General features: G+C 70.8%; 29 protein-coding genes and 3 pseudogenes. 14 read left to right on the forward strand and 18 right to left on the reverse strand.

Going from position 1 to position 52,293, the window contains the following annotated elements:
• Positions 1–259: 259 nt before the first annotated feature.
• The 3 genes from ACWC24_RS37165 to ACWC24_RS37175 all read right to left on the reverse strand — a co-directional run bounded on the left by ACWC24_RS37165 (position 260) and on the right by ACWC24_RS37175 (position 4,665).
• Entirely contained in the window at positions 260–457 is a 198-nt protein-coding gene (locus ACWC24_RS37165) for a hypothetical protein (RefSeq protein WP_450667329.1), read from the reverse strand.
• Between the two features lie 116 nt (positions 458–573).
• Entirely contained in the window at positions 574–1,107 is a 534-nt protein-coding gene (locus ACWC24_RS37170) for a hypothetical protein (RefSeq protein ID WP_450667330.1), read from the reverse strand.
• An 87-nt stretch (positions 1,108–1,194) separates the two neighbouring features.
• The gene (locus tag ACWC24_RS37175; protein ID WP_450667331.1) at positions 1,195–4,665 is read right to left on the reverse strand and encodes a LuxR C-terminal-related transcriptional regulator; all 3,471 of its coding nucleotides are present in this window, start codon (positions 4,663–4,665) and stop codon (positions 1,195–1,197) included.
• Between the two features lie 539 nt (positions 4,666–5,204).
• Here ACWC24_RS37175 and ACWC24_RS37180 point away from each other — a divergent pair.
• The 6 genes from ACWC24_RS37180 (at position 5,205) to ACWC24_RS37205 (ending at position 12,638) form a co-directional block, all read left to right on the forward strand.
• Positions 5,205–6,257, forward strand: coding sequence for a 3-keto-5-aminohexanoate cleavage protein (locus ACWC24_RS37180; RefSeq protein ID WP_450667332.1), 1,053 nt, complete (start codon positions 5,205–5,207; stop codon positions 6,255–6,257).
• A 130-nt stretch (positions 6,258–6,387) separates the two neighbouring features.
• The gene (locus tag ACWC24_RS37185; RefSeq protein WP_450667333.1) at positions 6,388–7,362 is read left to right on the forward strand and encodes a quinone oxidoreductase family protein; all 975 of its coding nucleotides are present in this window, start codon (positions 6,388–6,390) and stop codon (positions 7,360–7,362) included.
• 148 nt (positions 7,363–7,510) lie between these two features.
• Complete coding sequence (locus ACWC24_RS37190; RefSeq protein ID WP_450667334.1) at positions 7,511–8,425, forward strand: TauD/TfdA dioxygenase family protein; 915 nt, start codon at positions 7,511–7,513, stop codon at positions 8,423–8,425.
• 38 nt (positions 8,426–8,463) lie between these two features.
• A complete protein-coding gene (locus tag ACWC24_RS37195) occupies positions 8,464–10,008 on the forward strand; it encodes an MFS transporter (protein ID WP_450667335.1) in 1,545 nt (514 codons plus the stop codon).
• Positions 10,005–10,610 carry an RBBP9/YdeN family alpha/beta hydrolase gene (locus ACWC24_RS37200; RefSeq protein WP_450667336.1) on the forward strand — a complete coding sequence of 202 codons (606 nt, stop codon included), beginning with the start codon at positions 10,005–10,007 and terminating at the stop codon, positions 10,608–10,610. Before ACWC24_RS37195 ends, ACWC24_RS37200 begins: the two co-directional genes overlap by 4 nt.
• A 36-nt stretch (positions 10,611–10,646) precedes the next feature.
• The gene (locus ACWC24_RS37205) at positions 10,647–12,638 is read left to right on the forward strand and encodes an acetoacetate--CoA ligase (protein WP_450667337.1); all 1,992 of its coding nucleotides are present in this window, start codon (positions 10,647–10,649) and stop codon (positions 12,636–12,638) included.
• 298 nt (positions 12,639–12,936) lie between these two features.
• On the opposite strand, the gene ACWC24_RS37210 is transcribed toward ACWC24_RS37205, so the two are convergent.
• From ACWC24_RS37210 to ACWC24_RS37225, 4 genes are all read right to left on the reverse strand, one after another.
• Positions 12,937–14,058 carry a YeiH family protein gene (locus ACWC24_RS37210; protein WP_450667338.1) on the reverse strand — a complete coding sequence of 374 codons (1,122 nt, stop codon included), beginning with the start codon at positions 14,056–14,058 and terminating at the stop codon, positions 12,937–12,939.
• Between the two features lie 360 nt (positions 14,059–14,418).
• Positions 14,419–15,342 (reverse strand): LysR family transcriptional regulator, encoded by a 924-nt coding sequence (locus ACWC24_RS37215; protein WP_450667339.1) that lies wholly within the window; start codon positions 15,340–15,342, stop codon positions 14,419–14,421.
• A gap of 26 nt (positions 15,343–15,368) precedes the next feature.
• Positions 15,369–16,874, reverse strand: coding sequence for a long-chain-fatty-acid--CoA ligase (locus ACWC24_RS37220; protein WP_450667340.1), 1,506 nt, complete (start codon positions 16,872–16,874; stop codon positions 15,369–15,371).
• The gene (locus tag ACWC24_RS37225) at positions 16,871–18,013 is read right to left on the reverse strand and encodes a TauD/TfdA family dioxygenase (protein ID WP_450667341.1); all 1,143 of its coding nucleotides are present in this window, start codon (positions 18,011–18,013) and stop codon (positions 16,871–16,873) included. The genes ACWC24_RS37220 and ACWC24_RS37225 overlap by 4 nt, the downstream gene beginning before the upstream one ends.
• A 392-nt stretch (positions 18,014–18,405) precedes the next feature.
• Between ACWC24_RS37225 and ACWC24_RS37230 the strand changes: the two genes are divergently transcribed.
• On the forward strand, positions 18,406–19,464 hold the full coding sequence (locus ACWC24_RS37230; RefSeq protein WP_450667342.1) for an AraC family transcriptional regulator: 1,059 nt from the start codon (positions 18,406–18,408) through the stop codon (positions 19,462–19,464).
• 62 nt (positions 19,465–19,526) lie between these two features.
• Here ACWC24_RS37230 and ACWC24_RS37235 read toward each other — a convergent pair whose 3' ends face one another.
• Positions 19,527–20,507 (reverse strand): pirin family protein, encoded by a 981-nt coding sequence (locus ACWC24_RS37235; protein ID WP_450667355.1) that lies wholly within the window; start codon positions 20,505–20,507, stop codon positions 19,527–19,529.
• Between the two features lie 176 nt (positions 20,508–20,683).
• Here ACWC24_RS37235 and ACWC24_RS37240 point away from each other — a divergent pair, with 176 nt between their 5' ends.
• Both ACWC24_RS37240 and ACWC24_RS37245 read left to right on the forward strand, forming a co-directional pair.
• Positions 20,684–21,190 (forward strand): carboxymuconolactone decarboxylase family protein, encoded by a 507-nt coding sequence (locus ACWC24_RS37240; RefSeq protein ID WP_450667356.1) that lies wholly within the window; start codon positions 20,684–20,686, stop codon positions 21,188–21,190.
• A 195-nt stretch (positions 21,191–21,385) separates the two neighbouring features.
• Positions 21,386–23,476 (forward strand): SpoIIE family protein phosphatase, encoded by a 2,091-nt coding sequence (locus ACWC24_RS37245; protein ID WP_450667343.1) that lies wholly within the window; start codon positions 21,386–21,388, stop codon positions 23,474–23,476.
• A gap of 126 nt (positions 23,477–23,602) precedes the next feature.
• On the opposite strand, the gene ACWC24_RS37250 is transcribed toward ACWC24_RS37245, so the two are convergent.
• Together ACWC24_RS37250 and ACWC24_RS37255 are read right to left on the reverse strand one after the other, a co-directional pair.
• Positions 23,603–25,573 carry an N-acetylmuramoyl-L-alanine amidase gene (locus tag ACWC24_RS37250; RefSeq protein WP_450667357.1) on the reverse strand — a complete coding sequence of 657 codons (1,971 nt, stop codon included), beginning with the start codon at positions 25,571–25,573 and terminating at the stop codon, positions 23,603–23,605.
• Between the two features lie 197 nt (positions 25,574–25,770).
• Positions 25,771–27,345 (reverse strand): M1 family metallopeptidase, encoded by a 1,575-nt coding sequence (locus ACWC24_RS37255; protein WP_450667344.1) that lies wholly within the window; start codon positions 27,343–27,345, stop codon positions 25,771–25,773.
• A 640-nt stretch (positions 27,346–27,985) separates the two neighbouring features.
• Here ACWC24_RS37255 and ACWC24_RS37260 point away from each other — a divergent pair.
• Entirely contained in the window at positions 27,986–29,347 is a 1,362-nt protein-coding gene (locus ACWC24_RS37260) for a cytochrome P450 (protein ID WP_450667345.1), read from the forward strand.
• Positions 29,348–29,584: 237 nt separating this feature from the next.
• On the opposite strand, the gene ACWC24_RS37265 is transcribed toward ACWC24_RS37260, so the two are convergent.
• Together ACWC24_RS37265 and ACWC24_RS37270 are read right to left on the reverse strand one after the other, a co-directional pair.
• Positions 29,585–30,718: a hypothetical protein gene (locus ACWC24_RS37265; RefSeq protein ID WP_450667346.1), complete on the reverse strand. Its 1,134-nt coding sequence runs from the start codon at positions 30,716–30,718 to the stop codon at positions 29,585–29,587.
• A 535-nt stretch (positions 30,719–31,253) separates the two neighbouring features.
• Positions 31,254–31,340 (reverse strand): annotated as a pseudogene (locus ACWC24_RS37270) (hypothetical protein); the annotation flags it as partial.
• A gap of 134 nt (positions 31,341–31,474) precedes the next feature.
• Here ACWC24_RS37270 and ACWC24_RS37275 point away from each other — a divergent pair.
• The 3 genes from ACWC24_RS37275 (at position 31,475) to ACWC24_RS37285 (ending at position 34,221) form a co-directional block, all read left to right on the forward strand.
• On the forward strand, positions 31,475–32,671 hold the full coding sequence (locus ACWC24_RS37275; RefSeq protein ID WP_450667347.1) for a helix-turn-helix domain-containing protein: 1,197 nt from the start codon (positions 31,475–31,477) through the stop codon (positions 32,669–32,671).
• A gap of 443 nt (positions 32,672–33,114) precedes the next feature.
• Positions 33,115–33,618, forward strand: coding sequence for a hypothetical protein (locus tag ACWC24_RS37280; RefSeq protein WP_450667348.1), 504 nt, complete (start codon positions 33,115–33,117; stop codon positions 33,616–33,618).
• 123 nt (positions 33,619–33,741) lie between these two features.
• On the forward strand, positions 33,742–34,221 hold the full coding sequence (locus ACWC24_RS37285) for an N-acetyltransferase family protein (RefSeq protein WP_450667349.1): 480 nt from the start codon (positions 33,742–33,744) through the stop codon (positions 34,219–34,221).
• Between the two features lie 48 nt (positions 34,222–34,269).
• Here ACWC24_RS37285 and istB read toward each other — a convergent pair whose 3' ends face one another.
• From istB to ACWC24_RS37310, 5 genes and pseudogenes are all read right to left on the reverse strand, one after another.
• Complete coding sequence (istB, locus tag ACWC24_RS37290) at positions 34,270–35,061, reverse strand: IS21-like element helper ATPase IstB (RefSeq protein WP_450667350.1); 792 nt, start codon at positions 35,059–35,061, stop codon at positions 34,270–34,272.
• A pseudogene (gene istA / locus ACWC24_RS37295) lies at positions 35,058–36,679 on the reverse strand (IS21 family transposase). The gene istB and the pseudogene istA overlap by 4 nt, the downstream one beginning before the upstream one ends.
• 787 nt (positions 36,680–37,466) lie before the next feature.
• The gene (locus ACWC24_RS37300) at positions 37,467–38,483 is read right to left on the reverse strand and encodes a Hint domain-containing protein (RefSeq protein ID WP_450667351.1); all 1,017 of its coding nucleotides are present in this window, start codon (positions 38,481–38,483) and stop codon (positions 37,467–37,469) included.
• Between the two features lie 121 nt (positions 38,484–38,604).
• Positions 38,605–39,561: a DUF3710 domain-containing protein gene (locus tag ACWC24_RS37305; protein WP_450667352.1), complete on the reverse strand. Its 957-nt coding sequence runs from the start codon at positions 39,559–39,561 to the stop codon at positions 38,605–38,607.
• On the reverse strand, positions 39,558–46,499 hold the full coding sequence (locus tag ACWC24_RS37310) for an RHS repeat-associated core domain-containing protein (RefSeq protein WP_450667353.1): 6,942 nt from the start codon (positions 46,497–46,499) through the stop codon (positions 39,558–39,560). The genes ACWC24_RS37305 and ACWC24_RS37310 overlap by 4 nt, the downstream gene beginning before the upstream one ends.
• Positions 46,500–46,911: 412 nt before the next feature.
• On the opposite strand from ACWC24_RS37310, the gene ACWC24_RS37315 reads away from it, so the two are divergent.
• Complete coding sequence (locus ACWC24_RS37315; protein WP_450667354.1) at positions 46,912–51,060, forward strand: hypothetical protein; 4,149 nt, start codon at positions 46,912–46,914, stop codon at positions 51,058–51,060.
• An 865-nt stretch (positions 51,061–51,925) separates the two neighbouring features.
• Here ACWC24_RS37315 and ACWC24_RS37320 read toward each other — a convergent pair.
• A pseudogene (locus ACWC24_RS37320) lies at positions 51,926–52,090 on the reverse strand (pirin family protein); the annotation flags it as partial.
• Positions 52,091–52,293 lie beyond the last annotated feature (203 nt).

The following is a 52,293-nucleotide window of genomic DNA, read 5'->3' on the forward strand; positions in this document are numbered from 1 at the left end:
GGGCGAACGTGCTGTGGGCTCTGCTGCGTGACGGACGTGTCTTCACCTCCGCCCCGCCGGTCACGCAAGCGGCTTGACTTCAACATTGAGACTCCTCGTGTGCCGGTCGCCGGCCGGGAACCGCGTCCGGGCGCGGCGACGTCACGGACCGCTCGGCTTCAGCGTCTCCCCGGCCGTCGGCCCCCGGGATCACCCGAACCGGGTGACCGCGAGGCGAGCGCGGGGCGGGCGCGGCGTGGGACGGCGGCGGTCCGGTGGTTCACTGCGCCAGCCTTCGCATCTCCGCGAGGTGCAGGCCCAGCGACTGGAACCGGGCCAGCAGCCCGTACAGGTGCGCCTCGTCGACGACCGGCCCGAAGAGCAGGGTCTGGTCGGCCGCCACGACGTACTCCAGTTCGGGGAATGCCTTGGCCAGCGTTTTCGACATGTGTCCGTCGATACGGAACTCGTAGCGCATGAGCGGCCCTCCCCACGGGTGGCGTGCGCGGTCTCCCCCGCTCCACGATGGTCCGTCGTGCGACGGCGTACGGCCTCACCCTGGTGAGGTGAACCGGGACCGGCCGGCCGGTCCCGTCAATGCGTCAGCCCCACCTTCAGGGCGACGATCAGCAGGCCGATCACGAGGTTGACGATCCCCGCGGAGACCGCCAGCGCCCAGGACGCACGGGCCTCCCGGGCCGCGGCGATCGACCATCCCACCTGCCCGGCCACCGCGACGGCCAGCGTCAGCCAGAGCGTGCCGGCCAGGTCCATGCCGAGCAGCCAGCTGACGCCCACGGCGATCACGGGCGGCAGCGCGGCGTCGACGATCGGCCACTCCTCCCGGCACACGGCCACGACGGCGCGCCGGTCCAGGGACTGCCGGACCAGCCGCGCGCCGAACAGCTGGGCATGCACGTGCGCGATCCAGAAGACCAGACCGGTGGCGAGCAGCAGCAACGCCAGTTCGAGCCTCGGGAGCGGGCCGAGGGCGCCGGCGCCCACGACGACCGAGGCGGCGAGCAGTGATCCGTAGATGCCCCCCGTGTAGTCGGCCTGCGTCCTGCGGGCGGCGCGCTCCTGCCGGATCCGCGCCTTCGGCGTGTCCCTGGCCTTCGCCTTGGCCATCGTGTCCCTCCGGTGGTCAGGAAATCGTTTCGGTCCGGGTCGGGGTCACGAACAGCGGCGGCCTCGGGGTCGGCGTCGAGGTCCGGTTCACAGCATGCCCAGCTCGCGGGCCCGTCGCAGGGCGTCGCCGCGCCGGTTCACCGAGAGTTTCCGGTAGACGCTCTTGAGGTGGGTCTTGACGGTGTTGACCGACAGATACAGGTCGGCGGCGATCTCCTCGGTGGACATCACCTGCGCCAGCCTCTGCAGGACGTCACGTTCGCGGGCGCTCAGCCGCTCCACGACGGGCGCACCCTGCTCGGCACCGGCGTGGACCGGGGCCGCCGCGCGCCGGGCCGGAGCCGCGTGCGGACCCTGCCGGACGGTGAGCCAGCCACGGCCCAGCTCCCGGTTCGCGGGGGTGCCGAGCAGCGGGCGGATCCAGGGCCCGGCCTCGATGAACGGCCTGCGCAGGCATTCCCGCCTGGCCTCCCGCAGCGCCTCGCCGACCAGGCGCTGCGCGGCGACGGGGTCCCCGGCCCGGTCGGCGGCCTGCGCCCGGACCAGCGTGGCCCGTACGGTCAACGCGGGGCCGCCCGTACCTGCGGGCAGCCGGTCCAGGACGCCCAGCGCCGGAGCGTCACCCCCGGCGTCCCCGACGTCCCCAGCATCCCCAGCGTCCCCAGCGTCCCCGGTAGCCTCCGTGGCACCCGAGGTCTCCATGGCCTCCTTGCCCCCTGGGGTCTCCGCAGCCTCTGTGGCCACCAAGGCCTCTGCCGCCTGCTCGGCCCCCGGGGTCGTCACGACCTCTGTGGCCACCGAAGCCTCCGCAGTCCCCGCGGCCCTCGATGCCCGCAAATCCTCCCTGGTCCCCGAATCCTCCGGGGACTCCAAAGCCTCCGTGGTCCCCTCGGCTCCTGTGGCCTTGACGGTCTCCACGGTCTCGGCGGTCCCCACGGTCCTGGTGGCCCCCCTGGTCCCAGTGGCTCCCACGGTCCCGGTGGCTCCCACGGTCCCGGTGGCTCCCACCGTCCTGGCGGTCCCCGTGACCCCGGCGGTCCTGGCGGTCCCGGCGGTCCCGGCGGTCTCGGTGACCCCGGCGGTCCTGGCGGTCCCGGTGGCCCTGGCGGTCCCGGTGGCCCTGGCGACCCCGGTGACCCCGGCGGTCCCGGCGGTCCCGACGGTCCCGGCGGTCGCAGCAGCCGCAGCAGCCGCAGGGGTCCCCGTGGCTGACGGGGTCCCCGTGGCCACAGGGGTCCCCGTGGCCGCGGCGCTCGCCGTGGCCCCCGCGTCCGCGGCGAGTTCGGCGCGCGCGGCCGCCACCGCGCAGGCCGGCCGCTGCTCCGCGGTGGGCCCCAGCAGCTTGGCGGCCTCCTCCGCGCGCCCCACGGCGATCAGCGCGGCCGCGGCGACCAGAGCCGCCTCGGTCTCGGCCCACGGGGAGGAGACCACGGCGGTGACGGCCGGTTCCCCGGCTTCCACGACCGTACGGGCCTGCCCGCGCGCCAGCCGCAGCCGCGCCCCGGTGATCGCCCCGAGCGCGGCCAGCACCGGGTCCCGCGGTCCGCCGTGGGCGTCGGCCACCTGGCCGAGCAGCGCCTGGGCCTCGTCGAGTTCGTCGCGTTCGACGGCCACGGCCGCCAGCACCAGTCGTCCGATCCCCGAACGGGACGACGGCGGCAGGCCGTAGCGGTCCGCCTCCCGCGTCGCGGCCTGGGCCCGCTTCTCCGCCCCGCCGAACCGGCCCTCCAGGTAGTCGATCAGCGCCAGGTGCGCGAGGGACTCCTGCCGGGCCGACGCCGTGGCGACCCCGCCCGCGCAGGCGGCCGCCTCGCACAGCGCGGCCCGCGCCTCGTCGAAGCGCCCGGCCCACAGCCGGGTCACCCCGAGGTGGGCCAGCAGTTGCGCGGTCAGTTCGGGGTGCCGTTCCAGCAGGTCGGCGGGGAGCGCCCGGCGCAGTTCGCGGGCGGCGTCGGCGGCCCGTTCAGCCCTGGCCAAAGACCCCGTCAGCCGCCCGACCAGGGCCTCCAGCAGCGCCACGCTCATCCGTGCCGGGGCCAGGTCCGACCATTCGTCGGTGTCGGTGTCGGTGTCGGCCGCAGCCCACGTGAGCGACACGCCCGACGCGTCGACCGGGTCTCCCGGAGCCGCCGGGGCCGCCGGGGCCGACGTGTCCGGCAGCCCCCTCTCGTCCGGCGCGCCGGCCGGGGCCGTGCCCAGGTCCCGCTCGGCGTGGCGCAGATGGGCCAGTCCGCGGTCGAGGTCGTGACCGGCCAGGGCGCGGGCGGCGAGGACCAGGTGGACCGCCGGGCCGCCGGCGGCGGCGGTCATCCGGGAGAACAGGTCGGCGAGATCGTCGGCGTACAGGCCGCTGAACAGCTGTCCGATGGCCAGGTCGTCGACCAGTGCCCGGGAGGTGAACTCCCAGTCCCCCGCCTCGCTGCCATGGGCGAGCGTCTCGCCGAGCGAACCCCACCGGCTCAGCCAGCGCGCGGCCCGCCGGTGCAGCCGGGTCTCCAGACCGGGCTGGCGCTCACGCAGATGCGCGCGCAGGATCTCCGCGAACAGCGGGTGCAGCCGGTACCAATCGTGGCCGAGGGGCTCCACGAAGGCGTTCTCCCTGCGCAGCCGGGCCAGCACGGCCTCGGCGTCGGTACGACCGGTCAGCGCGTCGGCCAGGCCGGCGCGGAACCGTTCCACCACACTGATCTTCAGCAGAAGGTCCTGGGTCCCGGGCGGCTGCCGCTTCAGCACCTCCGCCAGCAGGAAGTCGGCCACCGTGCTGCGGCCCGCCTCGAACTCCTTCAGATAGCGCTCGGGGTCGGGGCTCTGCTGCGCCGCCAGGGCGCACAGCCGCAGCCCGGCGGCCCATCCCCCGGTGCGCCGGACCAGTCCGCGCACGGCGTCCTCCGTCAGCCGCAGTCCGTGGGTGTCCAGTACGGCGGCCGCCTCCTCGGGGGTGAACGCCAGCTCGGCACCGCGGATCTCGGTGATGCTGCCGGCGACCCGGTAGCGGTGCAGCGGGAGCAGCGGCTCGCTGCGGGTGACCAGGACGAGGCGCAGTCCCGGGCCCGCGTGGTGCAGCACGAACTCCAGCTGCTCGGCTATCTCCAACGACGGCACGTGGTCGAACTCGTCGAGGACGAGGATCGCGGGCGCCGTACGGTCGCTCAGGCCGGCCGCCAGCCGGGCCAGCAGGGCGCGGTCCACGCGGCTCGCGTGCGCCGGGCACCCGACGTCGGCCGGGAGCGGGACGCCCCCGGCCCGCAGGGCCTGCACCAGGTAGGCCCAGAAGACGCCGGGTGCCTGGTCCGCGGAGTCCGCGGTGAGCCAGGCCACCGGTCGTCCCAGGTGGGCGGCCCAGTCGGCGACCAGCAGGGTCTTGCCGGCTCCGGCCGGTCCGTCGACGAGGGTCAGCGGGGTGACCGGCGCGCGGTCCAGCCGGGCCACCAACCGCGCCCGGCGCAGGAACGTGGTGGGCCGCTCGGGCGGGACGAACCGGGTGCCGAGGAACGGGGCGCCCCGCGGATCGAAGCGCGCGACCTCCGCCCCGACGTGCGCCCGGTGCCGATCGGCCACGACGCTCACCACCGTCCATCAGGTCGTGGGCGACCTCACCCTCACCCTCGCCCTCACGCTCACCCTCAGTTTCGCAGTGCTTTCGCTCCCGCGCGCGGCGTCGGGCCCCGCGCGGGCCCACCCGGACCCGTGCGCACGCACTCCAGGGTCCGTACGCAACCCACCCCGCGCGGGTGAGGGCGGGTGACCTTCCAGGCGGCCGGGGCGTCGGGGTGGGGTGTCGGAGCAGGCGTTCGGACAACGATGTGACACGGCCGACACATGTCCCCAAATGACAAATCACCTGTCTCCTTGGGTCAAGCGTTCACGTCCCGTCGGCCCTACCTTTGCAGCACCGCAGCGACGCGGTCGGCCTCCGGAGGTACCGCGCCAACTCCCCTGTGGTGCGCGTTCCTCCGGACCGGACGACCGTATCCGGGCAGCCGTGTCCGTCGCCCGCGGTGACTCCGTACCGATCCGCACGCCCTGTGTCCGACCCGCTCACCGCGCGCGGGAACGCACAGGGCGTGCGATCACAGATCCGACGAAGGAGACGGACCGTGCACTTCCACGACGACTCACTGCTCCCTGAGAACCAGGAGAAGCTGGTTATCCAGGTGGCCCCCTACGGGCCGGAGTGGCTGCCCGGTGACGCCGACGACCTCCCCCTCACAATGGACGAGCACGTGCAGGCGGCCGTCGACTGCTACGACGCCGGCGCCACGGTGCTGCACATCCACGTGCGGGAGCTCGACGGCAAGGGCTCCAAGCGCCTGTCCATGTTCAACGAGCTGATCGGCCGGCTGCGCGAGGCGGTGCCGGACATGGTGCTCCAGATCGGCGGCTCCATCTCCTTCGCCCCCGAGGGCGAGGGGGCGGACGCCAACTGGCTGTCCTACGACTCCCGCCACATGCTGGCCGAGCTGGACCCGAAGCCGGACCAGGTCACCATCGCGATCAACACCAGCCAGATGAACATCGTCGAGATCATGACCGACGACGACCTGGAGGGCACCTCGATCGCGAAGCCCGACTACTACCGGGCCTACCGCGACATGTACCTGGAGGCCGGCCCGGAGTTCTACCTGGAACACCTCAAGCGCCTTCAGGAGAAGGGCATCCAGGCCCACTTCCAACTCGCCACCCTGGCCCAGCTGGAGACCGTCGAGCGCCTGATCCGCAAGGGCGTCTACACCGGCCCGCTGACCCTCAACTACGTGGCCATCGGCGGCGGTTTCGCCGGCCGCCACCCCGCGGACCTGATCGAGTTCATCCGCCGCGTGCCGGACGGCGCCACGCTCACCATCGAGTCGTCGATGCGCGCGGTCGCCCCGATGAACGCCGTCGGTATCGCGCTCGGCGCGCACGTCCGCGTCGGCAACGAGGACAACCTGTGGGGCAGGAAGGGCGAGCGGATGTCCTCCGTCGCCCAGGTCGAGCAGATGGTGAAGATCTCCGAGGCGCTCGGCCGTGACATCGCCACCGGCGCCGAGGCCAGGAAGATCTACCACATCGGCGAGTACTACTCCAGCGCCGACGAGACCCTGGCCAGGCTGGGCATGGTGCCGAACCGGCGCCCCGGCCAGCGCGGCTTCATGCTCCGCGACGTCTGACCGTCCCGCCCGACACCCACACCTGACGTGGCACCGCGCCGCTCCGTGTGCCACGTCCCTCGGGCCGCCGGGGCACACCCCCCGCCCCGGCGGCCCTTCCCCCAACCCCCCTGATTTACGGAGCTCGACCGTGGCACATGCCGTTCGCTTCAAGGAGACCGGAGGTCCCGACGTCCTGCGCTGGGAGGAGGTCGTCGTCGGCGACCCCGGCCCGGGTGAGGTACGGATCCGGCACGAGGCCGTCGGTCTCAACTTCGCCGACACCTACTTCCGCACCGGCCTCTACCCGGCCCCGCTGCCCGCCGGAATGGGCGTCGAGGGCGCGGGCGTGATCGAGGCCGTGGGCGAGGGAGTCACGGACTTCGCCGAGAGCGACCGGGTGACGTACACCGGAAGCCCGCTCGGCGCGTACAGCACGGAACGGGTCATGCCCGCCGACTCGCTGATCAAGCTGCCGGACGAGATCGGCTTCGAGACGGCCGCGGCGATGACCATGCGCGGTCTCACCTCTTCCTATCTGCTGCGCAGGATCTACCCGTTGAAGGCGGGCGACACGATCCTGCTCACCGCGGCGGCCGGGGGCGTGGGCCTCATCGTCTGCCAGTGGGCCAAGCTGCTGGGGCTCACCGTGATCGGTACGGTCTCCACCGAGGAGAAGGCCGAACTGGCCCGCGCCCACGGCTGCGACCACGTCATCCACTACCGCAGCGAGAGCGTCCCCGAGCGGGTGCGCGAACTGACCGACGGGGCGGGCGTGCCGGTCGTGTTCGACAGCGTCGGCGAGTCGACGTTCGCCGGTTCCCTCGCCTCGCTGCGACGGCGCGGCCTCCTGGTCTGCTTCGGCACCGCCTCCGGTCCGGTCCCGCCGATCAACGCCATGCAACTGGCCGTCAACGGCTCGCTGTTCGTGACCCGGCCGGCCCTCGCCGACTACATCGCGGATCCCGCCGAGCGCGCCGAACTGGCCGGTGAGCTCTTCGGCCACGTCGCCTCCGGACGCATCAGCATCGAGGTGGGCCAGCGCTACGCGCTCCAGGACGCCGCCCAGGCACACCGCGACCTGGAGTCCGGGAAGACCACGGGATCGTCCGTCTTCGTCCTCTGACCACGGCCCGCGCCCACGCAACACGGCTTTTCCCATGCGCGTATGACGACGCGTCATGCGCGCATGCCCTTTCCCCGACGACCACGGACGTCGGCCTCCGGCCTCGAACGGATCACGTGTCTCACGACCCTCTCCAGGAGGAAGCACCATGGAAAAGACTCTTACTCCGGTCCAGGACACACCCGCGCAGGTGCGCTCCTACAGCCGCGGCTCGATCCAGGTCGAACCGCTGACCTGCGCCATCGGCGCCGAACTCTCCGGTGTGAACCTCGGTGACGCCGCCCGCGACGACGACCTGTTCGCCGAGATCAAGTCCCTGCTCCTGAAGCACAAGGTGCTGTTCCTGCGCGACCAGGACATCACCCGCGCCGAACATGTCGCGTTCGCCCAGCGCTTCGGCCCGCTGGAGGACCACCCGGTGGCCGGCAGCGACCCGGAGCACCCGGGCCTGGTCCGGATCTACAAGGACCTCGACAGCCCGGCCGAGCACTACGAGAACGCCCTGCACACCGACGGGACCTGGCGTGACGCCCCCGCCATGGGCGCGGTGCTGCGCTGTATCGAGTCGCCGCCGGTCGGCGGCGACACCATCTGGATCAACATGGCCGAGGCCTACCGCCGGCTGCCGGAGCACATCAAGACGCAGATCAAGGGCCTGCGCGCCCGGCACAGCATCGAGGCCAGCTTCGGCGCCGTCATGCCCGAGGAGCAGCGGCACGCGCTCAAGGCCCGCTTCCCCGACGCGGAGCACCCGGTGGTGCGCACCCACCCCGAGACCGGTGAGCAGATCCTCTTCGTCAACAGCTTCACCACCCACTTCGTCAACTTCCACACGCCCGAGAACGTGCGCTTCGGGCAGGACTACGCCCCGGGGGCGAGCCACCTGCTGAACTACCTGCTCAGCCAGGCGGCGGTCCCCGAGTTCCAGGTGCGCTGGCGCTGGACGCCGAACAGCGTGGCGATCTGGGACAACCGCTCCACCCAGCACTACGCCGTCCAGGACTACTGGCCCGCCGTCCGCAAGATGGAGCGCGCCGGAATCGTGGGCGACAGACCGTTCTGATCCGACTCCCCTTCAAAGAAGTGCGTGAGGTGATGACAATGGGGCTCCAGACCACCGCGGTCGCTGTTCCCGGAACGAGGTCGTCCTCGTCCGGGTGGCCGGTCTCCCGAGGCTACGCCTGGATCGTTTTCGCCCTGAGTTTCGGGCTGCTGCTGTCCGACTACATGTCGCGGCAGGTACTGAACGCCGTCTTCCCGATGCTGAAGGACGAATGGCTGCTCACCGACGCCAAACTGGGTTCGCTCAGCGGCGTCGTGGCGCTCATGGTCGGCGTGCTCGCGTTTCCCCTGTCGCTGGTGGCGGACCGCTGGGGCCGGGTGAAGAGCCTGCTGTTCGCCGCCGTGACCTGGAGCCTGGCGACCCTGGGCTGCGCGCTGGCGGCCGACTACGACCAGCTGTTCCTCGCCCGGCTCTTCGTCGGCGTCGGTGAGGCGGCGTACGGGAGTGTCGGCATCGCCGTGGTCCTGAGCGTCTTCCCGATCGTGCTGCGGGCCACCCTGTCCGGGGCCTTCATCGCGGGCGGCGCGTTCGGCTCGGTGCTCGGCGTGTCGATCGGCGGCGCCGTGGCCGACCAGTTCGGCTGGCGCTGGGCGTTCGGCGCGATGGGTCTGTTCGGGCTGGTGCTGGCCGCCGTCTACGGGGTCGTCGTCACCGAGAAGCGGCTGCGCCCCCGGGCGGAGGCGGACACCGCCGCCGACCCGGACGGCGCCGGGACCCCGGCCGCCGAGGCAGCGGCCCCGCGTGCGGCGTTGCGCGCCCTGCTGCCCCGGCTGTTCTCCTCCGTTTCCGTGATCAGCGCCTACGTCGGCAGCGGACTGCAACTGTTCACCGCCGGCGCCCTGATCTCCTGGCTGCCCAGCTTCTTCAACCGCTACTACGACCTGTCCACCGCGAAGGCCGGTTCCGCCGCGGGCGTCTTCATCCTCATCATCGGCGTAGGCATGGTGCTCGGCGGAATGGCCTCGGACCGGATCAGCAAGCTGGTCCCGATCCGCAAGTGGGACGTCGCGCTGACGTGCAGCCTCGGCTCGCTCCTGCTGCTGATGACCGCCTTCCGGCTGCCCACCGGCCCGCTTCAGCTGATCACGCTGGCCGCGGGGGCACTGCTGACGGCGGGCTCGGCCGGACCGGCCGCCGCCATGGTCGCGAACCTGACCCCGGTGGCGATCTCCGCGACCGCGTTCGCCACCCTCACCCTGGCCAACAGCCTGCTCGGGCTGGCCCCCGGGCCCGCGATCACGGGTGCGATAGCGGACCGGACGGGTCTGCTCGGCGCCCTGCGGATCGTCCCGCTCGTGGCACTCGCCGCCGCCGTCGCCTTCGTGATCGGCCGCCGCCGGTACGACCGCGACCTGCTGCGCATCACCGGACTCGGCCAGGCCGCCGCGGCGACGGACGCGCAACCCGAGCCGACGGGCGCCGAGGCTGCGGACACGGAGGCAGTGGACGCGGAGGCAGTGGACGCGGAGGCAGTGGACGCGGGAGCGCCCCCCGCGGAGGCGCCTGCCGCGAAGGCGGCGGCGGAGACCCCGGCCGAGCCCGACCGGACGGCCGCGCAGAAGGAAGCGGAGACGACCTCGTGAGCACCGACATCCCGCCGTCCGTCGTCGGCACCGACGCCCCGCCGTCCGTCGTGATCGTCCCCGGTCTGCGGGACCACGTCGAGGAGCACTGGCAGACCCTGCTCGCCGCCCGGCTCGCCGAAGCCGGCCGGACCGTGGTCACCGTGCCGCCGCTGACCGGGGACCGGCTCAGCCGCGAGGCCCAGGTCGCCGCCCTGGACGAGGTGGTGGGACAGCTCGACGGACCGGTCGTCCTGGTCGCCCACAGCGCCGGTGTGATCACCACCGTGCACTGGTCCCGGCGGCACGAGGCCGACGTACGGGGCGCGCTCCTGGTCACCCCGCCCGACTTCGAGACCCCGCTGCCGGAGGGCTATCCCACCCCGGAGGTCCTGGCCGAGAACGGCTGGACACCGGTCCCCCGTTCGGCGCTGCCCTTCCCCAGCGTCGTCGCGGCCAGCTCCGACGACCCGCTGGGCTCCCTGGAGCGCGTGCGCGAACTGGCCGGGGACTGGGGCGGACGGCTCGTGGAACTCGGCGCGGTCGGCCACCTCAACCCCGCCTCCGGCCACGGGCCCTGGCCCCGGTCGGAGGAACTCCTGAGCGAACTCGAACACGGCTGACACCCAGTCCGACGTACAGCCCCCGGAAAGGCGACGATGAACACCGAAGACACCGATCTGCTGTGGTCCCCCGGTCCCCGCGAGACACAGGACTCCAACGTCGCGTGCTTCATGCGGTGGCTCGACACCACCCGGGGGCTGCACTTCGCGGACTACGCCGAGCTGTGGCGGTGGAGCGCCACGGACCTGCCCGGCTTCTGGTCCGCCGTGTGGGAGTACTACGGGCTGGACGCGGTCAGCGGCTACGACGCCGTACTCGCGGACGCGTCCATGCCGGGCGCCGACTGGTTCCCCGGGGCCCGGCTGAACTTCGCCGAACGGTGCTTCGCCCACGCCTGCGACACCCGTCCGGCGCTGGTCGCCGTCACCGAGGACGCCGAACCCGTGGACATCTCCTGGGAGGAGCTGCGCGGACAGGTGGCGGACGTCGCCGCGGCACTGCGCCGGATGGGCGTGGCGCCCGGCGACCGCGTGGCCGGGTACCTGCCCAACATCGCGCAGAGCGTGGTCGCGCTGCTGGCCACGGCCGCGGTCGGCGCGGTCTGGACGGCGTGCTCCCCTGACTTCGGCACCCCGAGCGTGCTCGCCCGGCTGGGCCAGGCCCGGCCCGTCGTCCTGGTGGCGGCGGACGGCTACCGCTACGGCGGCAAGGAGTACGACAAGCGGGCGGCGATCGCCGAACTCGTGGACGGACTGCCCACCGTCCGCCACGTCCTCGCCGTCGACCGGCTCGGCACCGCTGCGGAGACACCGTGGTCGCTGCGGCCCGACGTCGAGGTGCACGCCTGGTCCGGGCTGCCCGCCGCCGACGGCCCCCTGGAATTCGCCGACGTGCCCTTCGACCATCCGCTGTGGATCCTGTGGTCGTCCGGGACCACCGGGGTGCCCAAGGGAATCGTGCAGGGGCACGGCGGCATCGTCGTGGAACTGCTCAAGGCCCTCGGTCTCGGCGCCGACCTGCGGGCCGAGGACCGCTATCTGTTCGTCACGTCCACCAGCTGGATGGTCTGGAACTTCCTGGTCGGCGGACTGCTGCACGGCAGCACGATCGTCCTGTACGACGGCAGCCCCACCTTCCCCGACGTCGCCGGCGCCTGGCGGGTGGCCGAGCGGACCGGCGCGACGATGGTCGGCGTGGGCGCGGCCTATCTCGCCGCCGTGGAGAAGTCGGATGCCGCCCCCGCGGCCGACCTCGATCTCGGCGCGCTGCGCTCCGTCATGCAGACGGGTTCCTCGCTGCCGGCCAGTACCTGGCGCTGGGTCCACGAACGGCTCGCGCCGGACGTGTGGCTCCAGTCCATCTGCGGCGGCACCGACATCTGCTCGGTCCTCGCGGGCGGTTCCCCGCTGCTGCCCGTACGAGTGGGCCGCATCCAGTGCCCCTCGCTCGGTGTCGCGCTCGACGCCTGGGACCCCTCCGGGCGGCCGCTCACCGGCGAGCAGGGCGAACTCGTGGTGACCGCGCCGCTGCCGTCGATGCCCCTGTACTTCGTCGACGACCCCGACGGGGCCCGCTACCGGGCCAGTTACTTCGACACGTACCCGGGCGTGTGGCGGCACGGCGACTGGGTCACCGTCCACCCCGACCTGTCGGTCGTCGTGTCCGGGCGCTCGGACTCCACGCTCAACCGCATGGGCGTCCGGATGGGCTCCGCCGACATCTACGACGTCGTGGAGCAGCTCCCCGAGGTCGCCGACAGCCTGGTCGTCGGCGTGGAGCGCCCGGACGGCGGCTACTTCATGCCGCTGTTCGTGGTGGCCGCCGAGGGTGCCGCCGTCGACGACGGGCTGCGCGAGAAGATCGCCGGGGCCGTCAGGCGTCGGCTGTCGCCCCGTCATGTGCCCGACGTCATCGTGCCGATCGCGGCGGTGCCGCGCACCCTGACCGGGAAGAAGCTGGAGGTGCCGGTCAAGCGCATCCTCCAGGGCGCCTCCGTCGGCGACGTCAGCAGCGCGGGCGCCGTCACCCATCCCGAGGCCCTGGCCTGGTTCGCGGAGTACGCGCGGCACTCGACGCCGGGCGGGTGAACGCGGCACAACCCGAGGGGCCCCTCCGGACACACCGGAGGGGCCCCTCGGCCGTGTGCCTGCGGGCCTTGCGCGTCCTTGTACCTGTGGGCCTGTGGGCCTGCGGGCCTGCGGGCCTGCGGGCCTGCGGGCCTGCGGGCCTGCGGGCCTGCGGGCCTGCGGGCCTGCGGAGCCGTGTGCGGCGATGAGCCCGGTGCGGGAAGCCCCCGCCCGCCCTCGTGATCGACGAGGGCGGACGGGGGCTTTGCGGGCACCGGGCGCCCGGGGGTGCGGGCGCGCCGGTGGCGTACCCGGTGCGTCAGAGGGCTCCGACGCCGTACTGGAGCGAGAGACTGGTGACGGACACGACCACCCACAGGCAGGCGCCCAGCAGCAGGGGGCGCGGGCCGGTACGGCGCAGGGCGGCGACGTCGGTGGACAGGCCGACCGCGCAGAGCGCGACGGTGATGAGGAGGACGGAGAGCTCCTTGAGACCGGGCTGGACACCGGCCGGGACGAGTCCGGCGCTGTTGGCCGCCGCGGCCAGCAGGAAGACCACCAGGAACCACGGCACCAGCCGGAAGGCGCTCACCCGGGGCGAGGCGGCGGTCGGCCCGGCGGCGCGGGCGCGCCGCCGGGCCCAGACCGCCAGGCCCAGACAGATCGGGATGATCATCAGGGTGCGGGTGAGCTTGACGACGACCGCGTCGTCGATGGCCGAGGGCCCGTAGGCGGTGGCGACGGCGACCACGGACGACATGTCGTTGACCGCCGTGCCGGCGAAGAGGCCGAAGGCGTGCGGGTCCATCCCGAGCAGATGGCCGACCACGGGGAAGACGAGCACCGCGGCGATGTTGAACAGGAAGATCGTCGAGATGGCGTAGGCGACTTCGGCGCTCGCGGCGCCGATGACCGGCGTGACCGCGGCGATCGCCGACGCCCCGCAGATCCCGGTGCCCGCGCCGACGAGCGTGCGCAGGTTGGTTTCGACACCGAGCCGACGGCCCAGGAAGTGGGCGGCGGTCAGGCAGGCGCCCAGCGAACCCAGCATGATCGGCAGTGAGCCGCCGCCCACGTGGAACACCTGGGTGAGCGACAACTGGGCACCCAGCAGGGCGACTCCGGCCTGGAGCACCGGCTTGTTGGCGCCGGTGACGCCCCGGCGCAGGCGCGGGCCCGGCTTGCGTACGGCGGCGACGAGCACGCCGAGGACCACGGCCGTCACCGGACCGCCGAGCACGGGGAGCAGTCTGCCGACCGCCGTGGCCAGTGCGGCGAGGGCCAGGGTGAGGGCGAGTCCGGGCAGCCGGGACCCGGGCCCCTCGCCGTCGGCCTGCCGGGTCCCGGCGATGCCGGTGGGGGTCTGTTCGGTGGACGGGAGTTCCGTGGCGGACGGGGTCGCCGTGGTGGACGGGGGCTCCTGGACGAGTGCTTCCTTCACGGTGTCGACTCTCGTCCGTCTCCCGGACCCCTTGTAGGCCCCGGATCGTGACAAGGCCATAGGGCCGCCCTATGGCCGGTGACAGCGTGCTGCCCCGGTCGCCGTCGGGCGGACCGGGGCAGTCGGAGCGCGGCCGGAACGGCCAGGAGCGTCGGGGTCGGGCAGGAACGGCCGGAGCGGTCAGGAGCGTCGGGGACCGCCAGGAACGGCCGGAACGGCCAGGAACGGCCGGAACAGTCAGGAACGGCCGGAACGGCCAGGAACGGCCGGAACGGCCGGAACGGCCAGGAACGGCCGGAACGGCCAGGAACGGCCGGAACGGCCAGGAGCGTCGGGGACCGCCAGGAACGGCCGGAGCGGTCAGGGGCCCGAAGGCCGGCGGCCGGGGCGGCGGCAGGCGAGGGCGAGCAGTTGCGACGCCGCCGCCGGCAGTGCCCGTCCGCGCGGCCAGACCGCCTGGAGCACCCTGTCCAGGCGCAGTTCGGCCTCGGTGGGCACCGCCACGAGCCGGCCCTCCGCCAGGTCGTCCTGCACGGCCATGGCCGACAGCACCGCGGGCCCCACTCCGCTCGACGCGGCACTGCGAAGCGGGGCGATGGCCCCGAGTTCCAGCAGCGGGGCGGCGACGCCGCCGTACGGCTCCAGCGCCGTCTCCAGCGTCTCCCGCGTCCCGGAACCGGGTTCGCGCAACACCAGCGCGGTGGCGGCCAGTTCACCGCCCGGAACGGGGTCGCGGCGGCACGCCCAGGGGTGGTCCGGGGTCACCACCACCAGCAGCCGGTCGCGCCCGACCACGGTGGACCGCAGGTCACGCGGGATGCACGGGCCCTCGACGAAGCCGACGTCCAGCGTGTCGTGCCGCAGTCCCTCGATCACCTTGCGGCTGTTCGACACCTCCAGCCCCACGTGGAGCTGCGGCGCCGACTCCCGCAGGGCCAGCAGCCAGCCGGGCACGAGGTGTTCGGCCACCGTGAGGCTGGCCCCCACCCGCAGCCGGCCCTCCTGGCGCGAGCGCAGCGCCGCCGTGCCCTCGACGAAGGCCGCCGCGCTCTCCAGCACGCCCCGGGCCCAGTCCGTGACCACCAGGCCGGCCGGGGTGAGCCGGGACCCCCTGGTGGTCCGCAGCAGCAGCTTCACCCCCAGGCGCCGCTCCAGCGTCATCATCCGCGCGCTGGCGGACGGCTGGCTGATCGCGAACCGGGCCGCCGCCTGGCTGAGGCTGCCGGTCTCCGCCACGGCGACGAGCAGTTCCAGGGCGTGCAGATCAGGCAGGTCACTCGGCACCGGGTACGGCTCCTTCGGGAACGGTGTCAGTCCGTGGCGGACCGGTCGACGACGATCTCGCGCTTGAGGATCTTGCCGGTGGCGCCCTTGGGCAGGGCGTCCGTGAAGGTCACGATCCGCGGGTACTTGTAGGCGGCCACCCGCTCCTTGACGAAGTCGCGCAGGGCGCCGGCGGAGGTGTCCGCGCGGTCCTGGCGCAGGGTCACGACGGCCGCGATCTCCTCGCCGTGCACCTGGTGCGGCACGCCGACCACGGCGGCCTCGGCGACGGCCGGGTGCTCGTAGAGGACCTCCTCGATCTCGCGCGGGTAGACGTTGTAGCCGCCGCGGATGATGAGGTCCTTCTTGCGGTCGACGATGAAGTAGTAGCCGTCCTCGTCGACGCGGGCGAGGTCGCCGCTGTGGAACCATCCTTCGCGGACGGCCTCCTTAGTCGCCTCGGGGCGGTTCCAGTAGCCCTTCATCACGTTCTCGCCGCGGATGGCGATCTCGCCGACCTCGCCGGGAGCGACCGTGGTGCCGTCGTCGGCGACGAGCCTGACCTCGACCCCGCGGATGGGCAGGCCGATCGAGCCGGCCTTGCGCGGCCGGTCCGGGGGGTTGAACACGGCGACCGGCGAGGTCTCGGAGAGGCCGTAGCCCTCCAGCACGGTCACGTCGAAGTCCCGTTCGAAGCCGTGCAGGACCTCGACGGGCAGCGAGGCGCCCCCGGAGATCGCCAGCCGCAGCGGCGAGAGGTCGTGGTCCTCGGGGATGCCGGCCTGCAACAGCGCCGTGTACATGGTGGGCACACCGAGGAACACGGTGACCCGGTCCCGGTGCATGATCTCCAGCGCCCCGGCGGGCTCGAAGCGCGGCAGCAGGGTCAGGGTGGCGCCCGCGCTGACGGCCGCGTTGAGGGCGCAGGTCTGCCCGAACGCGTGGAACAGCGGGAGTCCCCCGAACAGGACGTCGTCCGGGCGGATCAGGATCAGCGTCTCCCGCGTGGTGACCGCGTTGGTGAGCAGGTTGCGGTGGGTCAGTTCGGCGCCCTTCGGGGTGCCCGTGGTGCCCGAGGTGTACAGGATCACGGCGGTGTCGTCCGCCGCCCGTTCCACCACCTCGGCCATCGGCTCGGCCGCCCGCAGCAGGCCGTCGAACACCTCCGCGTCCGTCACCAGGCACTCCGCCCCGACCTCGGCGGCCGCCTTCGCCACCTCCTCGGCGAACGTGGGGAAGACCAGCACCGTACGGGCCCCGGAGTCGCGCAGGGTGAAGGCCGCCTCGCGCGCCTTCAGCAGCGGGTTCATCGGTACGACGGCTGCTCCGGCCCGCAGGATGCCGTAGTAGACGACCGGGAAGAGACTCACGTTGGGCATGACCATGGCGACGCGATCGCCCGGCCGGACACCCCTGTCCCGCAGCAGCGTGGCGAGCCGGGCGCTCGCGTCGTCGAGCTGGGCGTAGGTGAGGGTGGTGTCGTCCTGGCGGACGGCGATCCGGTCACCGTCGGCCCGGGCGGACGCCACCAGGACTGCCGCGAGGTTGTTCATGCGTCTTCCGTTCGGTCGGGTCGGGTGGCCGTCAGGGACGGCCGTGGGCGCCGGGCGGCGGCCGCGGGACTCGGGCCTGTCCGGCAGGCCCCGGGGGTGAGGATCACGTCGCGGGGGCTGATCCCGCCACGGCCGGAGCCGTCCTCGGTGCCGCGCGCCTCGCCCCAGAAGCCCGGCGGGAGGGCCCGGCCCCGGTGCGCGGTCAGCCACAGCCGCAGCACATGGCGCTTCGCCGCGGGATCGGCGAAGTCCTCGTACGCCGTGCGGGCGTGCAGCACCGCGTGGTTGTTGACCAGCAGCAGATCGCCCGCCCCGAAGCCGACGTCCAGCCGGAACTCCGGTGCCGCGGCCACCTCGTCGACCAGGTCGAACAGTTCCAGGTCGGCCGGTTCCAGGCGGGGGACGTCGGCGAAGCGCTGCGCCGACTCGAGGTAGCAGCGGTTGTAGCGGGTACTGAGCTTCCCGTCGTACCAGGCGGCCAGCGGCACGGCGTCGTACGGGAGTTCGCCGGGGGCGTGCTCCTCCCTGCGGTCCAGGAAGTGCGTGCGGTACAGGCGCTCGACCAGGTCGGGACGGCGGGTCAGGACGGCGTTGTGGACGGCCGCGGAGCTGACCAGACGGGTGTGCCCGCCGGAGCGGCCCGCCCGCAGGCACAGCAGTGCGAGGAGATCCGACCCGTCGGTGTGGAAGGGCAGCTCCGCTCGCGTCTGGTAGCCGCGCGTGGCGGGGTCTGCCAGGGTCCGGCCGGTGTCCCGGGCGTGCCCGAGCATATGGCCGGCGGCGTTCTGCGACACCGGGATCCCCAGGTGCTGCCCCAGCCCCCAGAACACCGTGCTCGCCACCGGCAGGCTGTACCGCTCGACCGGGAGCCCTCTGACCAGGACGAATCCACGGCCGTTCTCCAACTCGTCGGCGATCCGCGCCAGCGGGCCCGCCAGGGTGGGCAGCGGGAAGTCCCCGGCCGCGACCTTCAGCAGCGGAACGCCCCGCTCGTGGACCGCCCGCGCGGCCCCCTCCAGCTCGTCGACCTGTGCCGGGGACAGCCGCAGGACCCATTCCGCGGATCCCGCGAGGTCCGCGGCCCGCCACACGGCAGCTCCGGTGCAGGGTCGTCGCGGCACGTCGCGCACGTTCTTCATCGGTGGCTCCCACCGGGTGTGTCCGCCGCGCCGGAGCCGGGACGGCTGCCGGTCGGCCGGAGACCGTGAACCGCGGGCACGTCTCTCCTCGTCTCCACGGGGGGAATCCCATGAATTCCGGCGCGACCATGTCCGCCGAAGGCCGTCGGCCCACATTCTCCAGGGATTCCCCATCGCATTTTCAGGGCTGCTCGAATCTTGTTTTCAGGGCTGGTCAACGGCCGAACAATTTGCCATGGTGTTCTCCGTCGGATTTCCGATCGACGGGGTACCGAATTGCGGACGGCGAACCCCCTTGCGGGTGGTGCAACGTTAGGTCACCGGGTGACGGCACGCTTGACTTGACGGGACATCTGACTTATCAGTTAGGGACAGAGCCCTGGAGTGCGCCCATGAAGCCCCTCGTCCGCAACGCGACCCTGAGCGGCTACGTCGAACTCAGCCAGTCGCTCGGCATCGACCCGCGGGGCCTGATGAGGCAAGCGGGCCTCGACCCGGCCGGACTGGCGGTCCAGGACCGGTGGATCTCCGGCACGGCCGTGATCCTGCTGCTCGAACTCTCGGCGACGGCCGCCCGCCGCGAGGACTTCGGCCTGCTGCTCGCCGAGCGGCGGCGCTTCTCCAACCTCGGCCCGATCAGCCTCGTCATCCGTGAGGAGCCCGACGTCCGCAGCGCGGTGGAGCTCCTGGTCCGGCACGAGTACATGTACAACGAGATGCTGCACAACCGGCTGTCCGAGTCGAGCGGCCTGGCCACCCTGAAGGTGGGCCTGGAGGTCGGCGAGGCGATGGCGACCCGGCAGGCGACCGAGCTGGCCGTGGGCGCGTTCCACCAGGTGCTGCGCAACTTCCTCGGCACCCGCTGGCAGGCGCTGTCCGTGTGCTTCACCCACGCCGCGCCGGCGGACCTCGGGACACACCGGCGCATCTTCGGCACCACGGTGGAATTCAACCGCGAATTCAACGGAATCATCTTCTACGGCAACGATCTGAACGTCCCCAACCCCATGTCGGACCCGTTGCTGCGCACCTATGCCCGGCAGTATTTCGAGTCGATCGCGGTATCGAGGGACACGACCGTGCTGGACCGCGTACGCGATCTGATCGAGGTCCTGCTGCCGACCGGACGCTGCTCCATCGAGCAGGTCGCGTGCAGTCTCGGGGTCGACCGGCGCACGGTGCACCGGCATCTGGCGGCGTCGGGCGAGACGTTCTCGTCCCTGCTCAACACGACCCGCGCGCAGCTCGCGGAGCACCTGGTGGCGAACCCGCGCCGCTCGTTGACGGAGATCTCCGGACTGCTGGGGTTCTCCGCGCCCAGCGCCTTCTCCCGCTGGTTCCGCGAGCGGTTCGGGTGCAGCGCGCGGGACTGGCGCGCCCAGCGGAGCGGGCAGGGCCGGCCCGGCGAGGAGCGGCCGTTGTCCGCCGCCCGCCGCAGCCCCCACCGCTGACCGGCGCGCGCCGCCGGACCGGGGTGCGCCACCGGCACCCCACCCCGCACCCGGCGATCAGCTCACCGCGCCCTCGCGCGCGGCTTCAGCGGCACCGACGGCAGTTCCGGGGCGGGCAGGGGCGCGCCGTCGTAGCCCACCACCTCACCGAAGCGGGGACCGCCGAGCTCCTTCATCCAGTCCTCCCGCGCCCGCGCGATGTCCTCGTGGCTGCGGCCGACGAAGTTCCACCACATGACGATCTCCTCCTCGAACGGGGTTCCGCCGAGCAGGACCGTCCGGGCCGGTTCGTCCGAGTCGTTGCCGAGGGTCAGCGCGTCCGTGCCGGTGGGCACGTAGCCCAGTTCCGCGGGACGCAGCGGGGCGCCGGCCACCCGGACGTGCCCGTGGTCGACGAGGACGCCGTGCTCGAAGCGCGGGTCCACGGCGAGGGTGAGCGTGGCGCGGGGTTCGAGGACGATCTCGGCGCCGAGCAGGGGCGTGAAGGTCCGTACCGGCGAGACGGCCCCGGCGAGGGCGCCCAGGAAGACGCTGATCCGTGCCCCGTCGACCACCACCGGCTCGGGCGCGAAGTGCTGGAAGTCCCGCCGGGTGTCGCGGTGCTCGTCGGGCAGGGCCACCCAGAGCTGGACGCCGTGCAGGATCTCGGTGTCCGGGGTGGAGACCTCGGTGTGGCTGATGCCGTGCCCGCCGGTCATGAGGTTCAGCTCGCCGGGCCGTACGCGTGCGTGGCTGCCGAGGCTGTCGCGGTGTTCGATCTCCCCGGCGAAGAGCCAGCTGACCGTCTGGAGGCCGGTGTGCGGGTGCGGGGCGACGTCCATGCCGCCCGTGCGGGCGACGTCGTCGGGGCCGTAGTGGTCGGCGAAGCACCAGGCCCCGATCAGGGACCGGCCACGCTGCGGCAGGGTGCGTCGTACGGTCATCGACCGCGGGCCGCCCAGCGGCACGTCCCGCGGGGCGAGCACCTCGACGCGGCCCGTCTCGGCTTCGCCCGTCGGGCCGTCCTCCGCGCTCGTCCCGTCCGTCGCGTCCAGCCGGTTCATGCCGTCCTCCCCTTGCACCTGGTCACACCCCGCGGCGTCCACCCGGGTCATGATAGTTTCATATTCAACCACAATTGTCCTGATCATAGGACGATGACGGCCCAGGTACACACACGTACACGACGGAGCGCGGGCGCCGGCGACGGCCCCTGAAGGAGTGCAGGTTGAGCAGCCCCATGCCGAGCCCCGAGCCGAGCCCCGAGCCGAGCCCCGTGCCGGGGGTCCCGGCCCAGCGGATCTACCTCGACAAGCAGAGCCCCAAGGCCTACCACGCACTGGTACAGACCTCGGACGCGGTGCGCGCGACGGCCGCCGACGCGGGGCTCGACCGCGTCCTGGTGGAGCTGGTCAACCTCCGGGTGTCGCAGATCAACGGCTGCGCGTTCTGTCTCGACGTGCACACCAGGGCCGCCCTGCGCGCGGGCGAGACGACCCGGCGGCTGGGCGTGCTGGCCGCCTGGCGGGAGACCGCGCTGTTCACCCCCGCCGAGCGGGCGGCCCTCGCACTGGCGGAGGCGACCACGAGCCCCGCCGACACCGCCGGCCAGGACTCCGCCTACGCCGCCGCCCGGGAGGCGCTCACCGACGACCAGATCTCCGCGGTGCTCTGGGTCGCGATCACCATCAACGCGTTCAACCGGGTCTCGATCCTGAGCCGGCATCCCGTACGGGCCGATCACTGAGCCCGGCGGTCCGCCGGACAGGCCCCGGGGCGGAGAGCCGCGGAGCCGGGCACTGTCACGGACGGTGACCGGCCGCACGGCGAGTCGTCGCCGGTGCGGCACCGGGGTCCGCGCTCCCGAGTGCGGCGCGATCCATCGCCCTGCACGCTGGTAGCACGGACGACCCGGGGACACGGCGGACCGCAGGAGGTTCCGGTGGCGCACGGCGATGAGGACCCGCAGCTCGACGAGCGGGATGTTTCGATGCTGGACGCCCTCTTCACCCGGTCGCCCGTCGGGCTCCACCTGCTCGACACCGACCTGCGGGTGGTGCGGATCAACACCGCCACGCCCTCCATGCGGGGCGTCCCGATGGAGCGCATGATCGGTCGGTCGTTCCGGTCCGCGTACGACATCGTCGTGGACGACGACATGGAACGGACCATCCAGGAGGTGCTGGACACCGGGGTCCCCGTGCGCCAGCGGGTCGTGCGGGCCCGGTTCAAGCGGGACCCGTCCCGGGAGGGGCACTACGAGGTGTCCGCGCTGCGCCTGGAGAACCCGGAGGGAAAGGTGCTCGGTGTGGCGGTCACCTCCGTGGACGTCACCGAACGGGAGCGGGCGCGCGGCCGGGCCCGGGTGCTGGACGCCGTCCGCAGGACCGTGGGACGGACCCTGGACTCGGCCGTGTCCTGCGAGGAGCTCGTCAACGCCGTGGTTCCCGCGTTCGCCGACGTGGCGATCGTGGAGGTGGTCGACGCGGTGATCCGCGGCGACGAGCCGCCGCTGGCCCCGCTGCCCGCGGGCACCCCGCTGCTGCGGGCCGGCTTCCGCAGCACGGCCGAGGGCCCTCCCATCGCCCACCCGGTGGGCGATGTGCAGCGGCTGCCGGGCCCCACCCCGTTCACCCGGTGCCTGGCCGATCTGCGCGCCCGGGTGGTCTCGCTGCGCCCCGACGCCCCCTGGCTGGCCTTCGACCCCCCGCGCGCCGAGGCCATCCTCTCCTCGAAGGCCCACACCCTCCTCGCGGTGCCCCTGACCCTGCGCGACAGCGTCCTCGGACTCGTCAGCCTGTACCGCGCCGGGGATTCGCCGCCCTTCGACGAGGGCGACCGCAGGCTCGCGGTCGAGCTGGCCGCCCACACGACGCTGTGCATCGACAACGCGCGCCGCTTCGCCCGGGAGCACACCGTGGCCGCCACGGTCCAGCGCCATCTGCTGCCCCGCAGCCCGGAGAGCCAGGCCTCGCTGGAGACCGCGTACCTGTCCGTCACCGGTGCCGACCCCGGCGCCTGGTACGACACCATCGCGCTGTCCAGCGCCCGCACCGCGCTCGTCGTCGGCAGCGTCTCCGGGCGGGGTCTCAACGCGGCGGCCACCATGGGCCAGCTGCGTACCGTCGTGCGCTCGCTGTCCACGTTCGACCTCTCCCCCGACGAACTGCTGGCCCGGCTGTACGACACGGCCGCGCACCTGGCGACCGAACGGGCGAGCCTGCAGCTGGGCGATCCCATGCGCCGCGAGCCGCTCACCGCCGACTGCGTCTACGCGGTCCACGACCCGCTGACCGGCACCTGCACGATGGCGGGCGCGGGCCGGCTGGCGCCGGTCCTGGTCGAACCCGACGGCACCGTCAGCATCCCCGACACACCCGCCGGCCCGGCCCTGGGCTCCGAGGAGGACTCGCCGTTCGCCGCCGGGGAGTTCGCGGTGCCGGACGGCAGCGTCCTGGTGTTCGCCAGCGATCCGCTGCTGACCTCGTACCTCGCGGAGTCCTCGCGTCCGCTGCGGCAGTCGCCGGACTACCGCAACCGGCCGCTCCAGGACCTGTGCGACGACATCGTGTACGCCCTGCCGGCCGGGATGGGGGCGGGGGACGCCGCGGTGATCGTCGCGCGGGTCCGCTCCTTCCCGCCCGAACAGGTCGCCACCTGGGAGTTCGAGTCGGACCCGGCCACGGTGGCACTGGCCCGGCGGAACACCCGCACACAGCTCGCCCGGTGGCACATCGACCAGGAGACGGCGTTCAACACCGAACTCATCGTCAGCGAACTGGTCACCAACGCGATCCGGTACGGCAGCCCGCCGATCGAGGTCCGCCTGGTCAGCGACCGCAGCCTGACGTGCGAGGTGCGCGACTCCGGCTCGGCCGCGCCCCATCTGCGCCACGCCCGGACGGTCGACGAGGGCGGCCGGGGCCTGTTCATCGCCTCGCAGCTCGCCCAGGCCTGGGGCACCCGATACACGGCCGAGGGCAAGACGATCTGGACCGAGCAGTCCTTCTCCGCCCCCAAGCGCCGGAGCTGACCGGCACCGGCGCGGCCCCCGCCGCCCGGCCCGCGATCCGCCGGCCGTGGTCCCGCTGAGAGCTCCGAGCAGCAGTGGCGCCCGCCCGGCCCCACTGCTGTTCGGAGCTCTGAGACGTCCCGCGGCTCACCTGCGCCGGGCGTGTCCGCCCTGTCCCGGCTCCGGCCCCGCCGCGACCGGTACGTCCACCACGTCCACGTCGGCGGCCCGGACGTAGGCGAGCCGGTGGCCGAACTGGATCTCGTAGTACTCCTCGCTGCCCTTGACCACCGGACTCGGCGACTCGACGAAGTTCGACCGGTCGACGTAGGAGCCGTCCAGCCGGGACCGGGTCACATACCGCTGGCCCGCGAGGAACTCGTAGGGCAGCGGCGACTGGGTCGGCTCCTGCATCCCCTGCGGGTAGGCGCCCGGCTCCGGCAGGGCGCGCCCGAACACCGGGACCGAGTCCAGGCCCTCCCGCGGCGTCACCGTCCGCCCGCCCGCGCCGACGGCCGTCGGGTGGTTCCTCGGGTTCCTGAACCACCCCTCGTGCCCCTGGAACCAGATCGCCGTCCAGTCGCCGCGGCGCTCGGCGACCGCGAAGGTCTGCCCGGCGGAGACCCGCGACCCCAGGTCGTTGACGTCCTGCGTGGAGTCCGCGCCGTCCGGATGCCGGCCCGGGTCCTGGATCAGCGGTGCGCTCTCGGACGGCTCGGTGTACAGCCGGACGGCGCTGGATCCGTGCGGCACGCACGGCAGGTGGTCGTCGTGGTCGCCGGCGCAGCCGGTGAACGACGGCCTGTGGGTGGCGAAGTCGGGCAGGATCGTCACCATGTCGCTGTGCTCGGTGCCGGTGGCCCGCAGCGGTGCGCCGAGCAGGTCGAAGTAGTGCCGCCAGTCCCAGAAGGGGCCGGGGTCGTCGTGCATGCTCGGGATGCTGCCGCCGGTCGGCGCGGGCACGTTGTCGTGGCCGAAGACGTGCTGCCGGTCGAGCGGGATGCCGTACTTCTTCGCCAGGTAGCGCACCAGACGGGCCGACGACCGGTACATCTGTTCCGTGTACCAGGTGTCGGGCCGAGTGAGGAAACCCTCGTGCTCGATGCCGATCGAGCGGGCGTTGACCAGCTGGTTGCCGGAGTGCCAGGCCATGTCCCTGGTCCTGATGTGCTGGGTGACATGACCGTCCCTGGAGCGGATCGAGTAGTGCCAGGACGCCTCCGTCGGATCCTGCACGGTCTGGAACATGCTCGGCAGGTTCGCCTCGGTGTCGTGGATGACGATGTACTCGATCTTCTCGTCCCGGGGCCGGTCGGCCAGGTCGTGGTTGCCGTACCCGCCGCCGACCTGGACGTACGGCGCGGCCAGCCAGGAACAGTCCAGCTCGGCGGGGCACTCGACCTCCTTCGGCCGCGGGGGTCTCACCGGCCGGTGGGGGCGTACCCCGGGCGAGGCGGGGAGGGTGACGCGCTGGCCCGTGTCGGTGGTGCGGTGCGCACCCTCGCGGATCACCGTGAACACGTCGTCGGCGTACGTCGCCGCCGTGACCTTGTCGCCGTTGCCCGGGAAGCGGGCCACCGCCTCCCACCAGTCGCCGGTGTCGGCGTCGAGCGATTTGCCGAGTTTTCGTTGTGTCTCCGCCAGGAGAGCCGCTCCGGCCCGTACATTGGCTGCGGTGTCGGTACGCAGCTTCTCCGCCGGGACACCGGTCAGCCGGGCGGCCCGGCGCAGGTCCGCGGGCGGCGCGGAACGGTCCTGCGCGGGGGCCGACGGGTCCGTGCCCGGCGGTCCCGCCGCCACCGTGCCGGGCGCGGCGCCGGCCGGGCGTGCCTCGGTGTCCGTCAGGTGCATCGGTCCGTAGCCGCCGACGACGCTCGGCGCGCCGGGATGGGAATCCCAGCGCGACTGGAGATAGGCCACGCCCATGAGGACGTTGCGCGGTACGTGGTAGGCGGCTGCGGCGTCGGTGAACTCGTGCTGGAGGCGGCGGTCGTCCGGACCGCCCGTCAGCCGGCCGGTCAGCAGGGGCACCACGAGCGCCGTCGACGCGGTCACGCAGATCAGCAGGCGATGCCTGCGTACCGCACCGGGGACACGGGGGGCGGCAGGTCTTCTCATCATGCAAGGACTCCAACCGTGCTCGTCGCAACCAGGGCACAACCAGGACAAAGGAGTTGTCCTCCACGCCACCCCTCGTACGCTTCCGTGTCCGGCGTGCCACGTCGCGCCAACCGTCACCGACGTGGACCAGCACCCCGGCACAGGCCACCCGGTCGGCGGCAGAGCGGACGGCGTGGCGCCTTTGTCCGGAGCCCTCACTCCTTGAGCGGGTCCACGTGCCAGTCGGGGTGCCCCGGCATGGGCGGGGTGTGCGCCCCGTACAGCCACGGCGTCAGAAAGGGCTTCAGATCCCGGCCCGCGACTGCGGAGGCGAGTGCGACGAAGTCGCGTGTCCCGGCGGCCCTGCCCCGGTACGTCGTCACCCAGGACCGTTCGATCCGGCCGAAGGTGTCCTCGCCGACCTCCTCCCGCAGGGCGTAGAGCACCAGCGCCGAACCGTCGTAGCGGATCTGCCGGAAGAGGGACGGTTCGGTGGGTTCGGCGGGTGCGCCGTCGTCGTGGCGCCACTGGTCGTGCCGCTCGTACGCCGTCCGCATCACGTCCTCCAGGTCGGCGCCGCCGTGCGTGTCGGCGTAGAGGCGTTCGTAGTAGCGGGCGTGTCCCTCGCTCAGCCACAGGTCGGACCAGCGCCGGACGGCGACGCTGTCGCCGGTCCAGTGGTGGGTCAGTTCGTGCACGAGGTTGCGTTCCGCGTCGACCCGGCCGCCCGTCAGGTCGGCCCGCGGCAGCACGGCCAGCGACTGCGACTCCAGCGCCACGGGCAGGTCGGTGTCCCCGACCAGGACGCCGTAGCGGCCGAACGGGTAGGGGCCGAGGTACCGCTCCAGCCAGGTCAGGTGTTCGGGGGTGAGTGAGCGGTAGGCCTCGGTGTCGGCGACCAGGTCGCGGGGGACCGCGTCCCGCAGGGGCAGACCGCGCGGGCCGGTGCGGTCGACGAGGGTGAACTTCCCGATCGCCATCTGGACCAGCTGGGCGGCGACCGGCTGTTCGGAGTCGTACGTCCACCGGATCCGTCCGTCGGGCCTGCGGACGCGCTCGACGAGCCGGCCGTTGGCCACCGCGGTCAGGTCCGGCGGGGTGGTGATGTGGAAGGTGACGGGCGCCCGCAGGCTCGGGTGGTCGTCCACCGGGAAGATCATCTTTGCGCCGTCGGGCTGCGCGTAGAGCACGGTGCCGTCGGGGGTGGGCACCCAGCCGTAGGCCGAGATGGCGTCCGAGCGGTGGCGCTGGAGGGTGGGATCGGCGGTGTAGGCGACCCGGACGGTGAACGCGGCGCCCCGGGGGATCGGCCGGGCCGGGGTGACGACGAGTTCGTCGCCGTCGCGTACCGCGTCGGCGGGTGTCCCGTCGACGGTGACGGTGTGCAGCGCGTTGCCGGCGAAGTCCAGGTCGAAGCGGGACAGGGCCTGCGTGGCGGTGGCGCTGACGGTGGCGGCTGCCCCGAACGGGGCCCGCGGTGCCCGCCAGTCGAAGTCGAGCGTGTAACGGCGCACCTTGTAGCCGCCGTTGCCGTCGAGCGGCATGAGCGGGTCGCCGATGCCCGCGGCGCCGGGGGACGGGGTCTCGGCCCTCGGGGTACCGGGCGACGACGCCACGGAGGGACCGGGACTGCCGGGCCGGCGGTGGGCTCCGGAAGGGGCGGGGCCGACGGCGAGGACGACGACCCCGGCGATCCCCGCGGCGCCGACGACCGCCAGCCCCCAGGCCGTACGACGTCGCCCGCCCCGGCACGGCGGGCGGGCGTGGTCACCGGGGGCGGTGGTCTCCATGAGCACACTGTGCCAGCAAGAGGCGTTTTTATATGAACATACGACTCCACATCACCCGTGTGCGCGGGGTCCCCACGGCCCCTCGGTCGGCGCGCGAGGTTCGGAAGGCCCCCGGTGCGGGTGGCACCGGGGGCCTTCCGGGGCGGCGAGGAGTTCGCCGCCCCGACCGGACGACGCCACGACCGGGCCGCAGTCACCTGACGGCCCGTCCGAAGAGCGGCGACGCCGTCCGGTCCGGGATCCGTCGCGGGCCGGGAGCGGACCGGCTCACGACGGAGGTCTGTCGCTCAGGCCTGTTCGCCCCCGGCCGGACGCGCGGGCCAGTCGACACCCCACCCGTCCAGCCGACTCGCCGCGACGCAGGGATTTAACGAACCGTCATATTGTCTGCCGCAGAAGGGCCGTGGCACGATCGGACAAATATTCGCCCGGATGGCAATGAGGTGTTCATGAAACGGACACGACGCCTGGTGGCTCGTCTCGTAGGCAGGAAGCGCCCCAGCGGACGCTACCCCTACTGGCCCTACGATCTCCGGTAACCCAGCCCCGCTCTCGCCAGGGCCACATCCACCGGAACCAGTGGAATGCGCCGATCGCAGGATCCCGTACGCGGGGTCCTGCGATCTTTCGAGGAGGCCGGATGGCACGGGGCGAGAAGTCCGTACGGCCGCCGGGGCCGCGCGGGCGCCTGCTGACGGGCAACACCCGCGCGTACGAGGCCGACCGGATCGGATTCCTGCGTCGCTGCCACCGCGAGTACGGCGACGTCTTCTCCTACGACGAGCAGACCGTCTTCGTGATCGACCCGGAACTCGCCCACGAGGCGCTCGCCCGCACCGGCCACGGCTTCGTGACCGAGCTCGCACCCTTCGACCAGCGGCGGGACGTCGGTCAGGCCGCCGAGCGGGCCACCTCCTGGATGACCGCGCGCCGGGCCGCCTGGCCGGGGCTCAACCGGTCGGCGGCGGCCGCGAGCGACCACCGGACCGTCGAGCTCCTGGACGCGGTCCTCGCCGGGACCGCCGGCCGCGAGGTCGACGTGCTCACCACGATGAGGGCGTTCACCGCCCGGTCGATCGCAGAGTACTGCTTCGGCACGGACTCCGCCGGCGTCCCCGACCTGCTCCACGAGACCATCCGCGCCACCCAGCCGTTCACGGACTCGTCCTACGAGTTCCCCGGGTGGCTGCCACTGCCCCGCCACCGCCGCTTCTTCCGCACCGTCCGGCGACTGACCGACGCACAGCACGGAATCGTCCGGCGGCGACGCGCACCCGACGCCCACGCGCCCGGCGCCTGCGCACCCCATGGCGACCTGCTCGGCTTTCTGCTGGACGCCGATCCGGTCCTGGCCGACGACGCCATGGTGTCGATGCTCCACGGCATCCTCATGGGCGGCCACGGCGTGCCCGCCGCCGGGCTCACCTCCCTCGTACGGGAACTCGCCCGCCGGCCCCGGCTCGTCGGCGACCTCCGGGACGAGGCGAACGGTGCGGCGGGCGGTTCAGCGGGAGGTTCAGCGGAGGGTCGGGCCGGCGGTCCGGCGGGTGGTGACGCGCCGCCGTCGGCGGCCCGGCTCCCGCTGGCCGAGGCCGTGGTGCGGGAGACGCTCCGGCTGTATCCGCCCGCCTGGCTGATGACCCGCACCGCGAGCACGGCGACCACCCTGGGCGACTGGTCCCTCGACCCCGGCGACGACGTACTGCTCAACCCCTATCTGATCCACCGGGATCCCCGGTGGTGGGAGCGACCGGACGAGTTCGACCCCACCCGCTGGCTGGACGGGCGGTCGGCGCCCGGTCCGGCCTACCTCCCGTTCGGCGCCGGACCACGGGTCTGCCTGGGTTCGGCACTGACCCTGCGCCAGCTCACGCTGGTCACTTCCCGGCTGGCCCAGCGCTTCACCGTCACCTCGCCGAACGCCTCGTCGGTGGACCTGGAGTTCGTCGGCCGACTCGCACCGGCGGGCCTGCGGGCCTGCTTTCCTCCGGCCCGGCACTGACCTCCGCTCCCGCCCCGGGCCGGCCGGTCGGCGCCCCCTCCCCCGCGGCCCGAGGGGCAGCGGCGGCGGCTCCGGTGCGACCGCACGGCCGGCCGGGGACACACCGAGCGTGGCGGACCTTCGGCGGAAGGCCTCCCGCAAGTCATGTCCTTGCGGGAGGCCTTCCGCCGCCGACCCGGACGCCGGGTGTCGCGGCGTCGATCGGAACCCGAGGGTCAAGGCGGGGCCGGCGCGGGGTCAGCCCGCCAGGTACGGGTTCCAGGTGTAGGCGGTGTCCGGAGTGGCGGGCTCGCCCGGCCAGTTGAAGTAGTCGGCGACCAAATCGGCCGGGTGCGTGGCCAGATAGCCGGCGCCGGGCGCGTCGTCGTGGTCGTCCCAGGCCCATGGCGGGTTGGCGGCGTCGGTGTCGCAGGCGCCGTAGGCGGGACCGAGCACTCCGCCCGCGCCGCAGGCCGCTCCGTACGGGTTGGAGCTGTCGTCGCCGGCGAAGCGGCCCGGGTCGGCGAAGAGGCTGGTGGTGTTCCGCCGGTCCCACATCCCGCCGGAGGCGAACACGTCGGTCAGGGTGTACTGGACGTCGCGGTCGTTGGCGCCGGAGGGCACCTCGGCGGTGTCGCCCGGGTAGTAGAGCACGCCGTCACCGCTGTTGTACTGGCTCGCCACCTGCGAAATGGCGGTCTCGGCCCATGCGGCGTGGGTGTTGGCCTGCTGGGCGGTGAACGGGCGGGCGTGCCCGTCGGTGTGCGGGTCGCTCTTCAGCGGCAGAGTGCCGTCGACGCTCTCCGCGCCGCTGGTGAAGTCGCCGCCGGAGGGGACGTACGAGTAGAAGTCGCTGTGGGCCACGGTGAGGGCCGCCTTCAGAGTCCCGTACGCGGTGCCGTCGTTGGCGACGACGAGCAGCACGCCCTCGGAGTCGTTCTCGTGCTCGGTGAGGTCCTCCTGGTAGTTGTCGAGGATGCCGTCGGACCAGTCGCGCGGGTGGAAGTAGACGTAGAGCAGGTAGGAGAAGGACTGCGTCTGCGTCACCGAGTAGTAGACGTGCGCCGCGAGCGGTGAACGGCCGGTGTTCTCCCAGTTGTTGCGGCCGTTGAGATCGCCGTCGAAGTCGTAGGCGGCCAGGTAGTCGGACTGGCCGGCGAGGGCGGTCTCACCCGATGTGTCGACGTCCTGGAAGTGGACCGGGGCCCACCACGCCGCGAGGGTCGCACGGTCGGTGGCGAGGGTGCCGACGGCCGCGGCGGCGGGCCGGGCGAGGGCGGCGCACCAGGCCAGGGCCAGCACGACCAGGACGGACAGAAGACGTAACGCGCCGCTTCGGCCGACGGTGAGCGGCGAGCGCGGAACGGACAGCGGGAGGTGGACGATCGGCAACGGGGCCTCCGGATCGTGGAGTCGGGCCGGTCCGAACACCGACCGGCTGCATGACATGTGCACGATAGAGGAGAGGGGGTTGCCGCTTCGGGGCGAGCGCGCGATGAACAGAAGAACGCCAGGCGTCGCGCCGCCGGGCCACGCAGTTGTAGGCGTCGGTGAGGCCGATGACGTCCGCGACGAGGCTGAGCAGGCGGTGTCTGAGGCCCGAGGCTTGTTTCTTGGCCGCGGCGGCCGCGGCGGCCGCGGCGTCCGCTGTCGCCTTTTGCCTTTCCAGCGCGCGTTGTTCGGCCTGTGCGTTGGCGGTGGCGTTGGTGACGCTGGCCTTTTCGCGCCGGGCTGCGGCCTGGTTGTTGCTGGGGGTGCTTCCCGATCCTGCGTAGTCGTGGAGCACCTGGGAGCTGGGCTGGTGGCCGGGCGTGTAGTTGAGGCAGCTGGGGCAGTTGCGGGTCGGGCAGTCGATGTCCGCGCAGGTGCCGGCGGGGTCGGAGGTGGTGACGGGGGTGTCGTCGGCGTAGTCGTAGGCGTTCCAGGACTGCGGTGCGCCGGGGTCCAGAACAGGGTCGGGGGCGAGGAAGCGCCCGGTGGTGGGGTCGTATTCGCGGGCGCCCAGGTTGGTCAGGCCGGTGTTGCCGTCCTCCGTGCCACCGACGCACCCGCGTTGTCCTGCGGGCGGCCGAGGTGGTCACTGTTCGGCCGGTCCGAGACCTTGCGGCAGGGGTACCGTCTGAGTGTTGCCGCAGAACGGAGTTCGCCGTGTCGCAGAGCATCGAGGAACACGCCGGCGCTCGGATCGCCCGTATCCGGAAGCAGCGCGGTCTGACGCAGCAAGGGCTGGCGATGCGGGCGCACCTGTCGAAGTCGCTGCTGTCGAAGGTCGAGTGCGGGCAGAAGCCCGCTTCCCCGGCTCTTGTCGCCGCCTGTGCCCGCGCACTGGGTGTTTCCACATCCGACCTGTTGGGACAGCCGTACGCCGACGAACTACGGCGCGACCGCATGGACGCCCTGATCCAGCCGATCCGTGAGGGACTGGAGAACTGGGACATCGCGCTGGAGTGGGCGACGGCTCCGCGCCCGGCCGCGTTGATCCGGGCGGACGTCCAACGGGCTCTGGAGCAGCGCCGTCAGGCGCAGTACACGGACATGGTGCGCAACCTGCCCGTGCTGATCGACGAGTCGGTACAGGCCGTGCACACCAGTACCGGAGAGGCCCAGCGGCTGGCCTATGAGTGTCTGGCGGAGACGTTCCGGTGTGTGTTCACCGTGGTCTGGAAGCTCGGCTTCCTGGATCTGGCGACCGTCGCGTTGGACCGGCTGGCGTGGACCGCTCCGCGCGCCGACGAGCCGGGGCTGGCTGCGATGCACGCCTTTTTGCGTGCGCAGACCACGTTGTCGTCGGGTCGGTACGACGTGGGTCTGCGGGTGGTCGACCGGGCGCTGCGGGACCTCGACGGTCAGGGGTCACGCCGCCCGGCGGGCATTCAAGCGATGCGGGGCATGCTGCACCTGCGTGCTGCGACCATCGCGGGCCGGATGAAGGACCAGGACCACGCCGACGCCCGCTTGGCCGAGGCCCGTGCCCTTGCCCAGGCCACAGGCGAGCTGCCCGACTTCGGTGTCACCTGGGGGCCGGTGAACGTCGGTGTGCATACCGTGGCGATCGCCTCGGAGGCTGACGACTTCGGGCGCGCGATCGAACTCGCCGCCAACGTGCGCATTCCACGCGGCTGGACCCGTTCACGGGCCGGTCACCACTGGATGGACCTCGGCCGGGCACACGCGTGGGCGGGCCACCCGGACAAGGCGCTGGACTGCCTGCACCAGGCCCGGCGCATCGCCCCGCAGCAGACCCGCTACCACCCGACCGTGCGGGAGACCGTGCTGGCACTGAAGCGGCGGGAGAGGGCGCGCAACGGCTCGTTGGCGCAGTACGCGGAGTGGGTCGGGATATAGCGGATTCCCGGCGGGAGGAGTTGCACCTTTCGGTGCAACCTCGGTGCATCGCCGGTCGGCAGGCTGGCGTCTCGTCAGGACCCCCGCGACCGCGCGAACGGTCCGGGGGCATGGCCAACGCTGACAAGGAGCGTCGACGTGCCGCACTGTATCGCCCACGCCTTCGAGCCGCTGTTGCAACTGCTGTGGCCCACGCCGGGCCGCCATCGCAGACCTGATCCCTCATCCGCCAGCTTTGTCGCAGAGGTGTCGACCGCCTGTCCGGCTCGGGTACCGGCCACCCGAGGAGTACGCGGTGAGGAGGTCGGACCGGTCCGCCTGTGTCTGGTCGCGCACGAGCGGCGGAAGGAGCAGAGGCAGCAGGCTCGGCGTCGCATGCTCCGGCTGACAGCGCGCGGCATCGACGTCGGTCCCCGGCTGTTCGACGGAGTGGAGGCCACCGCGTGACGAGCGGGACCGGACAGCTTCGCCTGCTGCCGTGGGCCGGGCCCGAGGGCAAGCCGTGTTACCTCGCAGGCGACGGGACCGGATACCTGTCCCGGCTCGCCGACAACACGGAGGCAACCCAGCTCGCCCTGGCCGGGGAACTCTTCCATGAGGCCACACAGGTCCTGGACAATCGGCAATGGACTCCAGGCGAACTTCATCTTCTGGCAGTCGAGTTGGCTGAAGCCCTCGGCAACGTGCACCGCATCGCGGCGAGCCGCGGCGCACGCCTGCCCGCACCTGCCGACGACGATCTCGACACCGGGGAGGGCCTGGAGGACGAGGAAGACGGGCAGGACGAGCTGTTGGGGCACGCCCACATCGGCGTCGCCACCGACGTCTACGCCCACGTCCGACTCCGCCTCCAACGTCAAGCCATCGACGCCCTCGCTGCCCAGGACGACGACCCTGACGATGGCTCTGACGTCGCTCAGTGGCTCCGGCATGTTGGCTTCCGCTGACCCCAGTTGACGAAGATCCTGTGTCGCCCGGACGCCTTGAAGCGGCCCCGAGGGTTGGCTTGCGCTGGGACCGTTTGAGGTGTCAGGAAGCGGTGTCAGTGGCAGCCGATAGTGTCGCGACCCATGAGTGATCAACGGCAGGTGGTTGTCCGCAAGGCGGAGCATGCAGACGTCGAGGGTCTTGTGGCGTGCAGTGGTGCCCTGTTCGCCGAGGACGCGGGGACCCGTGATCCGAGCGTCAACGTCGACTGGCCGCGTGAGTACGGACGGCAGCGTTTCACCTCCGGTATCGACGATCCGGACCGGCTGCTGCTTGTTGCCGACCGGGACGGCGAGGTTGTCGGCCATCTCACCGGTGTGGTGGCCGAAGGGTCGGCGATGAAGCCGGTCAGGGTCGCGTCGCTGGTGAGCATGTATGTGCAGCCCGCTTATCGCCGGGAACAGATCGGCGGACGCCTGATTGGTCAGTTCATGGCCTGGGCGAAGGACAAGGGTGCGGAACTGGCGGAGGTGACGGCGTACTCGAGCAACACCGAGGCCGTCCGTTTCTATGAGCGCAACGGCTTCGCGTCCAAGTCGGTGACCTTGGAGATTGTTCTGTAGGCGTCTGTGCCATGTCGTCGGCCGCCGCACGACTGGTGCGGCGGCCCGTCACTTCGTGCGGGTCTTCTGGGCTTGGGCCTTGGACTTGGCCAGGCGGTAGGACTCGGTGCCGGTCTCGATGATGGTCGCGTTGAAGGTGAGCCGGTCCACGATTGCCGCGCAGAGCCGCGGGTCGGTGAAGGTGCGGCTCCAGCCGGTGAAAGCTTCGTTGGAAGCGATCGCGATACTGTTCTTCTCCTCACGCTCAGTAAGAACCTGGAAGAGCATTTCGGCGCCGCGGCGGTCCAGTTCGAGGTAGCCGAGTTCGTCGATTTCGAGCAGATCGACGCGCCCGTAGCGGGCGATGGTCTTGCCCAGCTGTTTGTCGTCGGCTGCTTCGACCAGCTCGTTCACCAAGGCCGCAGCGGTGGTGTAGCGGACGCGGTAGCCGGCCATGGCGGCTGCGATGCCCAGTGCGATCAACAGGTGGGACTTGCCGGTCCCGGAGTCCCCGATCAGACCCAGCGGGTAGCCCTTGGCGATCCATTCGCAGGTGGCAAGATTGTTGATCACAGCCGGGTCGACGTTGGGATTGGCGGTGTAGTCGAACTCGCGCAAGGACTTCTCGCGGGGAAAGCGGGCCGCCCGGATGCGGCGTTCCGCTCGGCGGCGGTCGCGGTCCTCGCACTCGGCCATCAGCAGTTCGGCGAGGAAGCCGGCATAGGACAGGCACTCGCGTTCGGCGCGGGCGATGGTGTCGGCGGCCTGGGCCCGCATGGTGGGCAGCCGCAGCATGCGGCAGGCGGTGTCGATCGCCGCATCGGACGCCTGCGAAGTCAGTGCGTGGTGGGCCGTGGTCATGTCGTTTCCTTCCGGCGGAGGGGCAGCAGTTCGTCCCACTGCTCCAGGCGGGGCAGGGGCCGCTGGTCTTCGGGCAGGGCCCGGGCAAGGCGGCGCGCGGTCAGAGGTGTGATCGGGGCAGGATCAAGGCTCGGCGGTGCGGGAACAGACCGGCTGGCGGTGCGCGTCCGGCGGTCTGGGCGACCTTGCGGGCCTCTAGCGCGATGACATCCTCGTGGAAAGTGCCGGTCGCCAGGGCCGCGCGGATCCCGGCCACGACGTCAGCGTGCTGCTGGTGGCGGTGCAGCAACAGCACCTTCACCAGGGCTTTCGTGCCCTCAACTTCGCCGAGGGCCTTCTTCGCCGCGGCCCAGAACGCCTCATGGACTGCGGTGAACGCGCCTTCGGCTCGGGCCTGGTGCAGCGCCTCGGAGCGTTCCAGGGCGCCGGGTTTGGTCAGCAAGGCCTCCAGGTAGTGGTCCAGCACGAGGCGCTCGGCGCCGCGGGCGGCCAGCCGGGGGTGGCGGGCGATTTCCCGCCGCCCGTCATAGACGACGAGTTCGTCGCAAGTGAGTGTGACGGTGACCTTGCGGTCGATGTAGCGGACCGGGACCGAGTACCGGCACATCTTCACCGTGATCGCCCCGTAGCGGTCGACGCGGGGTGTGAGCGTGATCCCAGTGGTGAACGGGTCGTCCGGCAGCGGCAGCAGATGTCCGGCCTCGCGGGTGAAGTCCTGTGCAATCGTGCGTATTCTCGCCCCGATCCGCCGTTCGTCCTCCCTGGCCTCGAACTCTGCGAACCGGGCGTTGAGTTCGTCCAGGCTGTCGACCTGCGGCACCGGGGTGAGGTAGTTGCGGCGGAAGTAGCCGACCTGGCCTTCGACCCCACCTTTCTCGTGGGCGCCGCGCAGTCCCGGCTCGCAGTAGAACGGAGTGAATCCGTAGTACTCGTGGAAGTTCGTCCAGCGAGGGTTCTCCTCCCGCGAGCGGCTGCGGAAGAGCACTTTCGTCACGGCCGGAGTGAGGTTGTCGTAACGGACCTGCCCGGCCGGCACCCCGCCCAGCATGTTCAGCGCGTGCACGTGCCCTTCGAAGAACGCCTGCTGACCGCACGACCGCGAGATGCGGTGAACGGCCTTGCCCGAATAGGCCAGCCGGAAGGCGAACAGGTAACAGCGGGTCCGCTGGCCGGCCAGGTCCACATAGACGTCTCCGAAATCGACCTCGGCGTCCGCACCGAGCGCATTGTGCCGGGTCACGAACGCCTCCACCGGCGCCCCCACCTGGGCCGCGATCTCCTTGCGCCGCGCGGCGACGAAGTCCCGCACCGTCGGATACGGGACCGCCTCGCCGAACTCCTCCTCGATCCGCGCGACGATCCGCCGCACGGTGTGCCGCTGCTTGCGCGGAGCATCAAGATCCGCCCGCAGCCAGGCACCGACCGTCTTCTTGTACGGCTCCATCCGTGGCGACGTCCGTACCGGCCGACGTCTCGGGGTGGGCACCGGCGAGGCCAGCGCCTCGCGCACGAGTCGGCGGTGGACCCCGTATTTCCGCGACAGGGCCCGGATTGACATCTGCTGCTGCCAGCTGTCCCGCCGGATCCGGTCGAACAACTCCTGTTTGGATAAAGACATCCACCGCACCGCCACTGCCGGAGATCACGGGAACCGTCTCACCGCAAGAACCGGGGTGGAGCCACTTTGTCCCGTCACCACCCCTCAATGCGTCCGTGCGACCCGTCGACTGGGGCCAGCGGAAGCCAACATGCCGGAGCCGGTGAACGACGTCAGAGCCACTGACGACCCGCCCGCAGCAGCCGTCGTCCGCTGACGTTGCCGTCACCGTTGCCGTCAGACGCCCAAGAAGCCTCGCCGGAACGAATCCGGCGGGGCTTCTTGCGCTCCGAGAGGGGGCGATTCACCGCTATGCCAAGACGAAAGGCGTCACGCAGAGATGAGAACTTATCACACCGTCCGACTTTCCGGACAGATCCCCTCCGTCAGAGGTTGTGGATCACCACGACTCATCGCCCGTCAGAACGATGATTACCTCATCAGGCTCATCGGTTCCGTCTCCGTAGATGTCGACCCGATTATCTACATTCGGAACGGGAATCAGCAGTCTCACCGATTCATTCGGATCCGAAATTTCGAGGGACGCCTCGGGGAGAGTCAGACTCCCTGAGTACACAAGGACCTTTCCACTCGGCTGGTAAGGACCCTGCACACATTGGACTGACGCCGGACCGCTGGCGGCTTGCTGCACCGCGATGAACAAGGAGTCCGGACCACCGTGCACTACATCAGCAGCCGCGTCCCAGCCTGCATGATTGTCGACACTCCCAGGCGCGGCAGCAACAACCAGACCGTGGGCAAATCTTGTCGTGCATGAGGCGAAGAGCATCATTAAATCCACCTACAGTCACGGTTTCCACACCGGGAAGTCATAGTACTCCTTGAGTAGCGTGCGCACGATCCCTCCCTGCTGTTTGGAACATGCCTTGCAGTGCGGATACAGCGTCCACGGACCGTTGGGCGCGAGCTTATTCGGTGGATTGTGGTCACCAGTCCAGTGACCGTCTTTGTATCCCGATTCGGCTGCCCCGCATGAAGCGCAGCCGTTTCGGTCACCAAATTCGTTCATCATCCGCTGCTCGTGAGCCAGGGCAGTGTCACCGCGTTCAGCGGTCACTCCTTCTGCTTTCCGGCCCTTTATTGCCGACCCAAGAGTCACATTGCAGAGCGAATCTTCGTTGACGTTGTGCACGAGTACTGGCGCGGCCCCCGCCAGCACATAGTACGTGTGCAGGTTGTTGACGGTGAGGTCGTAGGTGGTCTGCTGCTGGTGGAAATTGCGGACGGTGCGGACGACGGCGATGGTGCCGTCGGTGGTGCGGAGGTGGGCGTCGGTCCAGCGGTGGTGGGTGGCGTCCCAGAAGGGGTGGTGCCAGGTGGTGGTGAGGGCCTGGGCGCTGGTCTCGGTGGGCTGGCTGCTGGTTGCGGAGCCAGCGGTGTGATGTGCGTCGAGGGTGAGGGTGGTGAAGTCACGGTCCGTAGTGGTGACGATGACGTTCTGGACCTTCTCGGGGGCGCTGACCCCCGTCTGCGGGTCCGTCGCCAGGACCTCGTCGCCGGTCTCCACCTGGCCGATCGGCTTCGACGAACCGTCGGCGAGGCGTACTGCTGTTCCGGGTGTGAAGCTGTGCGTGACGCACCCGGCCGCTTCCGCGCCCGCGCTCTCCGTCTTTTCCGCTTCGACGAGGAAGCGTTCAGCTTCGACCGCATCCTCGGCGACCTTGGCAGCTTCTTCGGCGTCCTTGACCGCGGTGTAGGCGCGGTCGAGTGAACGCCAGACCTTGAAGGCTTCGACGCCTACCTTGATGGCTTTGAAGACCTTGCCCCAGGGGACGGCGGTCAGGGCGGTGTTGATGCAGCCCATGACGTCGCCCTTGGTGAAGCAGTTGTAGACGTCGGTCAGGCCTATGACGTCCGTCGCCTCGCAAGGTCAGCCCGCTGAAGGGCTTTTCAGACGCCCTCTAGAAATCACTGACCCATTCGTCTCATTCTGCGGTCGGCCAGCAAATCTCCAGGTTGGTGATCTCCTGGGTCGCGTCCGCGAGGCCTTCAATCGCCGCCGACAGGTCGACCACCGTCTGGGTGAAGAGGTGATGGGCCCGCGGATCAACCATGTCCGTCAGTGCCTCCGGTCCGCCGTAACCCCCGCGCAGCAACCATCCGGGCCCGTCGCACCCGACGATCCGCGTCGGCTGAAGTACCCGCTGCCCGTCCTTCACTACAGGAATCCGCGCACGAACCTCGGATCCAAGACTGCTGACGGCTCCCTCCGCCGTACCGCCCTGATCCAGGACCCCCTGGATGATCTTCGGGCGGACCTTGCCCCAGACGGGGCCCAACGGAACCCTGAACGCCTGGAGGCTGAAGGCGTGACCACCAAGGGAGACAATCACCCCGACGGTACGCCCGTCGGCCCTCAGCGGGTGAATGCGCGCACCGTCCAACCGTGGCACCCTCAACACGCCGTAGTCCAGCCGCTCTGCCCTAGAAGGCACCTCCGAGGCGTCCCAGGGCCCAAACTCGCCGTCCCTGACCTGAGGTCGCGTCATATCTCCAGAGTCGAGCCCCTCGAACCAAAGGTCTTCTGCCTGCGACAGCAGAACACCGAGCGGGTTCGGCGAGGCATCGGAGCGCCGGGCGTACTCCCAGAGCCAGGCCACCGCCTCTTCCCAGCTCATGGCCACATCCTCCGTGCCGAGCTCGAGCGCACGGAAGTCTCCCGAGATCAGCCGCGCCAGCGTCGTGTCGCCCGATTCCACGATCCGCTCGGCGAACGCCGGATCCTCAACCGTGGCAAGACCAACAGCCATGATGATGAGCACGCCCGGAGTCAGCCGGTCCCAGACACCGAACTCCGCCGAAGCGAGGCTCTCTGAAGAAAGGCATCCGTCTCGGCCGTACTGCTCGACGATTTTCGTGGCACCCGCCCTGACCTCGTTCATCGACCGCCCTCCGCCGCCCTTCGTGCTCTGCGCGCCAGTCCCTTCTTGAGCGCGTCGTAACCGAGGGTTACTGCCACGGCAACGGCGCTGACCGAGTCTCCCGCCTGCACGCCACCCCCTATGTGATCACCAACGTTCTGCGCAAGGCTAGACGATTCTTCGACTACACCGGTCTTGAACTCTGCGCGTTCTGCGCCCTCTTCAGCCGTGGCCTCAGCCTCGGCCGAGGCTTCGCCTGATCGACTGGCCGCCGCACCGGGTTGGTGCCGGGGGATGCCGCTGGGGTCGAAGTCCGGAAGATCCGCGGCCCCGCCCGTCGGGCAGTTATGGACCAGCAGCGGGGTATTGCCCGCCAGCACATAGTACGTGTGCAGGTTGTTGACGGTGAGGTCGTAGGTGGTCTGCTGCTGGTGGAAATTGCGGACGGTGCGGACGACGACGGTGGTGCCGTCGGTGGTGCGGAGGTGGGTGCCGGGGGTGAGGGCGTGGGCGTCGGTCCAGCGGTGGTGGGTGGCGTCCCAGAAGGGGTGGTGCCAGGTGGTGGTGAGGGCCTGGGCGCTGGTCTCGGTGGGTGTGGTGCTGGTTGCGGGGCCGGTGGTGGGGTGGGTGTCGAGGGTGAGGGTGGTGAAGTCGTGGTCCGTGGTGGTGACGATGACGTTCTGGACCTTTTCGGGGGCGGTGACCCCCGTCTGCGGGTCCGTCGCCAGGACCTCGTCGCCGGTCTCCACCTGGCCGATCGGCTTCGACGAACCGTCGGCGAGGCGTACTGCTGTTCCGGGTGTGAAGCTGTGCGTGACGCACTGGGCCGCTTCCGCGCCCGCGCTCTCCGTCTTTTCCGCTTCGACGAGGAAGCGTTCGGCTTCGACGGCGTCCTCGGCGACCTTGGCGGCTTCTTCGGCGTCCTTGACCGCGGTGTAGGCGCGGTCGAGTGAACGCCAGACCTTGAAGGCTTCGACTCCTACCTTGATGGCTTTGAAGACCTTGCCCCAGGGGACGGCGGTCAGGGCGGTGTTGATGCAGCCCATGACGTCGCCCTTGGTGAAGCAGTTGTAGGCGTCGGTCAGGCCGATGACGTCCGCGACGAGGCTGAGCAGGCGGTGTCTGAGGCCCGAGGCTTGTTTCTTGGCCGCGGCGGCCGCGGCGTCCGCTGTCGCCTTTTGCCTTTCCAGCGCGCGTTGTTCGGCCTGTGCGTTGGCGGTGGCGTTGGTGACGCTGGCCTTTTCGCGCTGGGCTGCGGCCTGGTTGTTGCTGGGGGTGCTTCCCGATCCTGCGTAGTCGTGGAGCACCTGGGAGCTGGGCTGGTGGCCGGGCGTGTAGTTGAGGCAGCTGGGGCAGTTGCGGGTCGGGCAGTCGATGTCCGCGCAGGTGCCGGCGGGGTCGGAGGTGGTGACGGGGGTGTCGTCGGCGTAGTCGTAGGCGTTCCAGGACTGCGGTGCGCCAGGGTCCAGAACAGGGTCTGGGGCGAGGAAGCGACCGGTGGTGGGGTCGTACTCGCGGGCGCCCAGGTTGGTCAGGCCGGTGTTGCCGTCCTCCGTGCCACCGACGTACCCGCGTTGTCCTGCGGTCCAGGTGGCGGACTGGTTGCGGATTTCGCCGAAGGGTTTGTACTGGCGGCGGGTGACCTGCTGGGTCTGGGAGTCGATGGCGAGGGTGCCGGTGCCCTGGCGGTCGGGAATCAGGTAGGTGAAGTGGCCGTCGGAGGTGTGGGTGGCCACGGTCTCGCCGGCGAGGCTGATGTAGCGGGTGCCGTCGGCGGTGGTGGCGCCCTTCTTCAGCGTGATCTCTTCGTCGCCGGTGTAGAGGGTGGTGGCGTCGGGGCTGCGGCGCAGCAGGAGGCCGCCGTCGGCGTCGTAGAGGTAGGTGGTGTCGCCGCTGGTTCCGGTCGAGGCGAGTTCGGCGAGCTGGTCCTCGTCGTTGTAGGTGAGGGTGTCGGTGCCTGCGCGGTTGGTGCGGGTCTTGACGTTGCCGGCTTCGTCGTAGGTGTAGGCGGTCGTGGTGTCGGCTGTGCTGTCGCCTGGCGTCACGCTCGCCACCTTGGTGACGGCGTGGGCCGGGCCGTTGCCCTTGGTTACGGGGGTGTAGGTGGTGGTTTTGTCGTGGGAGGTGTCGCCGCTGGGGTTGTGGTCGATCTGGGTCTGGCGGGCGCCGGTGGCGTCGTAGGTCCAGGACTGCCAGTACGGCGAGGGGCCGCCCACGGTGGAGGAGCTGAGGGAGGTCGGGGTGGCCGCGCAGCTGTCGGTGGCGCTCCAGGCTGCGTCGAGGCGCTGGGCCCAGTCGTAGGTGAAGCACTGGGTGTCGGTGGTGCCGGTCTCGAGCTGATCGCTGATCTTGGTGACGTTGCCGGACGGCTGGTAGGTGTAGGTGGTTCTGTCGGCGATGGCGGCGCCGGACTTGTTGACGGTGGTGGAGCCGGTCAGGCGGTGGGTCTGGTCGTCGTAGCTGAGGGTCTGCTGGACGAAGTTGCCCGAGGTGCCGTAGGTGAACTGCTTCGGCTCGTCGAACGCGGTGTAGGTCAGACCGCTGACGTAGGCCCAGCCGTTGGTGCCGCTGCCCACTCCGATGGGGCGGTCGAAGGCGTCGTAGGTGTAGGAGACGGTCTCCGACGGGAGTTTGACGGCGGCGGGATCCTGGTCGCCGTAGCTTTTCAGGGTGCCCGTGAGGTTGTACGTGTTCTGGTGGAGGTAGGTGCCGGCGAGGCTGCCTTCGGCGGCCGGGATGACCAGTTGGGTGGCCTGGACCCAGCCGTGGCTGTCGTATCCGAGGACCTTGCTGGTGTAGGCGCTGCCGGACGATCCTCCGACGTACCGGGTGGACGCGGTGGGCTTGCCCTTCTTCAGGGTGTCGTACGTCCAGACGGCCAACTGGTTGGCGGCCGACTGGGCTGCGCCGCCGGTGGTGTCGTACTCGGCGGTCTTACGGCCCATCTCGTCGTAGGTGTAGCTGATGGTCTTGGTACGGCTGTCGGTGGTGGTGAGCAGCTGGCCGGCGTTGTCGTACGTGGAACTGGACTGGCCGGTGTCGGGGTCGCTCTGGGAGGTGCGGCGTCCCAGCAGGTCGTAGGTGCTGCTCCAGGTGTGGCCCTGGCCGTCGTCCAGGCCGGTCTGGTGTCCGGCGGCGTCGTAGGCGTAGGCGGCGGTGTCCGCGGCGCCGGTGGGAGTGCTGCCGTGATAGCGCAGCAGTTGGACCGTCTGGCCGCGGGCGTCGGTGTACGTGGAGGTCGGGGTGGCGCCGGGGTCGGCGCCCACGGCGCTCGGGGTGACATCGACGCGGTCGGCGCCGGGGTAGGCGGTGGTGGTGCGCCAGGTCTCGGACGCGAAGTGGTAGGCGATTGAGGCTGTCACGCGTCCCGCGCCGTCGTAGACGGTCGCGGTCTGGGACGGGGTCTGGTTGTCGGCCGCGTCGACCAGGGTGGCCGACGGCGCACCGCTGTTGTAGTAGGCGTCGGAGGCGCTGACCGCCCAGCCATGACTGTCGTAGACGGTGTCCGTGATGACACGGCCGCCGTCGACGGTGGCCGTCTGCCGCTCTCGCGAGCGCAGCATGGCGTCGTACAGGTCGATGGAGGTGATGTAGGTGTTGTTGTCGGTGAGGGTCTGGGTGGTGACCGTCGACGGGACCTTGGGGTCGGGGCTGAGGTTGTAGCTGAATTTGGTGTTGGGGTTGTCGTCGGTGGGGAAGCCCGGCTCCCACACCTTGGTCAGCCGGCCCAGCGCGTCGTAGGCGCTGGTGGTGGAGTAGCTGGCGGCGTCGGTGGTCTTCAGCTCCAGACCGCGGGCGGGGTCGAGGGTGGTCGTGGTGGCGAAGCCGGCGGTCTGTCCGGTGACCTTCGGTCGGGTCACCTTGACCGAGGTCGGCGATGCGCCGGTGGCGGGTGTGTACGCGGTGGTGGTGGTGCGACCGTCGGCGTCGGTCTCGGTGAGTTCGCGGCCGTAGGAGTCGTAGGTGTTCTTCAGGGCCGTGATGTAGTGCGCGGTGCCGTCGGCGGAGACCGAATCGGCCTTCTGCACCATGGTCACGTTGCCCTCGGTGGGCGTGGCGTTGTTGTCCGTGGAGTTGTCGAAGAACGTCAGGTCGTCGCTGATCAGGTCGCCGGGGTAGACCGGGGCGGCGGTGCAGGAGGCGGCGACCGCCTGGATGCGGCGAGGGATCGGCAGCGTGTTCCCGGCCGTGTCCTTGGCGTACCAGGTGCGGGTGCACTTGTCGTCGTCGGTGGTGGAGATGTCACCCAGGTCGTCGACGTACCGCGGCAGACCGGTCGCGTCGTCGATGTCGTAGTCGGTCTCGGTGGTGCGCGGTTTTCCGTTCGCCTTGGTGGCGGTGGCACGGGTGCGCTGGATGTTGGTGCGGCGGGCGACGAGGTCGTCCAGGCCGGCTTTGGTGCGGGCTTGGGTTGCGGTGGGGGGCGAGGCCCACGGGTCGGTGATCTCGTCGGAGATGAGAGCGCCGCCGTCGCCGTTGAAGGTCTCCGTCTCGAAGACGGTGCCGGCCAACCAGTCGGAGTCCTTCTGCGGATCGTCGCCCGCGCTGTCGTCGAGGGGCACACTGCGCTTGCCGTCGGCAGTCTTGTCGCCGTCCATGCCGCGGAAGTACGTCTGTCTCGAGAGGGTGATCTTCTCGGGAGCCGTACCGGTGCGGGTCTCGACGCGGCCGTAGCCGCGCCACTGGTTCCAGGTGCGGTATTTGCTCTGGGTGAGCGGGTCGTCGTTGAAGTGCCAGGCCGGGTCGCCGAGGTAGGTGTAGGAGGTCTGCACCGGCAGGGCGTGCGTGGTGGGGTCCTGCGCCGTGACGGAGTTGACGACGAATTTGTTGAACCAGTCCAGTTGCGGGGCTGTTTGGCCCGGTGGTGTCCAGTAGGACGGGTAGCAGCGGTAGGTGTTGCTGTCCTGGCTGGACGGCAGGACCGTGGTGCCCGCGCGGTGGCACTGCGCGGCGGAGTAGTTGACGGTGATCACCTCCGCGGACTCGGTGGTGATCGTCGTCATCCGGTAACGGGTGATGGGCTGGTATCCGTCCAGGCCGTCGACCCGGTTGGCCAGGGCCTGCCCGGCGAACTGCAGCGGTGGAAGCGCCAGGGTGCCGCCGTCCTGGCCGGTGCGGGTGATGGACGACAGCCACAGCGACGGGGTGGTGGTGTCTCCGGTGGACGGGAAGGTCTGGGTCAGGGACCAGGTGTCGACCGGCTGGTAGCCGGTGCCCACGAGGACCTGGGTGCGTATGCCGGTGAGACGCTTGGTGGTGTAGAACGCCGGTCCGTGGTTGGCGCAGGTGCCGGTCGCGGCGCAGGTCTGGTCGACGGGGACGTCGGGCCAGCGGGCGGCGTTGGCCGCCGTCATCTTCGATGCGGCACAGTCGAAACCGCTGTCGGGCAGACAGCGCTCGGAGGTGTCGAAGAAGACCTGGGCCGCTGCCGGGGCGGTGGTGTCGTAGACCTTCCCCGCACGCTGGCCGTAGTGGATCTCGGAGAGGTAGCCGCTGCGGGTGTAGGGCGTGGCGGTGGTGGCGTTGTCGCGGCCGTAGTAGTTGGTTTCCGGCGTGTACCAGTAGCTGATGGCGTTGCCGTGGGGGTCGACGACGTAGTCGAGGCTCCACCGGTACGCCTGCTGGCACCAGGAGTCCGCGAAGGTGGCGGCGTGGCACGGTTCGCCGGTGTCGTTGCCGTAGACCGGTGCGGTGAACACCGAGTTGGTGGTGGCGTTGCCGGTCGCCCAGCCGGGCAGCCGGTTCAGGCCGAAGTAGTACTTCGTGTTGTCGGCCGTGGTGACGGTGAAGTACTCGTTGTCGTTGTCGCCGTTGACCGTGTCGGTCTTGATCTCGATCTTCTCGCCGCTGTCGCCCTGTGGGTGCCAGGTGTTCGTCGTGTCGTCGTGGACGAGCGTGTTGGACGATCCGTTGAGGGACAGGGTGAGGGAGTCGACGCTGTCCGACCAGCACTCGTCGGAGGTCTTGGGGGTGCCGTTCGCCGTGTCGTCGGAGCAGGAGGCGTAGCTGCGCTCGACGAATCCGGGCGAGTAGTCCCAGCCGTCGCCGATCCACGAGGACTGTGCGTTGGTCGAGGAGGTGCGTCCGTCCACGCTCTGCGAGCTGTAACCGAGGCTCACGCTGGGGACGAGGCTGCCGGGGACGTCCGGCACGGAGATCGGGTACGAGTAGGAGAACGCGCCGCTGGAGCCGCCTGCGGACCACTGGCCGGACGGGGAGAGGGAGGTGGCGGCGTAGGAGCCGCCGCCGCCGGCGGTTCCCGCCACGGCGGCGAGCACCACGGCCGTAGAGGCCGGGGCTTGCCGGGCAGCCGTCGCGTCTGCGGCCGGCAGGGTGACGTCCGCGGAGACGGTCCTGCTCCGAGCGTTGTTGGTGGAGGGCAGCGGGGTCTGCGTGCGGCAGGCCGCCTTTGCCGGCGTGGTGAGGGCGCAGGCCGGGAGCTGCACCAGGTGGAGCCGGCCGGCCCAGTCTCCGCCGTAGGCGTCCTGGAAGGCGGAGTAGTCCAGGCCGATCCGTGCGGTTGCGGCTGTCGTGAGGGTGTCGGACTGGGCGGCGAACACCACGCCGTGCAGTCCGAGATCCTGTGCGGCGCCCTGACCGGGCAGCTGCAGGTGGACCTTGGTTCCGGTACTTGCGCGGTGTCCGGCCCGTGCGGGGGCGACGGTGACCGGCAGTTTCGCGGCGTGAGTGGCGTCCTTGGCGGGTACGGCCGCATCGGCTGCGGCGGCTGCGGGCCAGGTGTCGCGTGCCTTGGCGGCGCTCCAGGAGCCCATGGACGGCGCCTTGACGGGCTTGCCCTTGACCGCGGTGACGGGGACCGAAGGGGTCTTCCCGGCCGTCACGAGATAGTCCGTTCTGTTCGCGTCGGCACGAGCGGCCTGCGGCGAGAGGAATCCCGCCAGCAGCCCCAACGCGGCTACCGCGGTGATCCAGAGAGCTGATGCGCGGCGTAACCGCATGGTCTTCCCGTAAATCCGCCACAGCGCATTACGTCGCACCACGGACCCCCCAATTCAGCGTGACTGCCGACGGGATATCTGATCAGGGGTCGGTTCAATTCCACAGGACGTCCACGGTAATGATCAGGCATAGAAATTCCCATGAATCACCCTCGCGCACCCCAAGAAACGCCAGGCGGGGTCACGATGTCACCGCAAACAAGGCCTGACCGGTCAACAGCTCCCCAACAGGTGAGCACACGACCGAAGTTGCACACACCACGCACCTTTAGAGCACCCTCCACGCACGTCTTATTTCAGCCACCTGTTGTCCCCTTGCCGAAATGACAGGTAGCCTCCTCGCGCTTATCAACCGCTTCATATTGAGACGCAATTTGGGGGGCCGATGTCCGAAATTCACACCCCGCATCACATGAGAAGCCGATCCGGGAAAAAGCCACGAATAGCGGGCCGGTTTCTCCTCACGGCCGTCGCCGTACTGATGTCGCTGTCCGTCGTGACCGCCGCGCCTGCCGCCGCCGACAACCACGGCACCATGCCCGTCTCCATCCCGGCGCCCTCGCTGCCCGAGAGCCGCCCGCAAGGGCCTCTGGGCACCACCCGGCCCGCAGACGAGTCAGGAATGACCAAGGCGCAGGAGACGGCTCTGGCCGAAGGGCAGAGCCAGGCTGCACTGACGGGCAACCCCGTCCAGATCGACGCTCTGACGACCGAGACCGCCACCGTGCAGGCGAATCCGTCCGGCACGCTCACGTGGACCACCACGCTGCTGCCCGAACGCGTCCGCAAGAACGCCTCATGGGTGCCGGTCGACGCCACCCTCCAGCAAAACGCCGACGGCAGTTTCAGCCCTGCAGCAGCCTCCGAACCGCTCGTCTTCTCCGGGGGCGGGACCACGCCCCTGGTGTCCATGACGAGCGGACAGGCTCAGCTCGCCTTCACCTGGCCTCAGCCCCTGCCGAAACCGACTGTCTCAGGCGCCACGATCACGTACGCCGACGTCCTCGAAGACGTGGACCTGCAGCTGACCGCCAACACGCTCGGCGGCTTCTCCGAACTGATCGTCGTCAAGAACGCCGACGCGGCCAGAAGTCCGGCGCTGGCCACCCTGAAGCTGACCACCCACGCAACGGGCGTGGCGGTCTCCGACGACGGTCACGACAACCTCCAGGCCATCACGCCGTCGGGCCAGGTGATGTTCAGCGCGCCGCAACCCATGATGTGGGACTCCTCGTCCGGCGAGTCCGCCCGACTTCGCACCGCGGCAGCATCCGCGACCGACACGGCAGCGGCTGACACGGCCGCGCCCGTCCCGGGAATCGGCGCGCAGGTCGCCCACGTCACCGACGACGTCAGCGGGGCCGAACTCTCCCTCACTCCTGACCCGAACCTACTGAGGGGTTCCGGCACTCGCTACCCGGTCTACATCGACCCCACCTGGAACCCGCACTACGCAACGGGCAGCAAGCAGCACTACGCGGAGACCCAGCAGGGCTGCCCCTCGGCAAAGAACTACGACTCCACCCAGTACGGCGACCCCGGCGTCGGCTACAACAGCTGGTCGGGCTGCATCGGCGACGAGCGCTCCTACTTCCAGCTCGGCATCCCCTCCGCCGTCTGGGGCACCCACATCGTGGCCGCCACCGTCGACGCCAAGGAGAACTACTCGGCCAGCTGCAGCCTGACCTCCGACGCCAAGCTCTACCTCACCGGGGCCATCGGCTCCGGCACCACCTGGAGCAACAAGCCGGCCCTCGTCAGCCTGTTGGCGACCAAGAGCTTCGGGCCGGCCTGCACCAGCCAGCCCTCCGGCGGTTTCTCGGTCACTTCCGCCATCGCCACGAAGGCAGCAGCGAAGGACGCGAGCTGGACCTTCGCCCTGGTCAACAGCCAGGAAAGCAGCAGCGACGGCAACTACTTCAAGCGGTTCGCCAACAACCCTTCCATGTCCATCGAGTACAACCACATTCCCGCCAAGCCCACCACTCTGGCCGCGAAGTTCGGCACCCACTCGGCCGGCTGCGGCACGGCGACGCCGTACCCCGTCATCGGCAAGACCCTGGTCACCACTCCTCCCACCCTCAACGCAGTCGTCAGCGACGGCGACAAGGACGCGCTGGCCGCCACCTACAAGTACTGGGTCAACAGCGCCGCCGCCACAACCACCGCCAGCGCCACCGTCGCCAGCGGCCAGAACGCGCCCAAGCAGCTGCCCGCCACCTTCATGAGCGGTCTGAAGTCCGGTGACGTGGTCAGCTGGAACGTCACGGCCGGCGACGGCAAGGACACCAGCGACCCGTCCTCCACCTGCCACTTCACCGTGGACCTCACCGCACCGGCCCCCCCGACCGTCGACGACGCGGACGGCCTCTACCCGGAGGACGCAGCGGGCATCACAGCGGCGGGCACGCCCGGCAAGTTCACCCTGACCACCAACAGCGCCACCAAGTTCCTCTACAACATGGACGCCAGCCCGCCCACGTCCAACACCCCGGCCTCCGAGACCGCCACCGCGACCGCCAACAGCGCCACCGTCTCCGTCACCCCCACCGGCCCCGGCACCCACACCCTCTACGTCTACGCGGTCGACTCCGCCGGGAACGTCTCCACCCAGCAGCAGTACCAGTTCACCGCGCTGGGGCATGCCGGCAAGACCTACGCCAGCCTGCAAGCCGCCTTCAACAACACCGCCGTCACGGACGACACGGCCAAGGCCGCCGCAGACGCCGACGGCTTCGGCGCCACCCTCTCCCTGCAGGACCTCAAGGCCGCGGGCTGGCAGCCCGGCGGAAAAGTGACCGTCGACGGCGCCACCTTCACCCTGCCCGCCTTCACCTCCACCACCGGCGACAACGTGCTGGCCGCCAACCAGACCATCCAGATGAACGGCGCCGGCGGCAAAGCCCTGGTCTTCCTCGGCTTCTCCACCTACGGCGCCATCAGCTCGGAGCGCGCCGAGGACGACTACTCCAGCCCCGTCATACCCGACGGCACCTCCGTCAGCGGCACCGAATGCACCCTCGGCAACGGCCAGTACGAGGACTGCCGCGCCGGAGGCCCCTACGGCTCCATCACCTACGCGGACGGCACCACCGCCGCCTATCACCTGACCGTCCCGGACTGGATCTCCGGCTCCAACGCCCTCGCCGCCGTCTCCCTCCCCCACCGCAACCTCTCCACCGGCACCCAGGAGACCCGCAGCACCAACATCTACGCCTTCGCCGTCCCGCTCAAGGCCGGCGCACAGATCAGCTCCGTCACCCTGCCCGACCTCACCGCCTCCGCCCGTGTCTACACGCCCGGCCTTCACCTCTTCGGCATGGCCGTACGCGACACCGCCACCGCCACCGGCGGCACACAGTGGACCGGCGCGTGGAGCGCCCCGAACGAGGGCGCGTTCAACTACGAGGGCACCGATTACAAGGACCAGACCTTCCGCATCGCCGCCAATCCCAGCGTCGCCGGGTCCAGTGTCCGTATCCGGCTCTCCAACGCGCTGGGACGCACCCCGCTGACCATCGACCACGCCACCCTCGCCACCCAGTTGTCCGGAGCCGTCCCGACCGCCAGACCCGCCGACCTGACCTTCAACGGGGGCAGCAAGTCCCTCACCATTCCGGTCGGCGGCGAGGCCTACAGCGACCCGGCCGCCTATGCCGCGACACCCGGCAAACGCGTCGTGATCAGCCTCCATCTGGCCAACGACACGCCCTACCTCGTCCAGCACAGCTGGACGAGTGCAGCCACCCAGTACGTCAGCGCCGTAGGCTCCGGCGACCACACGGCGGACACCGCCGACACCGCGTTCAGCGGCGACGGCGTGTTCTGGGGCTACTTCACCAACATCCTCACCGGCATCGACGTCACCACCAGCGACAACCGCCCCACCGTGGCCGTGCTCGGCGACCACCTGGTGGACCCCTTCGCCGACGCCACCACCCCAGGCCTCACCACCCCCCGCCTCTCCGACGACCTCGCCACCGCCCTGCGGATCAACGAACAGGGCATACCGGCCTACGGAGTCGTCGCCGCCGGCATCGAGGGCAACCGCCTCACCACCGAGCAAACCCGCGGAGGACCGGCCACCCTCACCCGCCTGGACCGCGACATCCTCGCACTGCCCGGCGTCACCACCGTGATCATCGACGAGGGACTCGAAGACATCGTCGCCGGAACCGAGAACACCACAGTGGAAGAGGCATACGCCACGCTCGTCGCGCAACTGCGCGGCTGGGGCATCAAGGTCGTCCTCACCACGCTCACCCCGTGCCAGGGCTACACCCCCTGCACCACGGCCGTCGACGCCAACCGCATCGACACCAACACCTGGATCACCGACCAGGTCAACTTCCAGACACCGACCGTCACCTACGCGGACGCCGAAGCGGCCGTGGCCGTGCCGGTCGATCCCACCTCCACCACCGAACCCCTGCCACTCAGACTCGACGCTGCTGCGGCACCGTCCGACTTCGACACCGGCGACCACATCAACCTCTCCCCCGACGGCTACCTCGCCGTCACCAGCGCCCTCGACCTGACCACACTCGGACCAGACGCCTGACGCAGTCAGACACAGCGAGGTGGCCGGGCCGGGGTTCGCGGCCCGGCCACCTCGCGAGGCGATGAGGCCGCCAGTGAGTCTTCGCCGACGCCTGTTACTCCAAAGCGACCGTGCGGACCGCGGCACGGCGCGAGGATTACGCCACCGGCCAGGGGCCACCAAGCAGCCTGATCACGGTGTCCGGCAGCTCCGACTGGTCCAAGGCAGGCAAGGATCCTGCAGACTGACTGCCCATGCCGGCGGACCGGTGCAAGTACGCCGCGGACCGGGTGGCGGCCAAACACCGCTGGAACCTGGCCGCCAGCGCCAGCGAGCGCGACGCGCTGACCCGTCTTGCCGAAGCCCGCCCGACAGTGGGACGCCTACGGATCCCTCGGCACCACGACGGCTCACGCCCAGTGCGCCTGCCCCTAAGCAGACGCACTCCAGCCCCCAGGGCCCCTGGCGCAACATCACAGCCAAGTGTGCCTGCCGTTACTGCCTGGCGCGTGCCGTCCAATCTGCGCGTCCACTTGTCCGTGTTGCATTGTTCCTGCACCCCCGAAGGCTCCTTCAGTTCGAGCATGCGGCTCCTGGTAGGTCAGCAAGCGTCCCGGGCCCCGGCTTCCGTCAGTGTGAACACTCAAGCTCGCGGTTGGGCAAATGACGACAGCGACTTAACTGATGAATCATCAGAACGGTCAGCATCAGGTCAGCAAAAGGTCTACCAGACCATGCCGCAGAAGCCGGAGCTGCGGAATTGCGGCGTCCGCGCTCCCTCTTGACAACCTAGCGGGTCGAGGAGTCCAGAGGCGTACGGAACGCGCTTCGGGCGGAGGCCTGAAGACCTCAGCCCGAAGCGTTACCGGTCACGCATTTTCGCAGGTCAGCGCACCCGCCCGCGCGGCTTCAGCGGCAAGGGAGGCAGCTCCGGGGCCGGCAGCGGCGCGCCGTCGTAGCCCTTCACCTCGCCGAAACGGTCTCCCTCCGTCCAGTCCCGGCGGGCCTGTTCGATCTCCTCCTGGGACCGGCCGATCCAGTTCCAGAACATAGTGAAGCCTGCCTGCATTCACGCAGGTCAGGGCCTTCTGGAGCCCCTGCTGGTCAGCGAACTGTCAGCAATGGTCCAGGGGGCAGCAGCAGATGGCATCCGATTCCTTGGTTCGTGGGATGGGGTCGTTTTTCAAGGAGTGTGGGCATGGGCGGTCGCGGTGGCCGCGGTGTCCGCACTTGTACAAGATCCGGTTTCGTACG

The organism is Streptomyces sp. NPDC001443, from assembly GCF_053597355.1.

What these genes read in the sequence shown, in the direction of transcription:
- ACWC24_RS37165 (WP_450667329.1), bottom strand. Translation starts at nt 457, where the DNA reads ATGCGCTACGAGTTCCGTATCGACGGACACATGTCGAAAACGCTGGCC.
- ACWC24_RS37170 (WP_450667330.1), bottom strand. Translation starts at nt 1,107, where the DNA reads ATGGCCAAGGCGAAGGCCAGGGACACGCCGAAGGCGCGGATCCGGCAG.
- ACWC24_RS37190 (WP_450667334.1), top strand. Translation starts at nt 7,511, where the DNA reads ATGGAAAAGACTCTTACTCCGGTCCAGGACACACCCGCGCAGGTGCGC.
- ACWC24_RS37195 (WP_450667335.1), top strand. Translation starts at nt 8,464, where the DNA reads ATGGGGCTCCAGACCACCGCGGTCGCTGTTCCCGGAACGAGGTCGTCC.
- ACWC24_RS37205 (WP_450667337.1), top strand. Translation starts at nt 10,647, where the DNA reads ATGAACACCGAAGACACCGATCTGCTGTGGTCCCCCGGTCCCCGCGAG.
- ACWC24_RS37220 (WP_450667340.1), bottom strand. Translation starts at nt 16,874, where the DNA reads ATGAACAACCTCGCGGCAGTCCTGGTGGCGTCCGCCCGGGCCGACGGT.
- ACWC24_RS37225 (WP_450667341.1), bottom strand. Translation starts at nt 18,013, where the DNA reads ATGAAGAACGTGCGCGACGTGCCGCGACGACCCTGCACCGGAGCTGCC.
- ACWC24_RS37230 (WP_450667342.1), top strand. Translation starts at nt 18,406, where the DNA reads ATGAAGCCCCTCGTCCGCAACGCGACCCTGAGCGGCTACGTCGAACTC.
- ACWC24_RS37235 (WP_450667355.1), bottom strand. Translation starts at nt 20,507, where the DNA reads ATGAACCGGCTGGACGCGACGGACGGGACGAGCGCGGAGGACGGCCCG.
- ACWC24_RS37240 (WP_450667356.1), top strand. Translation starts at nt 20,684, where the DNA reads ATGCCGAGCCCCGAGCCGAGCCCCGAGCCGAGCCCCGTGCCGGGGGTC.
- ACWC24_RS37250 (WP_450667357.1), bottom strand. Translation starts at nt 25,573, where the DNA reads ATGAGAAGACCTGCCGCCCCCCGTGTCCCCGGTGCGGTACGCAGGCAT.
- ACWC24_RS37255 (WP_450667344.1), bottom strand. Translation starts at nt 27,345, where the DNA reads ATGGAGACCACCGCCCCCGGTGACCACGCCCGCCCGCCGTGCCGGGGC.
- ACWC24_RS37260 (WP_450667345.1), top strand. Translation starts at nt 27,986, where the DNA reads ATGGCACGGGGCGAGAAGTCCGTACGGCCGCCGGGGCCGCGCGGGCGC.
- ACWC24_RS37285 (WP_450667349.1), top strand. Translation starts at nt 33,742, where the DNA reads ATGAGTGATCAACGGCAGGTGGTTGTCCGCAAGGCGGAGCATGCAGAC.
- istB (WP_450667350.1), bottom strand. Translation starts at nt 35,061, where the DNA reads ATGACCACGGCCCACCACGCACTGACTTCGCAGGCGTCCGATGCGGCG.
- ACWC24_RS37300 (WP_450667351.1), bottom strand. Translation starts at nt 38,483, where the DNA reads ATGGGCTGCATCAACACCGCCCTGACCGCCGTCCCCTGGGGCAAGGTC.
- ACWC24_RS37305 (WP_450667352.1), bottom strand. Translation starts at nt 39,561, where the DNA reads ATGAACGAGGTCAGGGCGGGTGCCACGAAAATCGTCGAGCAGTACGGC.
- ACWC24_RS37310 (WP_450667353.1), bottom strand. Translation starts at nt 46,499, where the DNA reads ATGCGGTTACGCCGCGCATCAGCTCTCTGGATCACCGCGGTAGCCGCG.
- ACWC24_RS37315 (WP_450667354.1), top strand. Translation starts at nt 46,912, where the DNA reads ATGAGAAGCCGATCCGGGAAAAAGCCACGAATAGCGGGCCGGTTTCTC.